General features: G+C 65.5%; 58 protein-coding genes, 1 pseudogene and 2 riboswitches (2 of these 61 cut by a window edge). Of the genes and pseudogenes, 25 read left to right on the top strand and 34 right to left on the bottom strand.

All coding sequences use genetic code 11. The features are described 5' to 3' along the window. A protein-coding gene (gene metE / locus E4P29_RS18545) for a 5-methyltetrahydropteroyltriglutamate--homocysteine S-methyltransferase (RefSeq protein ID WP_135046630.1) crosses the window boundary here: on the bottom strand, positions 1-2,235 show its 5' portion. The gene continues 33 nt to the left of window position 1, outside the view; the window shows 2,235 of its 2,268 coding nt (coding positions 1-2,235); it begins with the start codon at positions 2,233-2,235; its stop codon lies off the left edge, out of view. 128 nt (positions 2,236-2,363) lie between these two features. Then, positions 2,364-2,573, bottom strand: a riboswitch (cobalamin riboswitch). Between the two features lie 237 nt (positions 2,574-2,810). On the opposite strand from metE, the gene E4P29_RS18540 reads away from it, so the two are divergent. Then, complete coding sequence (locus E4P29_RS18540) at positions 2,811-3,902, top strand: 3-deoxy-7-phosphoheptulonate synthase (protein ID WP_135046629.1); 1,092 nt, start codon at positions 2,811-2,813, stop codon at positions 3,900-3,902. 11 nt (positions 3,903-3,913) lie between these two features. Here the strand turns inward: E4P29_RS18540 and E4P29_RS18535 are convergent, their stop codons facing one another. Then, positions 3,914-4,534 (bottom strand): alpha-ketoglutarate-dependent dioxygenase AlkB, encoded by a 621-nt coding sequence (locus E4P29_RS18535; RefSeq protein ID WP_135046628.1) that lies wholly within the window; start codon positions 4,532-4,534, stop codon positions 3,914-3,916. Positions 4,535-4,592: 58 nt separating this feature from the next. Between E4P29_RS18535 and E4P29_RS18530 the strand changes: the two genes are divergently transcribed. Further along, positions 4,593-5,018 carry a VOC family protein gene (locus tag E4P29_RS18530; protein WP_135046627.1) on the top strand — a complete coding sequence of 142 codons (426 nt, stop codon included), beginning with the start codon at positions 4,593-4,595 and terminating at the stop codon, positions 5,016-5,018. A gap of 12 nt (positions 5,019-5,030) precedes the next feature. Here the strand turns inward: E4P29_RS18530 and E4P29_RS18525 are convergent, their stop codons facing one another. Together E4P29_RS18525 and E4P29_RS18520 are read right to left on the bottom strand one after the other, a co-directional pair. Beyond that, the gene (locus E4P29_RS18525) at positions 5,031-6,050 is read right to left on the bottom strand and encodes an AraC family transcriptional regulator (protein ID WP_135046626.1); all 1,020 of its coding nucleotides are present in this window, start codon (positions 6,048-6,050) and stop codon (positions 5,031-5,033) included. Further along, positions 6,047-7,219 carry a pyridoxal phosphate-dependent aminotransferase gene (locus E4P29_RS18520; RefSeq protein WP_135046625.1) on the bottom strand — a complete coding sequence of 391 codons (1,173 nt, stop codon included), beginning with the start codon at positions 7,217-7,219 and terminating at the stop codon, positions 6,047-6,049. Before E4P29_RS18520 ends, E4P29_RS18525 begins: the two co-directional genes overlap by 4 nt. Positions 7,220-7,281: 62 nt before the next feature. Here E4P29_RS18520 and E4P29_RS18515 point away from each other — a divergent pair, with 62 nt between their 5' ends. Continuing rightward, complete coding sequence (locus E4P29_RS18515) at positions 7,282-8,268, top strand: LLM class F420-dependent oxidoreductase (RefSeq protein WP_135046624.1); 987 nt, start codon at positions 7,282-7,284, stop codon at positions 8,266-8,268. Here E4P29_RS18515 and E4P29_RS18510 read toward each other — a convergent pair. The 3 genes from E4P29_RS18510 to E4P29_RS18500 form a co-directional block, all read right to left on the bottom strand. After that, positions 8,249-8,938 carry a DUF3239 domain-containing protein gene (locus E4P29_RS18510; protein WP_167735530.1) on the bottom strand — a complete coding sequence of 230 codons (690 nt, stop codon included), beginning with the start codon at positions 8,936-8,938 and terminating at the stop codon, positions 8,249-8,251. The two genes, E4P29_RS18515 and E4P29_RS18510, sit on opposite strands and share 20 nt — an antisense overlap. A gap of 40 nt (positions 8,939-8,978) precedes the next feature. Beyond that, the gene (locus tag E4P29_RS18505) at positions 8,979-10,634 is read right to left on the bottom strand and encodes a DNA repair helicase XPB (RefSeq protein WP_135046623.1); all 1,656 of its coding nucleotides are present in this window, start codon (positions 10,632-10,634) and stop codon (positions 8,979-8,981) included. 89 nt (positions 10,635-10,723) lie between these two features. Further along, entirely contained in the window at positions 10,724-13,015 is a 2,292-nt protein-coding gene (locus E4P29_RS18500; protein WP_135046622.1) for a helicase-associated domain-containing protein, read from the bottom strand. A 61-nt stretch (positions 13,016-13,076) separates the two neighbouring features. On the opposite strand from E4P29_RS18500, the gene E4P29_RS18495 reads away from it, so the two are divergent. Further along, a complete protein-coding gene (locus E4P29_RS18495; RefSeq protein ID WP_008719333.1) occupies positions 13,077-13,265 on the top strand; it encodes a hypothetical protein in 189 nt (62 codons plus the stop codon). A 79-nt stretch (positions 13,266-13,344) separates the two neighbouring features. On the opposite strand, the gene E4P29_RS18490 is transcribed toward E4P29_RS18495, so the two are convergent. From E4P29_RS18490 to E4P29_RS18475, 3 genes are all read right to left on the bottom strand, one after another. Further along, positions 13,345-13,956, bottom strand: a complete 612-nt coding sequence (locus tag E4P29_RS18490) for a transglycosylase family protein (protein WP_135046621.1) — start codon at positions 13,954-13,956, stop codon at positions 13,345-13,347. Positions 13,957-13,964: 8 nt separating this feature from the next. Further along, positions 13,965-14,173, bottom strand: a riboswitch (cyclic di-AMP (ydaO/yuaA leader). A gap of 270 nt (positions 14,174-14,443) precedes the next feature. After that, entirely contained in the window at positions 14,444-14,818 is a 375-nt protein-coding gene (locus tag E4P29_RS18480) for a YccF domain-containing protein (protein WP_027495895.1), read from the bottom strand. Between the two features lie 3 nt (positions 14,819-14,821). Continuing rightward, positions 14,822-15,040 (bottom strand): hypothetical protein, encoded by a 219-nt coding sequence (locus E4P29_RS18475; protein WP_135046620.1) that lies wholly within the window; start codon positions 15,038-15,040, stop codon positions 14,822-14,824. 191 nt (positions 15,041-15,231) lie between these two features. Here E4P29_RS18475 and E4P29_RS18470 point away from each other — a divergent pair, with 191 nt between their 5' ends. Further along, the gene (locus E4P29_RS18470; protein WP_167327283.1) at positions 15,232-15,648 is read left to right on the top strand and encodes a cold-shock protein; all 417 of its coding nucleotides are present in this window, start codon (positions 15,232-15,234) and stop codon (positions 15,646-15,648) included. A gap of 3 nt (positions 15,649-15,651) precedes the next feature. Here E4P29_RS18470 and E4P29_RS18465 read toward each other — a convergent pair whose 3' ends face one another. Genes E4P29_RS18465 through E4P29_RS18455 form a run of 3 tightly spaced genes read right to left on the bottom strand, consistent with a single transcriptional unit; the run spans position 15,652 to position 18,726 of the window. After that, positions 15,652-16,164, bottom strand: a complete 513-nt coding sequence (locus E4P29_RS18465; protein WP_135046619.1) for a DUF2771 domain-containing protein — start codon at positions 16,162-16,164, stop codon at positions 15,652-15,654. Next, entirely contained in the window at positions 16,161-17,864 is a 1,704-nt protein-coding gene (locus E4P29_RS18460; protein WP_209205459.1) for an MFS transporter, read from the bottom strand. Before E4P29_RS18460 ends, E4P29_RS18465 begins: the two co-directional genes overlap by 4 nt. Positions 17,865-17,868: 4 nt before the next feature. Further along, complete coding sequence (locus E4P29_RS18455; RefSeq protein WP_135046618.1) at positions 17,869-18,726, bottom strand: glutaminyl-peptide cyclotransferase; 858 nt, start codon at positions 18,724-18,726, stop codon at positions 17,869-17,871. Positions 18,727-18,758: 32 nt separating this feature from the next. Between E4P29_RS18455 and E4P29_RS18450 the strand changes: the two genes are divergently transcribed. Genes E4P29_RS18450 through E4P29_RS18440 form a run of 3 tightly spaced genes read left to right on the top strand, consistent with a single transcriptional unit; the run spans position 18,759 to position 23,195 of the window. Beyond that, positions 18,759-19,931 carry a DUF3027 domain-containing protein gene (locus E4P29_RS18450; RefSeq protein ID WP_135046617.1) on the top strand — a complete coding sequence of 391 codons (1,173 nt, stop codon included), beginning with the start codon at positions 18,759-18,761 and terminating at the stop codon, positions 19,929-19,931. Further along, positions 19,928-22,654 carry an ATP-binding protein gene (locus E4P29_RS18445; protein ID WP_135046616.1) on the top strand — a complete coding sequence of 909 codons (2,727 nt, stop codon included), beginning with the start codon at positions 19,928-19,930 and terminating at the stop codon, positions 22,652-22,654. Before E4P29_RS18450 ends, E4P29_RS18445 begins: the two co-directional genes overlap by 4 nt. Next, the gene (locus E4P29_RS18440) at positions 22,644-23,195 is read left to right on the top strand and encodes a phosphatase PAP2 family protein (RefSeq protein WP_209205458.1); all 552 of its coding nucleotides are present in this window, start codon (positions 22,644-22,646) and stop codon (positions 23,193-23,195) included. Before E4P29_RS18445 ends, E4P29_RS18440 begins: the two co-directional genes overlap by 11 nt. Here the strand turns inward: E4P29_RS18440 and E4P29_RS25970 are convergent. Both E4P29_RS25970 and E4P29_RS18435 read right to left on the bottom strand, forming a co-directional pair. Beyond that, on the bottom strand, positions 23,164-23,307 hold the full coding sequence (locus E4P29_RS25970) for a hypothetical protein (protein WP_167327272.1): 144 nt from the start codon (positions 23,305-23,307) through the stop codon (positions 23,164-23,166). The genes E4P29_RS18440 and E4P29_RS25970 overlap by 32 nt on opposite strands. A gap of 141 nt (positions 23,308-23,448) precedes the next feature. Beyond that, positions 23,449-23,688, bottom strand: a complete 240-nt coding sequence (locus E4P29_RS18435; RefSeq protein ID WP_027495903.1) for a DUF2530 domain-containing protein — start codon at positions 23,686-23,688, stop codon at positions 23,449-23,451. A 59-nt stretch (positions 23,689-23,747) separates the two neighbouring features. On the opposite strand from E4P29_RS18435, the gene E4P29_RS18430 reads away from it, so the two are divergent. From E4P29_RS18430 to E4P29_RS18420, 3 genes are read left to right on the top strand one after another with little or no spacing between them, the layout of a single operon-like run. Beyond that, positions 23,748-25,199, top strand: coding sequence for an NCS2 family permease (locus E4P29_RS18430; RefSeq protein WP_135046615.1), 1,452 nt, complete (start codon positions 23,748-23,750; stop codon positions 25,197-25,199). A gap of 52 nt (positions 25,200-25,251) precedes the next feature. Further along, entirely contained in the window at positions 25,252-25,680 is a 429-nt protein-coding gene (locus E4P29_RS18425; RefSeq protein WP_135046676.1) for a MarR family transcriptional regulator, read from the top strand. A gap of 57 nt (positions 25,681-25,737) precedes the next feature. Then, entirely contained in the window at positions 25,738-27,009 is a 1,272-nt protein-coding gene (locus E4P29_RS18420; protein ID WP_135046675.1) for an MFS transporter, read from the top strand. A gap of 6 nt (positions 27,010-27,015) precedes the next feature. Here E4P29_RS18420 and E4P29_RS18415 read toward each other — a convergent pair whose 3' ends face one another. Genes E4P29_RS18415 through E4P29_RS18395 form a run of 5 tightly spaced genes read right to left on the bottom strand, consistent with a single transcriptional unit; the run spans position 27,016 to position 30,736 of the window. Then, on the bottom strand, positions 27,016-27,621 hold the full coding sequence (locus E4P29_RS18415; RefSeq protein WP_027495906.1) for a response regulator transcription factor: 606 nt from the start codon (positions 27,619-27,621) through the stop codon (positions 27,016-27,018). Continuing rightward, positions 27,618-28,754 carry a histidine kinase gene (locus E4P29_RS18410; protein ID WP_135046614.1) on the bottom strand — a complete coding sequence of 379 codons (1,137 nt, stop codon included), beginning with the start codon at positions 28,752-28,754 and terminating at the stop codon, positions 27,618-27,620. Before E4P29_RS18410 ends, E4P29_RS18415 begins: the two co-directional genes overlap by 4 nt. Positions 28,755-28,791: 37 nt before the next feature. Then, on the bottom strand, positions 28,792-29,565 hold the full coding sequence (locus E4P29_RS18405; RefSeq protein WP_135046613.1) for an ABC transporter permease: 774 nt from the start codon (positions 29,563-29,565) through the stop codon (positions 28,792-28,794). Then, positions 29,562-30,512 carry an ABC transporter ATP-binding protein gene (locus E4P29_RS18400; RefSeq protein ID WP_135046612.1) on the bottom strand — a complete coding sequence of 317 codons (951 nt, stop codon included), beginning with the start codon at positions 30,510-30,512 and terminating at the stop codon, positions 29,562-29,564. The genes E4P29_RS18405 and E4P29_RS18400 overlap by 4 nt, the downstream gene beginning before the upstream one ends. After that, entirely contained in the window at positions 30,509-30,736 is a 228-nt protein-coding gene (locus tag E4P29_RS18395; protein ID WP_209205457.1) for a hypothetical protein, read from the bottom strand. Before E4P29_RS18395 ends, E4P29_RS18400 begins: the two co-directional genes overlap by 4 nt. A gap of 167 nt (positions 30,737-30,903) precedes the next feature. On the opposite strand from E4P29_RS18395, the gene E4P29_RS18390 reads away from it, so the two are divergent. Genes E4P29_RS18390 through E4P29_RS18380 form a run of 3 tightly spaced genes read left to right on the top strand, consistent with a single transcriptional unit; the run spans position 30,904 to position 33,242 of the window. Next, on the top strand, positions 30,904-31,458 hold the full coding sequence (locus tag E4P29_RS18390; RefSeq protein ID WP_032399889.1) for a CcdC protein domain-containing protein: 555 nt from the start codon (positions 30,904-30,906) through the stop codon (positions 31,456-31,458). Then, the gene (locus E4P29_RS18385) at positions 31,455-32,573 is read left to right on the top strand and encodes a histidine kinase (protein WP_135046611.1); all 1,119 of its coding nucleotides are present in this window, start codon (positions 31,455-31,457) and stop codon (positions 32,571-32,573) included. Before E4P29_RS18390 ends, E4P29_RS18385 begins: the two co-directional genes overlap by 4 nt. A gap of 21 nt (positions 32,574-32,594) precedes the next feature. After that, positions 32,595-33,242, top strand: a complete 648-nt coding sequence (locus E4P29_RS18380; RefSeq protein ID WP_135046610.1) for a response regulator transcription factor — start codon at positions 32,595-32,597, stop codon at positions 33,240-33,242. Between the two features lie 5 nt (positions 33,243-33,247). On the opposite strand, the gene E4P29_RS18375 is transcribed toward E4P29_RS18380, so the two are convergent. Beyond that, a complete protein-coding gene (locus tag E4P29_RS18375; protein ID WP_135046609.1) occupies positions 33,248-34,447 on the bottom strand; it encodes a GNAT family N-acetyltransferase in 1,200 nt (399 codons plus the stop codon). 75 nt (positions 34,448-34,522) lie between these two features. On the opposite strand from E4P29_RS18375, the gene E4P29_RS18370 reads away from it, so the two are divergent. Together E4P29_RS18370 and E4P29_RS18365 are read left to right on the top strand one after the other, a co-directional pair. Continuing rightward, positions 34,523-35,326 carry an RNA methyltransferase gene (locus tag E4P29_RS18370; RefSeq protein WP_135046608.1) on the top strand — a complete coding sequence of 268 codons (804 nt, stop codon included), beginning with the start codon at positions 34,523-34,525 and terminating at the stop codon, positions 35,324-35,326. Further along, the gene (locus E4P29_RS18365) at positions 35,323-35,586 is read left to right on the top strand and encodes a DUF2537 domain-containing protein (protein WP_135046607.1); all 264 of its coding nucleotides are present in this window, start codon (positions 35,323-35,325) and stop codon (positions 35,584-35,586) included. Before E4P29_RS18370 ends, E4P29_RS18365 begins: the two co-directional genes overlap by 4 nt. A 98-nt stretch (positions 35,587-35,684) precedes the next feature. Here the strand turns inward: E4P29_RS18365 and E4P29_RS18360 are convergent, their stop codons facing one another. The 5 genes from E4P29_RS18360 to E4P29_RS18340 form a co-directional block, all read right to left on the bottom strand. Next, entirely contained in the window at positions 35,685-36,452 is a 768-nt protein-coding gene (locus E4P29_RS18360; RefSeq protein ID WP_135046606.1) for a hypothetical protein, read from the bottom strand. Positions 36,453-36,515: 63 nt separating this feature from the next. Beyond that, positions 36,516-37,415: a septation protein SepH gene (gene sepH, locus E4P29_RS18355; protein ID WP_135046605.1), complete on the bottom strand. Its 900-nt coding sequence runs from the start codon at positions 37,413-37,415 to the stop codon at positions 36,516-36,518. A gap of 111 nt (positions 37,416-37,526) precedes the next feature. Then, on the bottom strand, positions 37,527-38,198 hold the full coding sequence (locus E4P29_RS18350) for a rhomboid-like protein (protein ID WP_135046604.1): 672 nt from the start codon (positions 38,196-38,198) through the stop codon (positions 37,527-37,529). Positions 38,199-38,296: 98 nt separating this feature from the next. Further along, positions 38,297-39,418 (bottom strand): phosphoserine transaminase, encoded by a 1,122-nt coding sequence (gene serC / locus E4P29_RS18345; protein WP_135046603.1) that lies wholly within the window; start codon positions 39,416-39,418, stop codon positions 38,297-38,299. Positions 39,419-39,505: 87 nt separating this feature from the next. Continuing rightward, positions 39,506-40,624 (bottom strand): citrate synthase 2, encoded by a 1,119-nt coding sequence (locus E4P29_RS18340; protein WP_032371300.1) that lies wholly within the window; start codon positions 40,622-40,624, stop codon positions 39,506-39,508. Positions 40,625-40,758: 134 nt separating this feature from the next. Between E4P29_RS18340 and pdxH the strand changes: the two genes are divergently transcribed. The 5 genes and pseudogenes from pdxH (at position 40,759) to E4P29_RS18315 (ending at position 45,969) form a co-directional block, all read left to right on the top strand. Next, a complete protein-coding gene (pdxH, locus tag E4P29_RS18335; protein WP_135046673.1) occupies positions 40,759-41,376 on the top strand; it encodes a pyridoxamine 5'-phosphate oxidase in 618 nt (205 codons plus the stop codon). A gap of 5 nt (positions 41,377-41,381) precedes the next feature. Further along, positions 41,382-42,632: pseudogene (locus tag E4P29_RS18330) on the top strand (MFS transporter); the annotation flags it as partial. Positions 42,633-42,702: 70 nt separating this feature from the next. Next, positions 42,703-43,632: an aldose 1-epimerase family protein gene (locus E4P29_RS18325; protein WP_135046602.1), complete on the top strand. Its 930-nt coding sequence runs from the start codon at positions 42,703-42,705 to the stop codon at positions 43,630-43,632. Continuing rightward, positions 43,629-44,600 carry a carbohydrate kinase gene (locus E4P29_RS18320; protein WP_135046601.1) on the top strand — a complete coding sequence of 324 codons (972 nt, stop codon included), beginning with the start codon at positions 43,629-43,631 and terminating at the stop codon, positions 44,598-44,600. The genes E4P29_RS18325 and E4P29_RS18320 overlap by 4 nt, the downstream gene beginning before the upstream one ends. A gap of 70 nt (positions 44,601-44,670) precedes the next feature. Next, on the top strand, positions 44,671-45,969 hold the full coding sequence (locus E4P29_RS18315; protein WP_135046600.1) for a citrate synthase: 1,299 nt from the start codon (positions 44,671-44,673) through the stop codon (positions 45,967-45,969). A 266-nt stretch (positions 45,970-46,235) separates the two neighbouring features. Here the strand turns inward: E4P29_RS18315 and E4P29_RS18310 are convergent, their stop codons facing one another. Next, a complete protein-coding gene (locus E4P29_RS18310; protein ID WP_135046599.1) occupies positions 46,236-47,036 on the bottom strand; it encodes a carbon-nitrogen hydrolase family protein in 801 nt (266 codons plus the stop codon). A gap of 46 nt (positions 47,037-47,082) precedes the next feature. Here E4P29_RS18310 and E4P29_RS18305 point away from each other — a divergent pair, with 46 nt between their 5' ends. Further along, a complete protein-coding gene (locus tag E4P29_RS18305; protein WP_135046598.1) occupies positions 47,083-47,724 on the top strand; it encodes a GntR family transcriptional regulator in 642 nt (213 codons plus the stop codon). Here E4P29_RS18305 and E4P29_RS26420 read toward each other — a convergent pair. Both E4P29_RS26420 and E4P29_RS26415 read right to left on the bottom strand, forming a co-directional pair. Then, positions 47,696-48,169: an MFS transporter gene (locus tag E4P29_RS26420; RefSeq protein WP_280634551.1), complete on the bottom strand. Its 474-nt coding sequence runs from the start codon at positions 48,167-48,169 to the stop codon at positions 47,696-47,698. The two genes, E4P29_RS18305 and E4P29_RS26420, sit on opposite strands and share 29 nt — an antisense overlap. 9 nt (positions 48,170-48,178) lie before the next feature. Continuing rightward, positions 48,179-49,045, bottom strand: coding sequence for an MFS transporter (locus E4P29_RS26415; RefSeq protein WP_245154393.1), 867 nt, complete (start codon positions 49,043-49,045; stop codon positions 48,179-48,181). Between the two features lie 130 nt (positions 49,046-49,175). On the opposite strand from E4P29_RS26415, the gene E4P29_RS18295 reads away from it, so the two are divergent. Both E4P29_RS18295 and E4P29_RS18290 read left to right on the top strand, forming a co-directional pair. Next, positions 49,176-49,850: a DUF2848 domain-containing protein gene (locus E4P29_RS18295; RefSeq protein ID WP_135046597.1), complete on the top strand. Its 675-nt coding sequence runs from the start codon at positions 49,176-49,178 to the stop codon at positions 49,848-49,850. Between the two features lie 84 nt (positions 49,851-49,934). Beyond that, positions 49,935-50,294, top strand: a complete 360-nt coding sequence (locus E4P29_RS18290; protein WP_027495932.1) for an FKBP-type peptidyl-prolyl cis-trans isomerase — start codon at positions 49,935-49,937, stop codon at positions 50,292-50,294. Between the two features lie 11 nt (positions 50,295-50,305). Here E4P29_RS18290 and E4P29_RS18285 read toward each other — a convergent pair whose 3' ends face one another. The 3 genes from E4P29_RS18285 to E4P29_RS18275 are packed head-to-tail and all read right to left on the bottom strand — an operon-like array spanning position 50,306 to position 52,548. Continuing rightward, positions 50,306-51,607 carry a HAMP domain-containing sensor histidine kinase gene (locus tag E4P29_RS18285; RefSeq protein WP_027495933.1) on the bottom strand — a complete coding sequence of 434 codons (1,302 nt, stop codon included), beginning with the start codon at positions 51,605-51,607 and terminating at the stop codon, positions 50,306-50,308. Beyond that, a complete protein-coding gene (locus E4P29_RS18280; protein ID WP_032385731.1) occupies positions 51,604-52,332 on the bottom strand; it encodes a response regulator transcription factor in 729 nt (242 codons plus the stop codon). The genes E4P29_RS18285 and E4P29_RS18280 overlap by 4 nt, the downstream gene beginning before the upstream one ends. Positions 52,333-52,341: 9 nt before the next feature. Continuing rightward, on the bottom strand, positions 52,342-52,548 hold the full coding sequence (locus E4P29_RS18275; RefSeq protein WP_135046596.1) for a hypothetical protein: 207 nt from the start codon (positions 52,546-52,548) through the stop codon (positions 52,342-52,344). Between the two features lie 150 nt (positions 52,549-52,698). On the opposite strand from E4P29_RS18275, the gene E4P29_RS18270 reads away from it, so the two are divergent. Next, positions 52,699-54,027 (top strand): deoxyribodipyrimidine photo-lyase, encoded by a 1,329-nt coding sequence (locus tag E4P29_RS18270; protein WP_135046595.1) that lies wholly within the window; start codon positions 52,699-52,701, stop codon positions 54,025-54,027. Positions 54,028-54,033: 6 nt separating this feature from the next. On the opposite strand, the gene E4P29_RS18265 is transcribed toward E4P29_RS18270, so the two are convergent. Together E4P29_RS18265 and E4P29_RS18260 are read right to left on the bottom strand one after the other, a co-directional pair. Beyond that, positions 54,034-54,936 (bottom strand): EamA family transporter, encoded by a 903-nt coding sequence (locus E4P29_RS18265; RefSeq protein ID WP_135046594.1) that lies wholly within the window; start codon positions 54,934-54,936, stop codon positions 54,034-54,036. A 70-nt stretch (positions 54,937-55,006) separates the two neighbouring features. Further along, positions 55,007-55,543: the 3' end of a propionyl-CoA synthetase gene (locus tag E4P29_RS18260; protein ID WP_135046593.1), read on the bottom strand. Its footprint extends 1,320 nt past the window's final position; the window shows 537 of its 1,857 coding nt (coding positions 1,321-1,857); its start codon lies off the right edge, out of view — the gene reads right to left on this strand; the stop codon is at positions 55,007-55,009.

The raw sequence follows: 55,543 nt of genomic DNA, 5'->3' as shown, positions 1-55,543 counted from the left end.
TCTCAACGACTGTTCGACCTCGGCCGGGCCCCGTGTCTTGAGCCCACAGTCCGGGTTGACCCAGAGCCGTTCGAGGGGCACTGCCCTGACTGCCGCACGGAGCGAGTCGGTGATCTCGTCCACCGTCGGTACCCGCGGCGAATGAATGTCGTAGACACCGGGTCCCACGTCGAGAGCGAAACCGACCGCAGTGAGGTCATCGAGCACCTCCATGTGCGAGCGCGCAGCCTCGATGGATGTCACGTCGGCGTCGAGTGCGACGATGGCGTCGATGACCTCACCGAACTCGGAATAGCACAGGTGGGTATGGATCTGTGTCGCGTCGGAGACGCCGGACGTAGCGATCCGAAAGGATCGGACGGCCCAATCCAGATACGCTGCAGTGTCTTTCGAGCGCAGCGGTAGCAATTCGCGGAGCGCGGGCTCGTCCACCTGGACGATGCGGATCCCCGCCGACTCCAGGTCGATCGTCTCGTCTCGAATGGCCGAGGCGATCTGAGCTGCCGACTCGGCCGCCGGTATGTCGTCTCGGACGAACGACCACGCGAGAATCGTCACCGGACCGGTCAACATTCCCTTGACCGGTTTGTCGGTCAGCGACTGCGCGTACGTCGACCACTCCACCGTCATCGGTGCCGGGCGCGAGACGTCGCCGTACAGGATCGGTGGTCGCACGCATCGTGATCCGTACGACTGCACCCAGCCGTTGGCGGTCACGACGAAACCGTCGAGTTGCTCGGCGAAGTACTGCACCATGTCGTTTCGTTCGGGCTCGCCGTGGACGAGCACGTCCAGCCCCAGACGCTCCTGTAGCGCAACGACATCGGCGATCTCCTCGCGCATCTGTCGCACGTACTCCGCTTGGTCGACGGTTCCGCTGCGCAGCGCCGCCCGGGCGAGGCGGATCTTGCTCGTCTGCGGGAAGGAGCCGATGGTCGTCGTCGGCAGAACAGGGAGCGAGAGATGCTCGGCCTGTGCGACGCGACGGACGTCTCCTGGGCTGCGGTCACGGCCGGCCGCGCCGGTCACGCGCGCACGGATTGTCGGATCGTGCAGTCGTGCATCGTGGCTCCGCGAATCCAGAGCCGCGCGGGCCGACTCGAATCGGTCCGACCCGAATCGCTCGGTCTCCCCGGCTGTGTCGCCTTGTAGTGCGCGGGCGAGCACCGAGACCTCGGTGATCTTCTCGTTCCCGAACGCCAGCCACGACCGCAGTGTCGGCTCGAGCTGAGGTTCGGCGTCCAGTGAATACGGAACGTGCAGTAGCGAGCACGACGACGACACAGCCACTGCGCGTGCATGTCTGCCGACCTCGTGCAATGTTTCGAGCGCGGCGTCGAGATCGGTGCGCCAGATGTTGCGTCCGTCGACGACGCCGGCCACGACGAGCATCGACGAGGTAGCAGGAGTAGCCGCAAGTTGCTCGGCCGCACCGGGAACGGTCAGATCGAGTGCCAGGCCCTCGATCCCGGTGGACGCCACTGCGGGCAGCGCGTCGCCCAGGTCGCCGAAGTAGGACGCCAGCAGAATGGCCGGGCGGGTCTGCGAGGCTGCGAGTTGCTCGAAGCATCGGGTTGCCGCTGCGACAGTCTCGTGGTCGAGGTCGCGCACCAGCGCCGGTTCGTCGATCTGGACCCACTCGGCTCCGGCTGCGGTGAGGAGTTCGAGCAGACGGGCGTAGAGCGGAATCAGTTCGTCGACCCGTTCCAGCAGCGAATCGGAGGAGCCGACGGACTTGGACAGCAACAGGAAGGTGATCGGCCCGATGATCACCGGACGTGCCGGGATGCCCAGTGCGCGAGCCTCGTTCACCTCGCCGAGCACCTTGTTCGGGTGCAGGGAGAACGTGGTCTCGGGCGAGATCTCGGGCACGAGGTAGTGGTAATTGGTGTCGAACCATTTGGTCATTTCGAGCGGGGCGATGGTCTGGGTGCCGCGGGCCGCGGCGAAGTACCGATCGAGTTCGCCCTCGACCGCCTCGACCCGCGGCGGCAGAGCTCCCAGGAGTGCCGCAGTGTCGAGCATCTGGTCGTAGTACGAAAAGGTGTTCACCGGAACGGAATCGAGCCCGGCTGCGAGTGTGCGCCAATCGTTCTCACGAAGAATTTTCGCGACCTCTTCGAGGGCTGCGGCATCGAGCCTTCCGGCCCAATAGGATTCGACGGCTTTCTTCAGTTCTCGGTTGGGTCCGATGCGAGCCGAACCGAGCACGGTGGCAGTGAAATCGTGGTTCACAGTTGATCTCCAGGTGACTGCAAGTGGGTGGTGCACCGTCTTCACGGGCGCGCAGATCCCGGTGAGCCCTGACCACAGCCGTACCCGGGTTACGCGCCCATTCCACGAGGCGGTGAACCGCTGCACACGGCGTGCACAGCACAGAGGGCAGGTATTCGGACTTGCAGGCGTGCGGACGGAGAGCCCACTCCTACTGGCCGTCGCTTCCCGAAGAGGCTTCTTCAGTGCGTGATGACGGCGGTCGTTCCTGCATACCGCTGCGGGACAGTCCCGGATTCTCACCGGGTTCCCTCTCACGATGCGCCGTGACTGCACGCACCGCTCGACGCCGAGGTGAACTTCGGGGCTCCTCATGACCACCTGGCGAACCGACTGCAGGGACGAGCATAGATGCATCACGGGAGAGTCTGTTACGGTGCTCTCCATGCAGCGCACGTATTTCTGGTTTAGCAGGTCGGCCCCGGGTGGGTCAGCCAGCGACGCCATGCGCTGACCTCCACCCCACGAGCCGGATACAGACCGGCTCGAAGTGCGCGTGGAGCATGCGGAGCCGGCCTGGGAACAGGAAACCTCTCATGACGCTCTCCCTCGACACCCCGTCACTCGACGATCAGCGCACCATCAGCATCAGTCCGCTGGTGGCGCCGTCGGTCGTACGCCGCGAGCATGCGGTCGACGACGCGATCTCGGCGAGTGTTCGCACCGGACGCTCCGGTGTCGTCGACATCCTCGACGGCCGTGACGACCGACTGATCGTCGTGGTCGGCCCGTGTTCGGTGCACGACGCCGACGCCGCCCTCGACTACGCCCGACGCCTTGCCACGACGGCAGCCGAGCTGGGCGACCGACTGCACATCGTCATGCGCGTCTACTTCGAGAAACCGCGAACGACGCTCGGATGGAAGGGTCTGATCAACGATCCGCACCTCGACGGCAGCTTCGACATCAACGAGGGTCTACGAGTGGGACGCCAACTGCTGCTGGATATCTCGGCGCTGGGCTTGCCCGTCGGCTGCGAATTCCTCGACCCGATCACCCCGCAGTACATTGCGGATCTGGTCAGCTACGGTGCCATCGGAGCACGGACCGCGGCCAGCCAGGTGCACCGGCAGCTGTGCAGCGCCTTGTCGATGCCGGTCGGTATCAAGAACTCGACCGAAGGTGACATCCAGGTCGCCGTGGACGGAACCCGCGCCGCCGCGGCGAGCCACGTCTTCCCCGGAACCGATCTCGACGGCAAGGCGGCCTTGATCAGGACCGTCGGAAACCCCGATTGCCACGTCATCCTGCGCGGCGGCGTCGACGGACCGAACTACGACGCCGAGTCCGTGGCCGATACCGTTGCCCGCCTGCGTAAGTCGGGGCTGCCGGAGCGAGTGGTCATCGATGCCAGCCATGGAAACAGCCGCAAGGATCACAACAAGCAGGTGGACGTGGTCACCGACGTGGCCGCCAGGGTCGCGGCCGGCGAGCACGGCATCGTCGGGCTGATGCTCGAGAGCTTCCTCGTCGCGGGGCGTCAGGACCTCGAACTCGGCCACCGGGACGAGCTCGTGTACGGCCAGTCCATCACCGATGCGTGCCTCGATTGGGACACGACGGCAACGCAATTGGCCACTCTCGCGGCGGCCGTCGAGACGCGTCGGGCCTCGAACGCTGCGCGCTGACGCGTGGTGCGCTAGCGAACCCCGCGCGGTCGAAATTGCACGCTGATGCGTGGGCCGACCGCGCGGGTCGACTTGGGAATTGCATGCTCCCAGGTCCGTTGACAGGATCCGCCCATCACCACCAGGTCCCCGTGTCCGAGGGTGAATTTCAGAGAGGTCCCGCCGCCGCGGGGACGGAGCATGAGTTGCCTTGTGGCACCGAGGGATACGATCGCCACCATCGTGTCCTCGGTGGCGCTGCGGCCGATGTTGTCGCCGTGCCAGGCGACGCTGTCGGACCCGTCGCGGTAGTAACACAGTCCCGCGGTGGCGAACGACTCCCCGAGCTCGCTTCGGTAGTGGTCGTCCAGTGCATCGCGGGCCTCGTACAAGGCCGCATGCGGCCAGTGCTCGCGCTCGGCGTAGTACCGAACCAGGCGCGGCACATCGACCACGCGGTCGTACATCTGCCTGCGTTCGGCGCGCCAGTCGACGTGGGTGACCAGCGAATCGAAGAGATCGCTGTCGGACAACCAGCCCGGGCGCACATCGACCCAGGCACCGAGCGTCAGCTCGCGGCGGGTGACGGACTGCAGTGACCCGACGCCACCGTCGTCGTCACCGAACAGCGAACCTTGCATCGCGAGCGACATGACTCGACTGTATCGAACAGGTGTTCCCATTGCCAGCTCCCGGCGGTATCGTTCTCGCATGGGTTACCGATTTCAGGTTGTTGTGGACAGCGTCGACCCGCACGCGCTCGCGGCATGGTGGGCACGGACTCTCGGCTGGCAGGTCGAACCGAGCAACGAAGAGTTCATTCGCGAGATGGTGGCGGCAGGCCACGCCCGAGAGGAGGACACAACCGTGTTCGACGGCGTTCTGGTGTGGCGAGCAGGCCAGGGCATCACCGATCCGGAATCTCCGGGCACCCCGCGGGTGCTGTTTCAGGCGGTGCCCGAATCGAAGTCCGTGAAGAACCGACTGCATCTCGACGTTCGGGTCGGTGACGGACGGGAGGCGGTGGTGAAGGAACTCGAAGGGCGAGGCGCGTCGGTTGTGTATCGCGGGCAGCAAGGGCCCAGCACCTGGATCACCATGACCGATCCCGAGGGCAACGAGTTCTGCGTCAGCTGATCGCGCGGAGCTCTATCGATACGCGCCGGGAGTTTGCCCGGTCCAGCGCTTGAAGGCCCGGCGGAATGCGCTCGGCTCGGAGAAGCCCAGGCGGGCCGAGATGTCGTCCACGCTGTCGCCGCGGCTCAACCCCGAGATGGCAGCATCGCGCAGAACCTCCTCGCGGAGCTGATTGATGGAGGTGCCTTCCTGGCGAAGGACGCGGCGCAGATGCGGCGGGCTGATGTTGAGCATGGCCGCAATCTCTTCGGTAGCCGGCGTACCGCCTCTGAATCCGGTCTCCAGTGCCCTTCGAACCTGGCTCGACGCAGTGCTGTCGTAGTCCCTCGACGAGAACAACAGGTTGGGTGACTCCGCAAGGTACTCGGCCAGTGTCGCCTCGGTCTGCACTATCGGTGCACGCATGAGCGCAGTATCGAATTCCAGTGCGGCACGGTCGGATCCGAACTGCACATGAGTTCCGAAAATGGTGTCGTACATCTTTCCGGCCTCGGGCCCGGGCAATGCGTAGGGCAACCGAACCGACAGCAGTTTGACGCGGTTACCGATCAGCCACGCCGCGAACCGATGCAGCAGAATCAGCAGGAAGTCGGTCAGCAATCGCTCGGCGAGCTCGTTCGCTTCGGGGCTGAGGTCGGTCGTGGCTTCGACGTGCACCGTCAGGACCGTCGACTGCTCGGTTCGATCCAGCGTCATCGGTTTCACCGGAATGAGTACGCGCATGGTCTCGGACATTCGAATCAGCGCTGCCCACAGATTCTCCGTGTGTATCAACGTCTGGCACACCACCCGAAAACTGCCGCGCCGCACAGGAACTGCGGCGAGTCCGAAGAGTTCGTCGCCGGTCATCGCCCACACGGCCTGGGTGAACGCGGTGACCTGTCGGGTGGTGAGTCGCTCCGCCGGGTCGTCGAGAATGGTGGTTCCGATTCCGGCCATCGACAACGGGTACGTCAGGTCCACTCCGCCGTTGGCCGCGAGGTCGACGGCTTGCCTGACGAAGTACGCCGGAATCGTCGGTTGCGCAGTCACAATCGCCGTAACCTCTCGGCGGCATCGGCGAGCACGTGGTCCTGCTTGCAGAAAGCGAAGCGCACCAACGAATTCCACGGTGCAGGTTCGTCGACGAAGGCAGTCACCGGTACAGCGGCGACGCCGACGAGATCGGGCAGGGTACGGCAGAACTCGTACGCATCACCGCGGCCGATCGGTGCGATATCTGCGCACACGAAATACGTTCCGGCACTGTGCTTGACGTCCGCGCCCGCCTCGATCAGTGCCGCGGACAGCATGTCTCGCTTGCGCTGCAGACCGTCGCGCATGGCGGCGATCCATGCCTGCTCGTGACCGAGTGCGTACGCGACGGCGGGCTGGAACGGGGTACCGCCGACGAAACTCATGAACTGCTTGGCGGCGCGCACCGCATCGATCAGCTCTTTCGGACCGAGCGCCCACCCGGTCTTCCAGCCGGTGGCGTTGAACGTCTTCGCGGCACTGGACACGGTGACGGTCCGCTCGAACATGCCCGGCAGCGTCGCGATGGGGGTGTGCACACCGTCGTCGAAGATCAAGTGCTCGTACACCTCGTCGGTGAGCACGAGCAGGTCGTGGGCGATCGCGATCTCGGAGATGCGGATCATCGTCTCGCGATCGAACACGGTGCCGGTGGGATTGTGCGGCGAGTTGACGATCAGCATCCGCGTTCGTGGCCCTACGGCGCGCTCGAGGGCGTCGGTGTCGACGGTCCATCCGCTGCCGTCGGTGACCAGGGGTACCGCCGTGCGAGTGGCCCCGGCCAACGCCACAGCGGCGGCGTAGGAGTCGTAGAACGGCTCGATCAACAGCACGTCGTCGCCCGCCTCGATCAAGCCGAGCAGCGTCGCCGAGATGGCCTCGGTGGCACCCACGGTGACGAGAACCTGCGAATCGGGGTCGTACCGAAGTCCGAACCGGGCGTGCCGGTCGTCGGAGATGGCTGCGCGCAGGACCGGCATCCCCGGGCCGGGGGAGTACTGGTTGAGGCCGTTCGCGATGGCGTCCCGCGCGGCCTCGAGCATGGCCGACGGTCCGTCCGTGTCCGGGAATCCCTGCCCCAGATTGACGGCATTCTTCGCCACCGCGAGTGCGGTCATCTCGGCGAAAATGGTCGATGCGAACGGGCGCAACCGGGTCACTGTGCGCGACGGCAACATCTCGGACATTCCTGCAGCGTAGTTCACTCAGCCGTCGCGAGCGTCGGGCCTGCGTCTGTACTGTGCCTGTCATGCGATTCGGAATGTTCGTGCCTCAGGGTTGGCGGCTGGATCTGGTCGGAATCGATCCGGCCCGGCAGTGGAGTGTGCTGCGCGAGCATGCCGTTGCCGCCGAAGCCGGACCATGGGAATCACTGTGGGTCTACGACCACTTCCACACCGTTCCCGTCGCGACGGACGAGGCGACGCACGAGGCCTGGTCGCTGATGTCCGCATTGGCCGCGTCGACCTCGCGTATCCGATTGGGGCAGATGTGTACGGCGATGTCCTACCGCAACCCCGCCTACCTGGCCAAAGTTGCTGCGACAGTGGACATCATCTCCGGTGGTCGGGTCGAGATGGGTATCGGCGGCGGTTGGCACGAGCACGAGTTCCGCGCCTACGGCTACGGATTCCCCTCTGCCGGTGAACGATTGGGTCGCCTCGACGAGGGCGTGCAGATCTTCAAGCAAGCGTGGACCACCGGCGAGGTGTATCTCGACGGCAAGCACTACGAGATCGACGGTGCCGTGGTGCGCCCACTGCCCTTGCAGGAGGGCGGCATCCCACTGTGGATCGCCGGCGGTGGCGAAAAAGTCACACTGAAGATTGCAGCGAAGTACGCGAACTACACCAACTTCGATGGGACCCTCACCGGTTTCGCCGCCAAATCGGCTCTGCTGCGCGATCATTGCGCAACTGTCGGCACGGACTTCGACGCCATTGTCCGCTCGGCCAACTACAACGTGGCCATCGGCTCCACGGAGGCCGAAGTGCAGGAGCGGCTGCGCACTCTCGAGGCTCGACTGACCGAACACGTCGGAGCCGAGAAGGCACACGAGGCATTGGGCGCATACCGCGGAATGCCTGCCGTCGGAACACCCGAGCAGATCGTCGAGAACCTCACCGAACTGCAGCAGCAGGGCATGACGTACGGCATCTTCTACTTTCCCGAAGCCGCCTACGACCGCTCCGGCATCGAACTCTTCGAGCGCGAGGTCATCCCGGCTCTTCAGTAGGTCGCGTCAGGTCCTCGGGCAGATCGGCTGGGTCCACGAGCAGCTGCTGGTTCTTGGCCTTGCGTACCTTCTCCGACAGTCCGATGTTGGCGTGCAGCAGTGCCCATTCGCCCTCGGTGATCTCGGCGGCGGCGCGCGCCAGAACGGCCGCGTCGGTGGTGCCCCAGGCGATCGGCATCGCCGACACCAGCTGCCACGTCCGTCCACCGGTGTTACGGCCGCGATCGGCGAGCACCGACACCGCAGGCACCTCGGCACCGCGTTCGACGGCGTGGCCGGGCAGTGCACGGACGACGCGCGTGATCAGGACGTAGTGCGGCTCGTCGACTCCTGGTTTCGCGACATCGACCAGCGACAGCAACGTCGCGCCGCTCGGCAGCGTCTCGGCCACCACCGCCGGAACCAGATCGCCCCGGGCGTAGAGCGATTCGACGGACCCCATCTTCTTCGGTGCCCACACCATGACCCACAAGGACGTCGCCGCACCGATGCAGAACACGGCTCCGAGGATGTACGACCACGGCGTCGCGATCCAGAAGAACCAGACCCCCAGTGCCAGCAGGACCACTGCCGTGAGCGCCGCGGACATCCGCAGCCGGCGAAGTTCGGTGAACGTCTCGTTGACCGACTTCGCGTGGGCTACGTCTACAGGAAACTCGAATCGGCGCACACTGCTATTCCTAGCATGCCGCCGATCCCGACACGAAGCGTCAGATTGCCGGGCCGAGCAGGTCGTCGGCGTCGGTGATGCGGTAGGCGTACCCCTGCTCGGCGAGGAACCGCTGCCGGTGTGCGGCGTATTCGGCGTCGAGGGTGTCGCGCGAGACCACCGAGTAGAAGTGCGCCTGACCACCGTCGTGTTTCGGCCGAAGCAATCGGCCCAGTCGCTGGGCTTCTTCCTGCCGGGACCCGAACGTTCCCGAAACCTGGACTGCCACCGACGCCTCGGGAAGGTCGATCGAGAAGTTCGCCACCTTGCTCACCACCAGAGTCTGGATCTCACCCTTGCGGAAGGCGTCGAACAGCACCTCGCGTTCCTTGTTCTTGGTCGAGCCCTGGATCACCGGCGCATTCAGGGCTTCACCGAGTTCGTTCAGCTGATCGAGGTACGCGCCGATCACCAACGTCGGAGCGTCCTGGTGTTTGGCAAGGATCGATTTCACGACGGCGATCTTCGTGTGCGCCGTCGAGCAGAGCTTGTAGCGCTCCTCGGGTTCGGCGACCGCGTACGACATGCGCTCGGCGTCGGTGAGGGTGACGCGCACCTCTATGCACTCGGCCGGTGCGATCCACCCCTGTGCCTCGATGTCCTTCCAGGGCGCGTCGTAGCGCTTCGGGCCGATCAGAGAGAAGACGTCGCCCTCACGTCCGTCCTCGCGGACGAGCGTGGCCGTCAAGCCGAGTCGGCGGCGTGACTGCAGGTCGGCTGTCATGCGGAACACCGGTGCGGGGAGCAGGTGCACCTCGTCGTAGATCACCAGACCCCAGTCGCGGGAGTCGAACAGCTCCAGGTGCTTGTACTCACCCTTGGTTCGACGGGTGATGACCTGGTACGTGGCGATTGTCACAGGGCGGATCTCTTTGCGCTCACCCGAATACTCGCCGATCTCCTCCTCGGTGAGCGACGTGCGCGCAATGAGCTCGCGCTTCCACTGCCTGCCGGCAACGGTGTTGGTGACCAGGATCAGCGTGGTGGCCTTGGCCCTGGCCATCGCCGCCGCACCGACCATCGTCTTACCCGCACCACACGGCAGCACGACGACACCGGAGCCACCGGCCCAGAACGAATCCGCGGCCATCTCCTGGTAGTCACGCAGCGTCCACTTGCCGCCCTCGGTATCGAGCTCGATCGGGTGCGCTTCGCCGTCCACGTAGCCGGCGAGGTCCTCGGCAGGCCAGCCGATCTTGAGCAGCATCTGTTTGACGTGGCCGCGTTCGCTCGGATGCACGATGACCGTGTCCTCGTCGACCATCGCGCCGAGCATGGGCGCAATCTTCTTGTGCCGCATCACCTCGGTGAGCACGGCGCGGTCCAGGCTGATCAGCACCAGACCGTGGATCGGGCTCTTGACCAACTGCAACCGGCCGTACCGGGCCATCGTGTCGACGATGTCGACCAGCAACGGCTGGGGTACCGCGTAGCGCGAGAAGTTGACCAATGCGTCGACCACCTGCTCGGCATCGTGACCGGCAGCGCGCGCGTTCCACAGCGCCAGCGGGGTGATGCGGTAGGTGTGCACGTGCTCGGGCGCACGTTCGAGCTCGGCGAACGGTGCGATCGCCGCCCGCGCTGCGCCCGCGAGTTCGTGATCGACCTCGAGCAACAGCGTTTTGTCGGACTGGACGATCAGCGGGCCGTCGGTCACGGTTCCTCCTAGAGACTTCTGCTGCGCTCGAAAGAGCGCAACTTCTCCATTGTCCACAGGTAGGGGCCCGCGTGCACGTGAGCAGTGACTCAGTCCACCAAGGCGACGGAGGTGATGCGGTGCAGAGTGAACCGCCGCACGCCCCCGGTGGCGGGGTCGAACGCGTCGAGTTGGCCGCCGCCGATGCTGATCGGATCGACGATGCGGTGGGTCGCGATGCCCTGTGCGTCGACGTAGCCGATGCTGACGCTGCGCTTGACCTTCGCTGCTGTCTGCAACAGCGTCATCGTCGCCGTGCTGCTCGCGCGAGATCCGTCGGCGCGCACCACCGCACCGCCGTTGCCTGCAGCGCGGTCGGCGGCACGCATTCCGCGTACCAACGACCCGAGCTGCTCGTCGGTGGGAACCGCCGGGGTGCGGAACGTCTGGCGCGGCCGCCGCGCCGACACCCGCGAGCCGCGGGCCCGAAGATCGACGATGGTGCCGGACGAGTCCTCACCCGCGGGCGCGAATCCGGCCCCGGCGAGTACCGACAGCACCTCGGCCAGCGGTGCCTGAGAGATCGCGACGGTCGGAGCGAGTGCACGTAGGGCCAGCGACTCGGCGGCCGGAGAGGCCATCACCTCGGCCAGCAACGCCGGATCCTCGCACCGGACGAACGACGCGGCCACGCCGGCACGGAGTCGGCCGTGACGCCGAGCCACGTCGTCGATCAAATAGGTCAGGGCCTGCGGAACCGGAGTTCGGGAATGGGTCGCGAACAACGAGTGCAACTCCGAGGCCGTCAGGCCCACGTCGAGGGCCCGGCGCAGGCTCGTGTCGCTGATGCGATACATGGTCGCGGCACCCGCCGACTCGACGTCGGCGACGAGCGCGATCCGATCCTGCAGATCCGGTTCGAGCGGTCCCGGTGCCACCAGAGTCAGGTCGGCCTGCACCAACACGTAGTCGATCGGCTCGGGGAGTGCCGCGCGCATGTCGGCCTCGGCGTTGCCGTCGTGCACCAGCGAGCGTCCCGGCGTCGACATCGCGCCGCGCGCGACGATCCCCAGCGCGGTCGCCTCGGCGATGACATGCCCGACGGGTGTCACGCCGAACCGTCCGGACCACCGGGGTCGACGCCACGTCAGGGTGCGGGTGAGGTCGGCGGGCGTCGCGGCGTGTCCACTGCCGAGCTCGGCGAGCAACTCCAGGATCATGCGTCGGTCCCGGGGCGCGGCAGGCGAGCGCACTTCGTCCGACAATGCGGCGATGGGCTTGTCGTTGGGGTCGCGCATACCGATGACCCACGGGGCTCGTGGTGTCTCGATCCAGGCGGAGGCGAGAGTGTGCCAGCGGGCGGCCGGGGCGGCGGCGAGCCACGCGTCGACGGCGGGTGTCGGTGCCCAGTAGTCGTCGCCGGTGTCGGCAGAGGGGACGGGGTCCGGGGTTCCGCTGGAGATCAAATGGGCGGCGGCGAGCAGTTCGACGAGGATGCTCACGCGGTCGTCGTCGAGTCCGGTGGCCTTGGTGATCTTGCGCAGCTCGCGCACTCCGAGCCCGCCGGCCTTGAGGGCAGGAGCCGGTGACGCGGACAGCGCCTCGATGATGGCCACACAGTGCCGCCCGAGCTCGAGTGCCTCACCCGCCGCGGCAGCGTCGACGTCGGCGAGCGCATGTGCCGTGGTCGTCAGCTTCGGCTCGGCGAGTGAGCGGGGATCCGTCATGGGCTCGCCGCGCAAGATCTGACCGACCTGGACGGGGAGTTCGACAGTTTGCTCGTCCAACCAGATCAGCAGGCCTGCGGCGAGCAGTTTCTGCACGGGCCGATCAGGAGGGGTGCCCGGTGCGGCGTCTCGGGTACGGCCGGTGGGCGACGATCTGGCCAGGGTGTCGAGAAGATTGCGTTCGCCGTCCTCGAGTGCGGCCAGCGCCGAGGTGATGTGGGTTTCGGTGAGGGTGTCCACCGGGTCGAGGGCGCGGCCGATGCGCCACGGCACGGCGTCCGCAGCGGTGGCGCTGATCCGGAACCCGGCGGCGTCGCCCCAGACGAGAAAGCGTTCGCGCAGTTGGGACAACGCTTTGTCCACGGCCTTGGCCGGGGCGCGTTTGGCGACGACGGACAGGAGCGTGGCTCTGGTGACCGGACGCTCGTAGGCCTCTTCGATGGCCAGGATCTCGAGCACGGTCAGGGCCAGGGTGTCGAGGGTGTCCGCAGTGTGCAGGATCGACCGGCGTTGCTCGGCCCGGCCGGCCAGCACTGCCAGCGAGGCGGGCGGCGGCGCAGTCAGATCCGGACGCAACGACATGGCCTTGATCAGCTCCGCGTCGGTGCGAGCTGCGATCCACTGAGGCAGATCGGGAGGCATGTCGGTGTGTCGGGGCGCAGTCGTGTCGGTCATCGTCTATCAGATTAGAGACCTGGGCTGGTGCTCGCCGCAGGGCAGGTGTCAAAATGGGCCCATGGTGAACAAGTCGAAGAAGCCCTATGTCGATCCAGGCTGGCCGGAAACCGCTCGCGGTGACCACGCGGTGACCGAACTCTCGTCCGCTCGATCGGGTGGCTTGTCGCCCTTCGGTGAGGACACCGAGTTCCCGCTGCCCGTCGAAGACCTGCCCTACGCCCATCCGGTGACCGTCGTCAATCGCTGACAACGGCACTCGACCACGAGAAAGCCCCCGACATCGTGACGATGTCGGGGGCTTTTCTCGTATGGCGGCCGGTTCTTGCCTACTGGGGCAGGAACGCCTTGTTCGCCTGGTAGAAGCTGACGACCTGCGGATCGAGCTGGATTCCCTGAGCGGCGTTCTGGACGAACGACGCGATCTGGGGATCGTTGGTGATGTTCTGGACGGCGGTGACGATGCCGTTGACGACCTCGGTCGATGCATCGATCGACGGGATCGACGTCAGGTCGGGGAGGGCGGGAACTTCCGGTGCCTTGGGGGTGACCGGAACGCTGCGCTCGGTGGGTGCGCTGCTCAGACCGAGGCTCGAGGAGCAGGAGGGCCATGCGCCCCAGCCCTGCGAGTCGAGAACCTTCTCGGCGACTGCGATCTGCTCTTCACGGCTGGCCTGGTTGGCCGTTGCCGCGTACTGCTGTCCACCGTGTGCGTTCCAGGTGCTGGGGGAGAACTGCAATCCGCCCTGGAAGCCGTTTCCGGTGTTGATGCCCCAGTTGCCGCCTGCTTCACACTGTGCAAGGCGATCCCAGTCGGAATCCGGTGCCGCGTTGGCGGTGCCGGTGAAGGCGATGCCTGCGGTGCCCATGATGGCACCGGTGACGGCCACCTTTGCGACGGTCTTGCCAGTGGTGCTCGGCTTGCGATGACGTCCGCTCATACGAGTTGAAATCCTCTCCACACGCGCCTGCGAGGTCAGCTGTCGGGTTCGGGCTGAGAGGTAGCCCGGCCGTCTCGCTCATTCATGTCGAATGGGCAATTGGGCTTCACCCCAAGGGAACTCGGTGCGGCTTCGTGAGTCGCTACAAGTTCCCGGTTGTCCGTGGAGGACGTGGGTCCCCCGTCCTCGTCCCCTGGGTGATCGTCGAGGGTTGTTCCGGTTCCCGCGGGACGAGGTTTGGCGCTGCGGGCCGGAATTCGGCCGAACTTTCCGGCCGCTGCTGACCGTACTGAAATTCCCGGGTTACGTCACTATTTGGTAACTGTCGATTTATCCGTGTGCCGGCGCCCGTCTCGACAGTCGGATTCGGGTCGCTCGAGTAGGCCCAGCTAGTGGCCGTTCTCGGTGACTGACCCCGTGCTGTTGCCTGTCTGTTACACAAGCGTGATGTGATGGAAGTCACATCGACCGACGGGGTCTCGAAACGTCACCGAACCGCAACGATGTCTTTCCCGAGCGGCATCAGCGAGACCGGGATCAATTTGAGGTTCGCGATCGCCAGCGGAATACCGATGATCGTGATGGCCATCGCGATGGCGGTGACGACATGTGTCAGCGCCAGCCACCACCCGGCGAGGACGAGCCACAGCACGTTACCCACAAGAGCACCCGAACCCGCCCCGGGCTTGTCGACGATCGTCGACCCGAACGGCCACAGGGCGTAGACGCCGATGCGGAACGATGCGATCCCGAACGGAATGGTCACGATCAGGATGCACAGCAGGAGTCCCGCGAAGAAGTAGCCTAGTGCGAGCCACAGTCCACCGAACACGAGCCAGATGACGTTCAAGAGCAATCGCACGGTCTACCGCGCCCGTCTGCCCGAGAGCAGCGTGTACACCAGAGCGAGCACGAATCCAGCGGGTGCCGAGAACATCGCCGTCAGGTACAGGCTCAGTGGCGGCTTGGCGTCGGAGAAGACCGGGAAGAACAGGATCGCGACGATGGCAACGAGGCCGATCGCGAACAGCACCAGCGCGATGCGCAGCAGTGCAGTACTTCGCTTGCGAGTTGATGAGTCCACACCACCACGGTAGTGCGCGGCGTTGTCTCGTGCGAAAAACCGGAATGCCCTATTCGGGGCCTGCGCGCTAGACTGGCGTATTCGCGTCCTGCGTTTTCGTGGGGCGCGAAACTTGTGCACACCGCAAGGTCCCGACATCGGGGCGTGCGGATACGAAACCAAACACAGCAACAGATGAACGGGTGAGCTCAGTGCCGACCGGCAAGGTGAAGTGGTACGACGTCGACAAGGGATTCGGATTCCTCTCGCAGGAGGAAGGCGAGGACGTGTATGTGCGTTCGTCAGCGCTGCCCGAGGGCGTCGACGGCCTCAAAGCCGGCCAGCGCGTCGAATTCGGCATGGCCGCAGGCCGTCGTGGCCCGCAGGCACTGAGCCTGAAGGTTCTCGAGCCTGCCCCGTCGATTCGCCAGAACAGCGGCAGCACCCGCCGCGAGCCCGTGGAGCGCAAGCACACTCCCGACGAACTGCACGGCATGGTCGAGGACATGATCACGTTGCTCGAAGCGACGGTGCAGCCGGAACTGCGCAAGGGTAAGTACCCGGACCGCAAGATTGCTCAGCGCATCTCCGAGGTGGTCCGCGCCGTCGCTCGCGAGCTCGACAGCTGATCGTTACGGCCGCGTGCCGATGGACCAGATCGCGTGGCTGACGAAGCTCTCGGTATTGGTGTCGGTATCGATGATTCCCGTGGGTAGGCGAACCTCGATGCCGAGCAACGTCCGGCCGCTGTCGTCCGTCGTCGGGACGGTGACGCTCAGCCGGGTTCCCGGCTGATTGAACTGGCTGTTCTCCACGCCCGTCCCGCTGTCGTCGCCGTACACCAGCGCCAGTTCCCACGGCGCGGAGTAGACGGCCTCGGGCATCGACAGCTGCACCGTCGGAGCCGATCCCACCTGGATTTCGGCGGTCTCGCCGACGTTGGTGCACAGCGGGTCGCTCACGGCGCAGTACAGGTAGGGCTCGACCTGAACGGCTCGACCGTTGGCGTACGCGGTGACGACCGGTTCCTTGTCGGGCGCTCTGCCGATCAGGACGGCGAGCACACCGACGAACGCGACGGCGATGACGAACAGGCCGGCGGCGATCAGCGACCCGATCTTCTTGGTGCGGGGAGCCAGGTTCACTTGGTCACGTTTTCGCCGTAGGAGCTGTCGGACATTTCTTGTTCGACATGGTCGGGGCGGTTGCCGCCGAACCCGGGTAGCAACGATCTGCCGCGGTACGTCAGGAAGGTCTGCACGAGCCCGATCGTAAGCAACACCGACACCACCGTGAAACCGAGCCAGTACTCGGTGGGAAGCAACACCCCGAGGGTCCCGCCGAGAACCCAGCACAGCTGCATTACGGTTTCCGAGCGGCCGAATCCGGACGCAATGGACTCCGGAGGCAGGTCGGACTGCAGGGACGCGTCGAGCGAGACCTTGGCCAACGCGCTCGCGCTCGACGCGACCAGGGCGGCCACGGCAGCGGTGAGCAAACTGTCCGTGACGGCTGCGACGACGGCGACGACAGTCACCGCGAGTGTGCACCGCAGAACGACCACCGACGGTCGGCCGAGCTTGATCCTGGCTCCGAGTGCGTTGCCGGCGAAGTTGCCGAGACCGGCGGCGGCTCCGACCAGTCCGAGCATCGCGGCCTGCTGGAGCGGCTCGTGTTCGGTGCGTGATTTGGCGACGAACGCGATGTACAGCGTCAGGAATCCGGTGAGAATTCTGATCGTGCCGTTGCCCCAGAGTCCGACGATCACCGCCCGGCCCAGCGGCTGCCTGCGGTTCTTGGCGGCGGTGGCCGGCGGCGGCGTGCGCTTCAGATTCTCGGTCGGGGCACCGCTGCCGGGGTAGTCGCTGCCGTGATGCTGGTCGGCGTGATAGCCGAGGGTGGCCGGAACCTCGCCCTCGGTCACTTCCACCCAGGACGGGATGCGCATGCTCAGGTATGCGCCGAGCACGGTAATCGCGGCGACGAACCACAGCGCACCGGGAGAATCGGCGACGAAGGCGATACCGCCGGCAACAGCCCCTGCGGCGATGGTGCCCCCGAGCAGGCCGAAGACGGTGAGCCTGGAGTTGACGCGGACGAGGTCGATCTCCGGTGGCAGCACCCGCGGCGTCACCGCGCTCTTGAGTACCGCAAACGATTTGCTCAGGACGAGCATGCCCAGTGCCGCTGGATAGAGCACCCAACTGTCGAAGTTGAACACCAACACCACCGCCAGCACGGTACGCAGGCCGAACGAGGTGGCCAGCGCGATGCGTCGACCGTGCTGCAACCGGTCGAGCAACGGGCCGATCAGCGGCGCGATCAGCGCGAACGGCGCGATGGTGATGACCAGGTACAGCGCGACCTTCGTCTTGTCCTCACCGGTAGCCGCAGAGAAGAACAGGGTGTTGGCCAATGCGATCGCCAGGGCCGCGTCGGACGCGAAGTTCGCCATCGTCGCGTAGGTCAGTGCAGTCAACCCGGATTTGTCGGCCCCGTCCGCTTTGGCGGCCCGCTGGAACGAGGCGATGCCCTTGCCGGTCAGCTCCCGCCCACGCATCGCCGCGACGCGGGTGACCGTGAGCTTCTTGGGCATCGGTGGTGGCTTACGCCCGCCGGTTCGGCCCCGCGCCGCAGTGATCTGCTGAGTGCGCGCCGGGTGCAGCGGCGGCAACGGTTGGCGGCGGCTCGGAACATGGCCGGCGGCGCTGGGGTCGGCCGGTGGGTAGTTGACGAAACCGGGATGCTCCGAGCTCTGTTCATCAGCGGTTGAGTGACCGGTTTCTGTGCCAGCGCCCGAGTTTTCCGCACCTGGCGTGGGGTGGGGGAGTCGCGGATCGGTCACGGCGTCAATTCTGTCCTACGGCCGCGGGATCGGTGAATCGCACCTCGAAGATCTTGGGCCAGAATTTGCCGGTCACCAGAAATCTGTCGGTGCCGGGGATCTGGGCGATGCCGTTGAAGACGTCGGCTCCGTTTCGCTCGGTGGCCGTCATCGAATCCCACAGCGGCTTGCCGTCGATGACGGCGGTGACGCGGCCGGTGGTGGGGTCGATGCGCATGATGTCGAAGGTTTGCCAGACGTTGGCGTAGATCGAGCCGTCCTCGGCGCATTCGAGCTCGTTCAGCCTCTCCACCGGATTGCCGTCGAGTGTGACGTCGACGGTGTTCACGGCGTCGAAGGATGTGGGGTCACGGAAGGTCAGGGTGGACGTGCCGTCGCTCATGACGAGCCGGTTGTCCGGCGTTCCTCCACCCTGCGTGCACAGCCCCCATCCTTCGCCGTCGTAGTTCACTCGGCGCTGTTCGGCCAGGGTGTCTCGGTCGCGGGCGACGGCGACTCCGTCTTGCCAGGTGATCTGCCACAGGGTGTCGCCGTCGACGGTGATGCCCTCGCCGAACAGGTCGGACGGCAGGTCGACCCGCCCCAGCTCGGTCATGTTCTCGAGTGACGTACGGCGGACGAAGGAGGAGCCCTCCAGCCCGGTGCCCTCGTACAGCACGTCGCCGTCGACCTCGAATCCCTGAGTGAAGGCGTCGTCGCCGCGGTCGTAGGAACGGAGAACCTCCGCGCCCAGCGTGGGTACCGAGTCCGACGTGACCGGGGCCGAGTCGCCTGGACCCGACGTCGAGGAGCAAGCAGTGACCGTCAACAGGGACGTCACGAGTGCGGCGAAGGTACGAGCGCGGACGGTCATTGCACCCATGATGGCAGCCCGAACTGGGCGTCACCGAGTTGATGCGGCAAACTGAATGTGTGAGTTTCGTATCTTCTCCAGAGCTCGGATCCATCCGCCCCGTCTTGGCCGATGCCGTGGACCTCGCGCGGCAGGCTCTGCTCGAGCTGGGAGAGGGCGGTGTCGGCGAGTATCTCGGCGTGACCGTGGAGGACGACAGTGCCGCCACCCACCGCTTCGCCAGCGATCTCGACGGTTATCGCGGATGGCAGTGGGCCGTTGTGGTCGCTGCTCCCGACGATGCCGATCACGCCACGGTCAGCGAACTCGTGTTGCTGCCCGGTCCCGACGCTCTCGTGGCGCCGTCCTGGGTGCCCTGGGACGAGCGCATCCGACCCGGCGATCTCGGTCCGGGCGATCTGCTCTCTCCACGTCGAGACGACCCGCGATTGGTGCCGGGATACGTCGCGTCCGGTGACCCCGCCATAGACGAGGTGGCCGGTGAGATCGGCCTGGGCCGCACGCAGGTCACCAGCCTCGAAGGACGGCTTGCTGCCGCCGAACGATGGCACGACGGCGAGTTCGGCCCCGATAGCGAGATGGCCAAGGCCGCGCCGTCGACGTGCGGACTCTGCGGTTTCTACCTACCCCTCGCAGGATCGCTCTCCGCGGCATTCGGAGTGTGCGGCAACGAGTTCGCCGCCGACGGTCATGTGGTGCACGCCGAATACGGTTGCGGCGCGCACTCCGATACCGAGCTGCCCACCGGAGCGGGCTCGCCGCAGTTCGAGCCGTACGACGACGCAGCACTCGACGTCACTCCGTCGCCGACCGGTGCCGCACAGTCGAACGTGCCTACCGCGAACGATGCTGTTGCAGAAGAGGATTCGGAAGCAACGGTCTCGTCGGCCGAGACGGTAGCGGTGGCGGAGTCCGAGGTACCCCAGCCCGACGCGGCAGCACTCGAATCTGCAGCATCAGAATCGGCAGCACCAGAATCGACAGACTCGGCCGCGGCAGAGGCTGCAGAGCCCGAGGTGGTCGAGACCGGGAACGACGCCGCTGACGCAGCCCCTTCCACTGACGCAGCCTCTTCTACTGACGCAGCGTCTTCCACCGGCGACGCTTCTCCGGCCGACGACGCTTTTTCCGCTGTCGGTACCGATGTCGATCTCGACGCCGATTCCAGTGTCGACGGTGTTGTGCAGCAGGAGGATTCGGCATCGCCGAGCTGATCGATCCTTTCGGTACCGGGTCGCTTCGCGAGTCGATTCTCGCGTCCTGGGGTTCCTCGCCCACGCGGCTGCGGGAGGATTCGGCATCCGAGGCAGATCTGGTGCGCGGGGGATACCGCGATCGCTTGTTGACCGAGTTGGCGCAGAACGCGGCGGATGCTGCGCAGCGAGCAGGCGTTCCGGGCCGGTTGGCCGTGTGGACCGACGAGGCGGGTGCGTTGCACGTCGCCAACACAGGTGCCGCGCTGGATGTGTCGGGTGTGCATGCTCTCACCGCGCTGCGGGCGTCCGCCAAGGCTGCGTCCGACCCGGCTGTCGGACAGTTCGGGGTCGGCTTCACCGCGGTGCGATCGGTGTCCGACGAGATCGAGGTTCGCTCGCGCGAGGGTGGGGTGATGTTCAGCGCCGAGCGCACTCTGATGGCGTTGCGCGAGCGAGGCATGACCGTGCCGGAGTCGGGAGTGCCGGTGCTTCGGTTGGCGTGGCCCACGTCCACGCCGCCCGCTGCCGGGTTCGATACCGAGATCGTGTTGTCACTACGAACCGGTGTGGCAAAGGAATCCTTCGCCGGGGGATTCGTCGACGAGGCCGTCGATCTGTTGCTCGAGCTCGAAGCGTTGGATTCCATCGAGGTCGACGGTGTCGGCATCGACTGTGTGAGAACAGAACTCGACGACGCACGCGTCGAGATCGCCATCGGTTCGCGAACGTGGCTGCAGTACACGACCTCGGCTGCACGGTGGATCGTTCCGATGGTCGACGGTCTACCCGTTCCCGCTGCGCCGGACGTGTTGCGGGCCCCGACGCGGTCGGACGAGCTGTTGTCGTTGCCCGCGTTGGTCGTTGCCGATGTACCCATGCAGCCGGATCGTCGACGGGTGTTGCCCGGCGTCTCTGTCGCCGAGGTGGCCCACGGTTATCCCGATTTCGTGGCGTCGTTGCCTTCTTCCGTGCGAGTGTCGTTCGTGCCCGAGGTCGGCTTCGCGCGCAGTGCGATCGACGGCGAGCTTCGTGAGCTGATCTTTCGCCGATTGTCCACCGCGCCATGGCTTCCCGCTGCCGATGGGCCCGATCTCGCACCCGAACGCGCCCATGTTCTGGCCGATGCCACCGAAGAACTCGCTGCGGTGTTGCTCGATGTGGTGCCGAATCTGGTGGACGCCGCTCTGTCGGGCGCGCGGCACGCGTCGGCGTTGTCGGCGGTGGGAGTGCACCGCATCGGGTTGGCGCGGTTGGCCGAGATGCTCGGCGGGCAGGCCCGTGAGCCGGCCTGGTGGCGGCGACTCTACGACGCATTGACTCCGCTCGTCGTCGACGGGGTCGCAGCGGAAGAACTTGCTGCGCTGCCGGTTCCGCTTGCGGACGGTCGTACGGTCACCGGTCCGCGGACTACCGTGGTCGGGTCGGGCGCGTCGGCCGAGGTCACGTGGGTACGCCTGGTGCATCCGGATGCGGTGAGTCCTTTGTTGATTCGCCTGGGTGCGCGGGAGGCCACCGCGGCCGAGTTGTTGTCGGATCCCGCCCTCGAAGCGGCCCTCGACGATCTCGATTGGGACGGCGACGAGGTGGATGGCCTGGTGTCGGCAGTGCTGGCGCTGGCCGGGGAGGCGGGAGAGCTTCCGGGGTGGCTCGGGAGTCTTCCGCTCGAAGACGACGAGGGCGAATTGCGCAGTGCCGACGAACTGTTGCTGCCCGGCGCGCCGTTGGCGAGGCTGTTGGTTCGGGATTCGCCGTTCGGTGTGCTGTCGGCGGCCTCGGTGGCCAGGCTCGGTGAGCGGGCCCTGCGCGCGGTGGGCGTCGGCTGGGGGTTCTCGGTGGTACGTGACGAGTGTCCGACGGGGCCGGATCACGATCTCGACGACGAGCCCGCCTGGTGGTCGAGTCTGGCCGAGGAGCCGGAAACCCTTGTCGCGGTTCGTGATCTCGACCTCGTCCGGTCGGATGCCTGGGCTGAGGCTCTGACGGTTCTGCTCGACGAACCGAGTACCCGTGCAGCCCTGACCGACCGGAATGGTTACACGGCATGGTGGCTCCGACGTCACGCGCTGCTCGACAACCGCTCGCCGATCACGTTCCGGGCACCGTCGGACGGGACGTTCGCCGGTCTGCTCGATCCGTTGGATCACCCGCGCGCCGACGAACTCCATGCGGTGCTCGCTGCGTCGACATGCGAGAGCGCCGAGAGCGCGCGGGTGTTGCTGCGTGCACTCGAGGACCCGCAGCGACATCCGACGGCGGCGGTGATCGCGCGCACGCACACGCTGATCGCGAGTGCCGTCCTGGATCGACGCATCGACGTGGCGGATATCGATCCACCGGATCGCGTGCGCACTCTCGGCGGCACCGTGGCCGATGCGTCGGACGGGTTGGTCGTCGATGCGCCGTGGCTGGCACCGGTCGTGCCGCCGGAGGTGGCGGTGCTATCGGACATGACCACCGCAGCCGTGCTGGCCGACGTCCTCGACATCAGGCGGGCGTCGGAGGCCGTCACCGGTGAGGTTCGCGGAGTCGGACGCGTCAGCTCGTGGGATCGAGAGCCCGGGGCCGTGCTGGCCTGTGCGGTGCTCGGGCTACCGCTTCCGACAGGTTCGGTGGTGGTGCACCGTGAACTGGTGGTGCGGTTGTCGGGGGCTGTCAGCGGTGACCGCGCTGTGCCGTGGTGGGTGACCGCAGACGGAACAGTGCATTGTGTGGAGAGTTGGGAGCGACCTCGTGGGGCCTGACCATGCCGTGCTGGAGTGGATGGTCGAGCATCGCGTCGGGTGGGTCACGACGATGTTCTGGATCATCACCACGGTGGGGAACACGTTCATGATGTTCGTGTTGTCCTCGGCGGCATGGGCTGCGTTGCTGACGTCCAAGAGGACTGTCGACGCGTGGATGGTCGCGGGTTCGATGCTCACCGGGTGGGGGCTGATGAATGCGCTGAAGTTTGCGTTCGCGCGGGAGCGCCCACCGATTCCCGAACGGCTGGTGGAGATTTCGAGCCATTCGTTTCCGTCCGGCCACGCGACGATGTCGATGTTGCTTGCCACGGTGGCGATCGCGGTGATGCTGCGATCGTCCACGCCGTGGCTGCATCGGCCGGTGCTACTGGCGTTGCCTGTGGTCGCGGCCCTGCTGATCGGATTCTCTCGGATCTATCTGGGTGCGCACTGGACGACGGACGTGCTGGCCGGCTGGGTGTTCGGTGCCCTGTGGGGGCTGGGTTGGATCTACGCCGAAAAAGCGATCAGCGGGAGAAATCCGAGCGCTGCGCGATGACGAGGAGCTCGTCACGCATGGCCGGGCTGGAGACAGCGTTGGCGCGTGCGTAGAGGGCGCGGAGCGAGCGGACGTGGTTGCGGCGGTTGCGGTACTGAGCGACGAACTTCATGGCCTGTGCTTTCGTGGATCAAAGGTTATCGAAACTGACATAACCTATGCTCCACGTTAACTCTGTGTTACTCAACCGGATGAGGGGTTAGTTTGCCCACGTCAGAAGGGTTTTCGTGATCGGGCTAACGTGATCCTGATCTCAATCGAGGCCGCGTTGGGCGGTTCTGCTGCCGCGTCGTGACGCGGCTCTCTGCGCCAGGAACAGAGCGAACCCGACAGCGCCGACCGCGATACCGGACCAACACGTCGCCACCGCGTCGTCGCTGCGGTCGCCGGTGGCCGTGAACACGACCAGCGCGACGATCCAACCGAGGATGCCGATCGTCAACACCGGCACCGGATCGGTGAGGCGGGGCGGGATCTGCGGGACGTCGGCCACGAATTCACGCTACGCCACCATATTTCGCCAACCCTCGCGGTGTGCTTTATCTTTCACTCATGCCTATGTCGTCGCGATTACTCGACAACTACTTCAAGATCACCGAGCGCGGCTCGACTGTGGGTTCCGAGGTTCGCGGCGGTGTCGTCACCTTCGTGGCGATGGCCTACATCGTCGTCCTCAACCCGCTGATCCTCGGTAGCTTCTCCGCCGACGACGCAGCTGCCAAGACCGACGTACTCGGCAACATCCTGCCCGTCGCCCAGGTTGCCGCCGTGACGGCACTGGTCGCCGGCTTCATGAGCATCGCGTTCGGCATCATCGCGAACTACCCCTTCGGTATCGCGGCCGGCCTCGGCATCAACACTCTCTTGGCCGTCACCATCGCTCCTCAGGTCAGTTGGCCCGAGGCGATGGGCCTGGTCGTCATCGACGGCATCATCATCGTTCTGCTGGCCGTCACCGGCTTCCGGACGGCGGTGTTCAACGCGATTCCGCCGGAACTGAAGGCCGCGATCGCCGCAGGCATCGGTGCCTTCATCGCGTTCATCGGCCTGGTCGATTCCGGCTTCGTACGCCGAATTCCCGACGCCGCAGGCACGACGGTTCCCGTCGGCCTCGGTATCGACGGGTCCATTGCGTCGTGGCCGACGGTGATCTTCGTGTTCGGGTTGTTGCTGATGGGTGTGCTCGTGGTGCGCAAGGTCCGCGGCGGTCTGCTGATCGGCATCGTCGTCACGACGGTGTTGGCGGCCATCGTCGAGGCGGTCACCGATGTGGGGCCGTCGAACGGCGTCGACCCCAAGGGCTGGAACCTGTCCGTACCGCAGCTGCCCAGCGTTCTCGTACAGTCGCCGGACCTGTCGCTGGTAGGCAACGTCGACCTGTTCGGTGCGTTCACCCGCATCGGTGTGCTGGCCGCGAGCCTGTTGGTGTTCACGCTGGTCCTCGCGAATTTCTTCGACGCGATGGGAACGATGACGGGTCTGGGTAAAGAAGCGAATCTCGACAAGGACGGCACGCTGCCCAACATCGGCAAGGCGTTGGTCGTCGAGGGTGCCGGAGCCATTGCAGGCGGCGGCGCGTCCGCATCGTCGAACACGGTGTTCGTCGAGTCGGCCTCGGGAATCGCGGAAGGCGCACGCACCGGACTGGCCAACGTCGTCACCGGCCTGCTGTTCCTGCTGGCGATGTTCTTCACGCCCCTCACTGCTGTCGTGCCCATCGAGGCGGCTGCTCCGGCGCTGGTGGTGGTGGGTGCACTGATGATCGGTCAGGTTGTCCACATCGACTTCAAGCGCTTCGACTACGCGCTGCCGGCCTTCCTCACCATTCTTGTCATGCCGTTCACGTACTCCATCGCCAACGGTATCGGCGTCGGGTTCATCACCTGGGTCGTGCTCGCCGTCGGTTCGGGCCGGGCGAAGACGGTACATCCCCTGTTATGGATCGTTGCGCTGCTGTTCGTGGCGTTTTTCGCAGTCGGTCCCATCACGGATGCGGTTACCTGATGCTGGGTCGATACCAGGGCGTATTCTCTGCGCTGTGACGTCGGGAAACAGTGTGAAAGACAATCGGGAATTGGCAAGCGACCTGTCGCTTGCGGTGGTGAGGTTGACTCGCCACCTTCGAGGTAGACGAGTGGACTCGCAAGTGTCGCTCACTCAGCTGTCGGCTCTGGCCACGCTGAGTCGGGAGGGCGACATGACGCCTGGCGCGTTGGCGGCTCGGGAGCGGGTTCAACCCCCGTCGATGACGCGGGTGATCGCGTCGTTGGCCGAGCTGGGTCTGGTGGAGCGCACGCCGCACCCCACCGACGGGCGTCAGGTGATCGTGTCGTTGTCGGCGACAGGCAAAGAACTGATCGCGGACGAGGCGAGTGCGCGCGAGGCATGGATGACTGCGCAGCTGGCCGGGCTCGGACCCGAGCAGCTCGACACGCTACGAGACGCGGTGAACATCATCAGCGCACTGGTCAGCGATTCCGAGTAGTTACCTAGGTTTATTATTTGATCTGTGGCTCAAGTTTCACGTACGTCCGGCGCGACGATGTTCGCTGCCCTGAAGACTCGCAACTACCGATTGTGGGCGTCCGGGCAGATCGTCTCGCTGGTCGGAACGTGGATGCAGAGGGTGGCCCAGGACTGGCTCGTTCTGACGCTGTCCGGCGGTAACGGCTTCGCCGTCGGCATCGTCATGGCCCTGCAATTCGGGCCGACGCTGTTTCTCTCGGTGTGGGGCGGAGTGCTCGCAGACCGGTACGACAAGCGCAAACTCCTCATGATCACCCAGGTGTTCGCCGCAGTCTGCGGTCTGGTGCTCGGTGTGCTCGATGTCGGCAACATGGTCGAGTTGTGGCACGTCTATGTCATCGCCTTCATCCTCGGCTGCTCGTCTGCCATCGACGCGCCGGTACGGCAATCGTTCACCATCGAGATGGTGGGCAAGGAAACTCTGTCCAACGCGATCGCGTTGAACTCGATGACGTTCAACATGGCGCGGATCGTCGGGCCTGCGGTGTCCGGAGTTCTCATCACCCTCGTCGGTACCGGCTGGGTGTTCCTGATCAACGCGGTGTCGTTCGCCGCGGTGTTCGGTGCCCTCCTGGCGATGAACGTCGGTCAACTCTTCCGTGTCGAACCTGCTCCGCGCGCCAAAGGGCAGGTGCGGGAGGGCTTTCGGTACGTCTGGGGGCGGGGAGACCTTCGAGTGTTGCTGGCGACGGTGTTCATGGTCTCGACGTTCGGTCTCAATTTTCCGCTGAGTCTGTCGGTGCTGGCGCGCAACACGTTCGGCAGCGGAGCCGACGCCTACGGATTGCTCTCGACCACCCTCGCGGTCGGCACACTCGCGGGAGCGACCCTGGCGGCCCGGCGCGCCACGGCCCCGCGATTGCGGCTCTTCATCGGTGCGGTCATCGCGTTCGGGCTTTTCGAGCTACTCGTGGGGTTGATGCCGAACTACCTTCTCGTCGCGGTGTTGTTGGTGCCCACCGGCGCGTTGACACTGACGTTCACGACGTCGGCGATGAACATTCTGCAGATGTCGGTGCCGTCCGACATGCGCGGCCGCGTGATGGGCATCTACATGCTGTGCTTCCTGGGCGGAACCCCGCTGGGCAGCCCGGTGCTCGGCTGGCTCGCCGATGTGCTCGATCCACGCGCACCGTTGTTGTTCGGCGGTGTCATCTCACTGGCGACGGGGCTCTTCGCTGCCGTGTATCTGCTGCGGCACAACCATTTACGCATCACCGTGGTGCCGCCCGCCGACGGTCACCGGCTGCCCACCCTCGATACGGTGGCCGTCGGAAGCAAGGTCTGACAATCGTCAGATCCAGCCGTGGCGTCGGGCCAGTGCGCAGGCCTCGTGCCGGTTCGCCGCCCCGAGTTTCGCGGCTGCCGCAGACAGGTAGTTGCGGGTGGTCCCCGGCGACAGATGCGCGCGCTGTGCGATCTCCGCTATCGATGCGCCGTCCGCGGCGAATTCGAGTACATCAGCTTCCCGCGGTGTGAGCGGTGAGTCCCCGGCTCCGATGGCTTCCGCGGCGAGCGTCGGGTCGACGTAACGCCCGCCGCCGTGCACTGTCCGCACCACCTCGGCCAGGGTGGCGGCCGAGGTTGTCTTGGGGAGGAACCCGCGCACGCCGGCTTCGAGCGCCTTCTTCAGGTAGCCCGGCCGACCGTGGCTGGTGACGATGATCGACGCGCAGGTGGGCAGAGTCTCGGCAATTTTCTGCGCCGTCTCGATGCCGTCGATCCCGCCCATCTGCAGGTCCAGCACTGCCACGTCGGGTGCCAGAGCCGCGGCAACCGTCAGCGCCTTCTCGCCCGAATCGGCCTGTCCGACGATCTCGATGTCGTCCTCCAGATCCAGCATGGTCGCCAGCGCCGATCGAATCAGGTTCTCGTCGTCGGCCAGTAGAACTCGAATCATGGTGTGGTCCTCGGGTTCTGGGGCGATGTGGGCAACACTGCGATGAGGGTGAATTCCTCGGTTGTCTGCTCGGTGCGCAGTTCCCCTCCGACCACGACCAAGCGTTCCCGCAGTCCGCTCAGTCCCGTGCCGTCGTTGCGGCCGTCCGTTGCACCGGGGTGGTCGTTCGTCAGTCGAATACTGCTGTCGGTCAGTTCGATTCGGCAGTATGTGGCCGCGGAGTGGCGCAGTATGTTCGTCACGCCTTCACGAACCACCCAGGCGGCCGCCTCGGCCGCACGCTCGGACAGTGTCGAGGTCTCGCCGGTGAGCTCGGTGGATATCCCGGCCGCAGACAGGAGCGAGCGGGCACCGTCGAGTTCGCCGGCGACATCCACCGAGCGATAGCCGCGCACCAACTTTCGGGCGTCGGTCATCGATTCCTGGGCCAATGCGCGCACCTCGTCCATCTGCGTCGCAGCGCGGTCGTCACCGCGGCGAGCGAGCGTTGCGGCGAGTTCGCTCTTGACCGCGATGGCCGAGAGTGCGCGTCCGACGACGTCGTGCAGATCGCGCGAGAACCTCAGACGCTCCTCGGCGACGGAGAGGGCTGCGGCTGCGTCGCGGGTGGCGTCGAGTTCGGTGACGATGCGCAGCAGCCACACCGACAGTTGCACGGTGAAGGCCATGAAAGCGATGAAGAGGCCGAGTACGACAGTTTCCAGCGCCGGAGTTCCCACGGCCGCGGCAATCGCAGCGGCAGCCACGGCTGCCGCGAGAGACCAGCGCAATCGAATCAGGGTCGCGACCGCGGTGGTGACGAGTACGGCGGCCCAGAGTGCGTTGCTCGTGGTCCCTCCGGCAACCAGCACCACAGCGGCGACGGCCGTGATCGCCAACGGGATTCGAGGGTTGGCCGTCGACTCGCCGCCGAGTGCCGGGGTGCGCTGAACGACCACGAAAGCGGAGGCGGCACACACCGCTGCCGCCGCCGTGGACCGATAGTCGTCGTACTGAAGCGTCGTCAGCATCGCGCCGACGGCGACACCGACGGTGATCAGCAGGAACGACTGGCGGGTGTAGACGCGTACCTTCTCCACTGCACTGCTGTCGTTCCAGCCGTGCAGTGGATTGAGGTACTCGTACAGCTTCATGATCTCCAGCCTTGCAGACGGACGACGACAGATGCGATCAGGACCGCGGTTCCCAGCGGAAGTGGGTGCGGGCGATCAGCAGGCTGCCGAGAATCCAGGCGAGCATCACCGCCACCGGCATCCCCGCCTCGGCGAACGTGGCGGCGAACCCGACCGACGCGTCGCCGGGGGTGGTGGTGCCGAACCAGCCGAGGTTCAACAGGTCCGACACGGCCGCCATCGGGGTCAGCTCGACGACTCGGCTCAGTGAATCCGGGAGAACGTCGCGCAGCATGGCCGAGCCGGCCATGGCGATCAGAATGACCGGCAGGCTGGTGATCTGCGCTGCTTCCGCATTACGGGTGAAGGCAGACGTGATCAACGCCAGTGCGGCGAACAGTGCCGCGCCGCCGAGGAGGGCAAAAGCGACGAGCAGGACGTTGGTGGGAATGGGCCCACCGAAGGCCAGCACTACAGCTCCGACGATCAGGCCCAGTGCGACGGTGAGGACGAACGACGGGACCGCCGGCCCCATCAGAATCTGAATGTCCGAGCTTTCGCCGGTGCGAAGTCGTTTGAGCACCAACTCGTCTCGACGTGTGGCGTAGATCGAGAGCATGTTGTAGTAGACCATGAACACCAGCAGGAACAGCGCGAAGAACTCGAGTGCCGCTCCCACGCCCACGTCGGTCAATCCGTCGTCGCCCCGACTGCTGATGATCAGCATGACCACCGGGAGCACGAGAGGTATGACGGTCGCGTTGAACAGTAGTACTCGGTTGCGTCCGAGCAGCGTGAATTCTGCTCTCGACAGGGCGGTCATCGTGCTCATGCGCTCATCACCTCGGTCTTGTCATCGGCTGGTTCGTCGATAGGGGAATTGTCGAATTCGTCTGCGATGGAGAGGAACACGGTCTCCAGCGATGCCGCTCGGGCGTCGAGTCCGTGCAGGGTCACCCCGTTGTCCCGAGCCCACAGCAGCAGATCGGTCAACGTCTCCTGAACCGAGGACGTCTGGATCGAGACCGTCTCTCCCGAGACGTCCATGGATGTGCCCGGCAGCGACGGCAGTGCCGTTCCAGGGGCCTTCAGTTCGATCTTCGCCGGATGGTCGGCGACCACCTCGTCCACGGTGCCACTGCGAACGACCCTGCCGCGGTGCATGATCGCGAGTCGATCGCACAGTGACTCGGCCTCGTCGAGGTAGTGCGTCGTCAACATGATCGTCACGCCGGAGTTCTTCAACTCCTGGATCAATCGCCATGTGTTGCGCCGACTTTCGGGGTCGAGACCGGTGGTCGGCTCGTCCAGGAACAAGATGCGCGGACGGCTGATGATCGCGCACGCCAGGTCCAGCCTGCGCTGCTCGCCGCCGGACAGGAATTTGACCCGCGTATCGGCGCGGTCGGCCAGGTCCACACGACCGAGCACCTCCGCCACCGGCAGTGGATGGCTGCAGGTGCCCGCCCACATCCGAAGACTCTCGGCGGTGGTCAGATCCTGAGGCAGGCCGCCCTTCTGCAGCATGATTCCCAGAGCAGGCCGGACCTTACGGCGATCGGCCACCGGATCCATTCCCATGATCCGCACCGTGCCCTTGCTGGGTCGCGACAGGCCCTGAATCACTTCGAGAGTGGATGTCTTGCCCGCACCGTTGGTGCCCAGCAATCCGAACAGCTCACCCTCCGCGATATGCAGATCGAGAGCCTGGACGGCCTCGTACGCGTTCTTGCCCGATCCGTAACGGCGCGTCATCCCGTTGACGTCGATGATGGTCATGATTGCGTCCCCCAATGGCGCAGTCCGATGACGAACCGGACACCCATGAAGGCGACGATGACGCCCAGTGCGACGAACGCCGGAACGGACGGCCCGACAATCGCGAACAACACGGCGATGATCGCGAGACTGATGACGATGACGACGATCTCACGCGCCATCGTCGGAGCCGGTCCGAGCTCCATCAGATCGGTGAACAGATTTCCTTCGTCTGGTTGCTTCATGACTACGATCCTGCTGCGCGTCGAGCACCGAAAACAGTGCAGCGCATCATGACCTGAGGTGACACCGTCACGGTCCAGCCATGACAAAAGTCATGCGCGCGTGTCTCCACCCGATCTCCACCCGTGGGTCGATGTGCACCCACCGCGATCTTCGTAGCGTTGCTGCCATGAACATTGCAACGATTGCTCTCGTAGTCCTTCTGGTCGGATACCTGCTGGTGCGGCGCATGACCGGCCAGCTCATGGAAGCTCGGCGCATGCTGGTGCTTCCGGCGATCCTCGCCGTCGCCGGACTGGCGTCACTGAATTCGACCGCGCTGTCGGCCACGGCGATCGGTTTCTTGCTCCTCGGCTGTGTCGTCGGAGCCGTGTTCGGGGTGGTCCGCGGCTACACCGTCCGGATCGCCGAGCGGGACGGAGCGGCTTGGATGCGTTACTCGTTCGCGTCGGTCGGCCTGTGGGTGGCCGCGATCGCGGTGCGCCTCCTCCTCGTGCCGGTGGAGAATGTCGTGGATCCGGCCGCCGCGTCGGTCGCCGGCCAGGCCACCATGTTGGCCGTGGGTGTCGGATTCCTCGCCGAGTCGGTCGTCGTGCTCTACCGAGCCATGCACTCCGAGGCCACCATCGTGTGGCGAGCCGACAAGTCCGGCAACCACACGTTGTCGCCTACGCTGGCCGACATGCACAGTCGGGTTCGCGAAGGACGGGCGAAGATTCGGTGACGTCGGCACCCACGCCGGACGTACGGTTACCCGCACTCGACAGCTTCCGGCTGTCGAGTCGGCCGTATGTCACGGTCGTCGTCGTCGTGGCTGCGTTCGCGACATCGGATCTGCACGATCCGGTTGTGCTCACGCTGCTCGTCGTCAACAGTCTCGTACTGGCGGCCTCGACGGTGTCGCGTCGGTCGACCGGTCTCCGGCTCTCGCTCGCCGGGGCGGGCATCGCACTGATCGCCTCCGCCGCGATTCTTCCTTTGGGCGGAACCGGGGTCGCAGCGGCGTTTCCGTTCCTGTTCGCCGGACATGCCGGGTGGCGGTTCAAGCCGTCGATTGCGTTTCCGTATGCGGTGTCGCTCAGCGTGGCATGCGCGTGCGCGCTGTGGATCGCCGATCACCACGGTGTCGACGGGTGGCCCTGGGCCGCCGGTCTTTTCGCCGGGTGGCCGGTGCTGATCGGGTATTCACGACGCAGTCGGCTGGACGCATTACGCAATGCCCGGCGCGCCACCTACGCCGAATTGCGCGAGCATGCCCTGGCCGAGCGAGCTCGCATCGCCCGCGACATTCACGACGTTCTCGCGCACTCGCTGTCCGGGGTCAACATGCAGCTCGAAGTCGCCGACGCGTTGCTCGACGCCGGTCGCGCCGACGAGGCCAGAGCCGCGGTGGGCAAGGCGCAGAGCCTCGTTCGCGAGGGCCTCACCGAAACCCGCAGGGCCGTGCAGACTTTGCGTCAGGACGTGCTGCCCCTGGTGCCGACGATGGCCGCCCTGGTGGACGCGGACGGGAACTTCCGGGTCGAGGGCGAGGCTGTCGATCTCGATACGCCGCAGTCGCAGTTCCTGGTTCGGTGCGCGCAGGAGGCGCTGACCAATGCCCGTACTCATGCTCCCGGAGCGGCAGTCGACGTAGTGGTTCGCTTCGCGGCAGAACAAGTGGAGCTCTCCGTGACCAACGGCCCGGCCCACTCGCTGCCGAAACCGGTCGACAGTACCGGAATGGGTTTGGTCGGCATGCGCGAGCGCGCCGCACTGGTCGGCGGGTCGGTTGCGGCGGGTCCGGACGGGCGGGGTTGGACGGTCCGTGCCACAGTTGCTGTGCCGCAACCACACTGAAGACAACACGAAGGTGAGGGTATGAGCATTCGGATAGTGATCGCCGACGATCAGGCGTCGGTGCGCGAGGCGCTGGCGACGATGCTCGATCTGATCGACGACGTCACCGTCGTCTCGACCGCGACGGACGGCGACAGCGCGGTCGCCGCAGTTCAGGCCGCGATGAGTACCGAATCCCTCGATGTCGTGCTGATGGACCTGAGGATGCCGGGTACCGACGGGATAGAGGCGACCCGAATCCTGAAGGGGCTCTTCCCCGATCTACCCGTGGTGGTGTTGACCACCTTCTCCGACGAGCGCTCGATACTCGATGCGCTCGGTGCGGGCGCGCGCGGATATCTCACCAAGGACGCCGGACGGGTCGAGATAGCGGCGGCATTGCGGGCAGCGGCTGCCGGGCAGGCGGTGCTGAACCCGGAGGTGCAGGCCCGCCTGCTCGGAGCCGTCGAGCACTCCCGTCCGCCCGAGATCCCAGCTGGTTTGACCCCGCGTGAGGTCGAAGTCCTACGCGCGATCGCTGCCGGTCTGTCGAACCGCGAGATCGCGCAGCAGATGTTCGTCAGCGAAGCGACCGTCAAGACGCACATCAACAATTTGTTCGCCAAAGCCCGACTGCGAGATCGAGCGCAGGCCGTGCACTTCGCCTTCACGCACGGGCTCGCGGGATAGTCGCGTCAGAAACCCCAACCCATGACGGCGGGACGGTCGGTACCGAAGGTCAGATCGAGTGCGTGCAGGGATTCTTCGTTGCGGGCGGTGAGGCGATTGGCCGCGGCGAACAACCGGGCTCGGTGGGTACCGAAGTAGATGCTGGCGAGCACATCGATATCGAGTTCGATGTCCGGCTCGGATTCCACCCGAGTGCAGGTGGCTCTGCCGTCCGTGATGGTCAGAGAATAGGTACCGCCTGCGTCGAGGAAGGGATCCCGGACGGCGATGGTCAGTGATGTGTCGAGGGCGTAGGTGCGCGCCTCGAGTGCAGCCTCGACGTGCATGATGCGGGCCCACAGAGCGTCGTGGTGAGCGGTGACCTTCGGCAGCCGGTTGTTGGTCAGCAGGAACGGCAGCGCCTCGTCGCGTGCCTGCCGTACCTCGATGGTGTCCACCAGGTCCACACCGACGAGTATCTGCCAGAGCGCGGCGTAGGCGTCGTCGGTCACCGCGATGAATTCCTCCACCACGACCCGACTCGGGTTGCGTCCGCGTCGATAGGCGACGTATCCGTCGGGATGGACGACGAAGAACAGTGCGGTCAGCCCGCCGCGGCGATTCTCGCGATCAGCGAAGAACCGTTCCCACCGAATCGGCGGCTTGGGTTGCGCGCCCGCGGTCTGCTGCTGCCACCGGTGATAAATATCGGGTAGCAGTTCGGTGGCCTCGGCCGATTCGATCAGGCGCACCCCGGTCGCCGGGGGAGCGTCCTTACGGAACTGAGCGAATCGACGGTCGATCGAGACGCTGATTTCCTCGGTCACCGGGCCGTACCCGAAGCGTCCGTAGATCGTCGCCTCGCTTGCCGTCAGCAAGGACAACGGTGCGCCGGCGTCGTTCAGAGCGCGATGCTGCTGGGTGAACATCGATCGCAGGATGCCGCGTCGACGATGTGTCGGTGCCACCGACACCCAGGACACTCCCGACGCCTCGACCTGCGCGCCGCCGGGAACGGTCACCGACATCGGGAAGTGCATGGCCACACCCACCGGGGTCTCGCCGTCCCACGCCAGGTAGACGTGCTCGGACTGGGTCAGGATCTGCGTCTCGGCCAGGTCCTCGGCGTTCTGGTGTTCACCGAAAGCATGGGCGTCGAGCAGCGCGACGGCATCCCAGTCGTCGTCGGTGGCGGTACGGATGGTGATCGATTCGTCGGTAGTCATCGCTCACAACTTTTCCATACCGGGGTGGTGGTTCGCCGAGGGACTGCCAGAAATGCCGGGTGAGAAGATGAGCAGGTGGTGCATGTAATCGACATCGACGATCCCCTCGACCCGCGGCTCGACGACTTCCGCGATCTCAATTCCTCGGACAGGCGCCCCGATCTGCCCGAGGGCAAAGGGTTGGTGATCGCGGAGGGCGTGCTCGTCGCGCAGCGCCTGCTGAGCTCGCGTTTTCCGATGATCAGCCTGCTCGGCGTGGATCGGCGGCTCGACGCGTTGCGCGAGGACCTCGCCGATTCGGACGTCCCGTTCTATCGGACGTCCGCGGAGGTGATGGCCGAGGTCGTCGGCTTCCACCTCAACCGTGGCGTCTTGGCGGCGGCGAACCGACCACCGGCCCTCGATCTGGACGAGGTGCTCGACGGCGCGAGGACGGTGGCGATTCTGGAGGGCGTCAACGATCACGAGAATCTCGGGTCGATGTTCCGCAATGCGGCCGGTTTGGGGGTGGACGCGGTGTTGTTCGGTGCCGCCTGCGCCGATCCTCTGTACCGACGGTCTGTCCGGGTGTCGATGGGGCATGTGCTCCGCGTGCCGTTCGCGAAGGTGCCCGAGTGGCCGCGCGGGCTCGATCGGGTGCGGCGGCACGGGTTTCAGCTGATTTCGCTGACACCGAACCCGGAGGCGGTGTCCTTGGCGACGGCGATGACGGGGGAGAAGGTTGCGTTGCTGCTCGGTGCCGAGGGGCCCGGTCTGACCGAACATGCCATGCGCGCCACCGACATCCGTGCGCGCATTCCGATGGCTCCCGGTACCGATTCGCTCAATGTCGCGACGGCCGCGGCGATGGGCTTCTACGAACGGGTGCGTCTGACGTGAAAGATTCGGACGTCCGCTGGACCGGTGTCCCGGTTGCTGTGATCTCGGCGATCCTCGTCGCGGTGGCACTGACGGCGTTCGGCCTGGAACTGGCCCGAGTTCATCCGCTGCTCGCGATCGGCCTCAACCTCGTCGTCGTGGCGGGCGCAGCCCCGACGGTACTGCGGTGGCTTGTGATTCCGGTGTGGCGCTGGGCCGTGTACGGAGCGAGCGCCGGTGCACTGCTGAGCTTCGTGGCACTGGCGGCGCTGGCGTTCTGAGACGACGCCGAGCGCGGGCAGGATTGCACACTACCGGCGACGATCGGCGGAATCCCGTCGATTGTCGGTCGTTGCGTGCAACGGCGCCCACCCAGCCACTATTTGCGGGAGAACCAACGCTTCTTCGGCCGCGGTGCGGGCTCGGCCGATTCCGCTGCGGGTGCATGCTGAACCGGCACGTTCTGGGGCTGCGGCTCTTGCCCCGGCACGTACATGGTGAATCCGCAGACAGGCAGCGCATTCGGGTCGAGCTCGCCGGGCCGCGGGGCACCGGTGTAGCGGAAGCCGAGCCATTCGGCGTTGGCGGCTTCGGCGAATTCCTGGGGGTGGAACGGCAGTGACTGCGGATCCGGCATCACTCCGGGCGGATAGATCAGCGGGTGGTCACCGGCCCAGAACGGACGCTCCCACACCAGAGGCAGGCCCACGTCCTCGTAGATGTAGACGGGGGTGGCGCTGAACGAGCGTCGGAATTCACCGCGCTCCCAGTAAGCGAACGCACCCCAGGCATGCTCGGGGTCCGAGGCGACGAGGTAGGTGTGCTCGGAGGCCAGAGGGCGGGTGACGGACTCGGGAAGTGTCGACGGCGTCGGTACCGACAGGTTGGATCCGCAGACTACGGTGACGCCGGGGTAGCACCCGATGAACACGTGACCGTCGTCCACGCCCGCCGAGGTCGAGATGGGTCCCTGCTCGAGAGGGACGGCCGTGAGATGGGGGTAGAGCCGTCCGACGAGCGCACTGGCGGCGTTCCAGTCGGAGGTGGTGGCTTCGCGCAGTACCGATATGGGATCCGGTGCGTCCACGTACCAGATCGTTGATGCTTTGGCCCCCACTACCGGCACCTCTCTCTCCGTGACTTCCATCGAAGCCTACGGTGTGGGTGTCGACACTCCGACATCGCGCGGCACATCGGTCACACGAAGAAGTCAGTTGTGACCGCTGCTGCGCACACCGAGCAGGACGTCTTCCCACGACGGCATGGCCGGCTTGCCACGCTTGTCCTTACCGCTGGTGTGGGTGGGTGCCGTTCTGGGTGCGGGCTTGGGCTCCCTGGCCACTGGTTCGCGCGGCTGCTCGGGCTCTGGAGTCGGCGCATCGTCCACCTCGACGTCGATGGTCTCGGCGTCGATCTCACTGTCGGCGGTGGTGCCGTAGTACTCGTCGAAACTCTGCTGCGAGGTCTCGTCGTCGGAGTCCTCGGCGGAGGCGAGTGCACGTACCGGTGCCAGGCCGCGGAGTTGACGTCCGAAGTCGGGGTCGATCAGTTCGCGTGCGGTGTCGTCGAGTGGTGCGATGGTGCCGCCGTGACCGTCGGGCAAGAACTGCCAGTGCGCTTTGTTGGTGGTGCGCCCTGCCTGCCACTTCAGCTGCGCGACCCACTTGTTGTCCTCGTCGCGCCAGGCGTCCCACGCCGCGTCGTCGAGGTTGTGTCCGCGAGCGCGGAAGGCGAGGGTGACGATGTCGAGCAGGGTCTGCACCGCCGGGCCGTCGTGCCGCAGCGGATGCCCGGCCTGGGCCATCGACGCTGCCTGCGAACGCTCGAGCAGTACGGGGTGCGCGAACACCTCGACTCGGCTGATGGCCATTCCGGAATCTGCGGCGACCTGTTCGATGGTCGCGCCGCTGCGGATACGGGCCTGGATTTCTTTCGGCCGGAGCAAGCTGTCCATTTCGATCTCAATCTGTCCTAGTCGAGCGATGTCTCCGCGTGAGGCTGCGCGGAGTTTGTCGTCGGCTGGAAGCCGGAATCTGTCGCCGGTTTTGGGATCTGCGCACACGACGAACTTTCCGTCGGCCTCGAGACCCACCACACGTAAGTCTCGCACCTTGACCTCCTCATCGCGCCGGCTCGCGATACCGTCGAATTCGAGCCTAGTTCACCTGCCGTATTCGGCGGGTGTCCGACACGCCTCGCGGCGGCGGCGTTGGTTTCTTCCTCAGAGAGTAGACAGCTGCGCGCTCGGTTGCACACGATCGGTCGAAGTCGATCCGATTCGATTGCGCAACAACGGCATTGCGTCTCGACGAAGAAAGAGCGCGCCGAGTCCTAGTCCGATGGTCAGCGCCAGTGCATGGCCGGCCGCGGTGAACGAGGGTTCCGTGACGGCACCGACCGCGACAACGGCGATCCACGATGTGGCCCACACCGCGCGCCACGGCATCGCCAGGTACCGAATCAGCGACCCCGCCACCGCCGCTGCGGCGTAACTGACCCCGACGTCGACGGCCACGGCCAGCGAGTCGGCGAACCAGTCGACGTGGATGCCGACGAACAGCCCGACTGCCACCAGTGCCGTTGCGCCGATGTGCCCGGCACAGAACGTGAGCAGAAACCGGCGCCACCCCGAGACCCACTCGGCGACGGCGAACAGGATCGCGACCGAGGCGAGCCACCACCAATCGGGCCTGCCTTCGGTGAGGAAGGCGCTGGTGACGAGCGTGGCGAGATGACCGTCGGTGAGGTTGTGCAGGTTCGTGCTCGCGGCGTGCAGGACATGCCAACGATCGTGCGGCCCGATCTGCCCCAGAGTGACGGTTCCTGCGGCGGTGAGCATGCAGTAGACGAGCGTCACTCGAAGTCGTAGAACGACGGACAGGAGCCTGGACATACGAACGCTCCCTCCGAGGTCGTTACGCTTGCGTATTTTGTAGCAAGTGTAGGCCTCGAAGGGAGCGGTGGAGCTGTGAGTGCGCTGTCAGGAACCTGCTAGCCCAGCGTGGAGACGACCCAGTCGATGCTCTTCGTCAGTGCGGTGATGTCGTCCGGCTCGATGGCGGGGAACATACCGACTCGCAGCTGGTTGCGGCCGAGCTTGCGGTACGGCTCGGTATCGACGACGCCGTTGGCGCGCAGGATCTTGGCGACCTGGGCCGCGTCGACCTTCTCGTCGAAGTCGATCGTGCCGACGACCTGGCTGCGGTGGTCCGGATTCGCGACGAACGGCGTTGCGAATTCACTGTTCTCGGCCCAGTCGTACAGGCGTGAGGACGAGTCCGCGGTCCGCTTCGTGGCCCAGTCCAGGCCGCCCTGGGAATTGAGCCATTCGATCTGGTCTGCGAAGAGCAGAAGCGTCGCCACTGCGGGGGTGTTGTAGGTCTGGTCCTTGCTGCTGTTGTCGACGGCGATCGGCAACGACAGGAAGTCCGGTACCCACCGGCCACTGGAGGCGATCTCGTCGACGCGGGCGAGCGCGGCCGGGCTCATCAGCGCGACCCACAACCCACCGTCGGCGGCGAAGCATTTCTGCGGAGCGAAGTAGTAGACGTCGGAATCGGCCACGTTCACCGGCAGACCGCCGGCACCGGAGGTGGCGTCGATCGCGATGAGGGCGTTCTCCGAGCCGGCCGGACGGCTGACCGGGATGGCCACGCCCGTCGAGGTCTCGTTGTGGGCCCAACCGATGAGGTCCACGGACGGATCCGACGTGGGCTCGGGCGCGCTGCCGGGCTCTGCCTTGACGACGATCGGATCGCCGATGAACGGGTTGTTCTTGGCCACCGAGGCGAACTTCGAGCTGAACTCACCGTTGGTCAGGTGCAGCGACTTCTCCCGGATGAGACCGAACGCAGCGGCATCCCAGAACGCGGTGGTACCACCGTTGCCGAGCACGACCTCGTAGCCCTCGGGCAACGAGAACAGGTCCTTCAGCCCACTACGTACGCGACCGACGACGTCCTTGACGGGCTTCTGGCGGTGGCTGGTGCCGAACACGGACGCACCGACGTCGACCAGGGACTGCAGCTGCTCGGGGCGAACCTTGGACGGGCCGCAACCGAAGCGTCCGTCGGCGGGAAGAAGATCGGCGGGAATGATCGGCAAATCGGCCATGGAGTAGCGCGTCCTAGCGTCGATGGAATATGGCACCCGGAAGGTTAGTCGAAAGCCAAGCGTAGTCGGGTGCCACGGCTTCCTCGACTACCGGATCAGCTCCCAGCCGTCGACGGAGTCGGGGGTACGTGGTTCGGGGCCGGTGTAGAGGGCGGCAGGGCGCACCAGCTTGCCCAGGCGCTTCTGCTCGAGAATGTGAGCGCACCAGCCGGCGGTGCGTCCGCAGGTGAACATCGCGGGCATCATGTGCGCGGGCACCTCGGCGAAATCGAGGATCACGGCGGCCCAGAACTCGACGTTGGTCTCGATGGCACGATCGGGGCGGCGTTCGCGCAGTTCCGTCAACGCGGCTTGTTCGAGCGCGGCGGCAACCTCGTAGCGCGGAGCGTTCAGGCGCTTGGCGGTGGCGCGCAGGACGCGGGCCCGGGGGTCCTCGGCGCGGTACACGCGGTGCCCGAAGCCCATGAGCTTTTCCTTGCGGTCGAGGATTCCGGTGATCAGCGCACGAGCGTCACCGGTCTTCTCGACTTCCTCGATCATGGGCAGCACGCGGGCCGGCGCGCCGCCGTGCAGCGGGCCGGACATCGCGCCGATGGCTCCGGAGAGACATGCTGCGACGTCTGCTCCGGTGGAGGCGATGACGCGGGCGGTGAACGTCGATGCGTTCATGCCGTGTTCGGCGGCCGAGACCCAGTAGGCGTCGATGGCGGCGACGTGAGCGGGGTCGGGCTCGCCCTTCCAGCGGACCATGAAGCGCTCGGTCACGGTGGCCGCCTGATCGATGCGGCTCTGCGGGACGGCGGGCTGGTAGATCCCGCGAGCGGACTGCGCGACGTAGGACAGGGCCATCACCGAGGCGCGGGCCAGATTGTCGCGGGCGGTGCTGTCGTCGATGTCGAGTACCGGCTGATATCCCCAGATGGGAGCGAGCATCGCCAGGCCTGCCTGGACGTCGACGCGGACGTCGCCGGTGTGGATGGGCAGGGGGAACGGTTCGGCCGGTGGCAGACCGCGCCCGAATTCGCCGTCGACCAACAGTGCCCACACGTCGCCGAAGGTGACGCCCTGTGCAACGAGTTCTTCGATGTCGACTCCGCGGTAGCGCAGTGCGCCGCCGTCTTTGTCGGGTTCGGCGATGTCGGAGGTGAAGGCGACCACACCTTCTAGACCGGGAACGAAATCTTCGGGAACGTGTTGAACAGCCATGGTCTGTGGACTCCCTCGTCGCGACTGCGCCCGGCTCTGCGCCGCATCCGGGCGTGCTTGCGGAAACCATAGCGAGCTTTTACGCGGGAGTAGCGTCTGGGTTCGTGTCTGCAGACGAACAGCGCCTGGCCACCATGCGAGTGGACTACGGCGAGCCCAAGGATCTCGACGTCGACGCCCTGAACGACGGCTGGTTGCCACTGGCCCGGCAGTGGCTCTCGGACGCTGTTGCGGCGAATCTGCCCGAGCCCAACGCGATCGTGCTCGGCACGGTCGACGCCGCCGGTAGGCCCGCGACCCGCACCGTCCTGTGCAAGGACCTCGACGCCGAGGGCGTGGTGTTCTACACCAACTACGACTCGGACAAGGGCCGCGCGTTGGCATCGACGCCGTACGCGTCCATCACCTTTCCGTGGATCGGCATCGCCCGTCAGCTCACGGTCCGCGGACCGGTCACCAGAGTCGACCGCGACACCACCGAGGCGTACTGGCGGACGCGACCGCGCGGCTCGCAGCTGGGGGCATGGGCGTCGGAGCAATCGCGAACCGTCGCGTCTCGTGACGCTCTCGCCGCGCAACTGGCCGAGGTCACCGCGACGTTCGACGGACGTGAGGTGCCGGTACCGCCGAATTGGGGCGGCATCCGCGTCGAACCCGAGACCGTCGAATTCTGGCAGGGTCGAACCAGCCGCATGCACAACAGAATTCGAGTGCTGCCGGCAAGCGGTGTGATCGAGCGACTGCAACCGTGAGCGGACTGCGCGGCATCCTGGCCGACACGACCCCGCTGAAGACTCCCGCATATCGCCGCCTGTGGCTGGCGAACATCGTCACCGTCATCGGCGCGCAGCTGTCGATCGTCGCTGTGCCGCAACAGGTTTATCAGATCACCCTGAGCTCGGCCTACGTCGGCTTGACGGGCGTGTTCGCTCTGGTGCCCCTCATCGTGTTCGGGCTGTGGGGTGGGGCGCTCGCCGATGTGATGAATCGCCGCACCCTGCTGATGGTCACCACGTTCGGCCTGATCGGAACCTCGGGACTGTTCTGGCTGCAGGCGTTCCTCGAGCTGAACGACGTGTGGATAGTGTTGGTGCTGTTGGCAATTCAGCAGGCCTTCTTCGCGGTGAACCAGCCGACCCGCAGCGCGCTTCTCCCACGAATCCTGCCCGCCGAGCAGCTTCCTGCTGCGAATTCGCTGAACATGACGGTGATGAGTTTCGGGGCCATCGCCGGCCCGCTCAGTGCTGGCATTCTGATCGCGCGCATCGGCCTCGAGACCCTCTACCTCATCGACACCATCGCCCTGTTCGCCACGCTGTGGGCCGTGATCCGGTTGCCGGGAATTCCTCCGGCCAAGTCCGGTCAACGCGCCGGATTACGTTCGGTATTCGAGGGTTTCGCGTATCTCGCGACCCAGAAGGTGCTGCTGGCCTCGTTCGTCGTCGACATCATCGCCATGGTGTTCGGCATGCCCCGGGCACTGTTCCCCCAGATCGCGCACGAGAGCTTCGGTGATCCTGCGTCGGGTGGGCCGGTGCTCGGCATGCTGTTCGCGGCGATGTCCGCGGGAGCGGTGCTCGGTGGAGTGTTCTCCGGTTGGCTACCGCGCGTGCGGCGTCAAGGCCTGGCGGTATTGATCTCCATTGTCGTCTGGGGTGTGGCGATGATCGGATTCGGACTCGCCGTCGGTGCGGCGACCGACGGAGCGACGACCGTTGCCCTGTGGTTCGCACTGGCGTTTCTGGCGCTCGGTGGTGGTGCCGACATGATCTCGGCGGCGTTCCGCAGCACGATGCTGCAGACGGTGGCGACCGACGAGATGCGCGGCCGACTCCAAGGCGTCTTCATCGTCGTCGTCGCGGGAGGGCCCCGAATCGGCGATGTTCTGCACGGCGCGGCAGCGGCCTCGGTGGGAACGGCCGCGGCGGCCGCAGGAGGTGGTGTGCTGGTGGTCATCGGTGTCTCGATCGCGGCCCTCGCACTACCGGCCTTCATTCGCTATCGAGTCGGCGCCATCGTCGGTGGCAAGACGGCGGACGGCAAGACGGTGGACGACACCGTCGTGGACAATGGCTCGCATGGCTCCCACAGCTGAGGCGCAAACGTATTCGTTGACGAGCGGCAAGTATCGCGCCGACGTCGCTGCTGTCGGAGCGGGCCTGCGGGTCCTCGAGTACGACGGCTCACTGCTCACCGAAACGTGGGAGGCGGGCACCAAGCCGCCGCTGTCGGCGGGACTGGTGTTGGCCCCGTGGCCCAATCGAACGGCCGACGGGACGTTCACGTTCGAAGGCGTCGAACATCGGTTGGAGATCACCGAACCGGCCCGCAACAACGCGAGCCACGGTTTCGTCCGACGGGTGAAGTGGACTCTCGACGAGCACACCGAGTCTCGCGTCGAGCAGAGCGTGGACATCGGTACGCACGAGGGTTGGCCGTTCTCGTTGCGATTGACGGTGGCACACGAGCTGTCCGACGACGGTCTGACGGTGACTGCGTCTACGACGAACACGGGCGAATCGGCTGCGCCGTACGGAATGGGATTCCATACCTACGTGCGGGTGGGGGACGTACCGCTCGACGAATGCACGCTCGAACTGTCCGCGGGTACGCGGCTACCGCTCGATCCGGTACGCAATCTGCCCGTAGGACTTTCGGTGCCGACGGCCGATACCGAGTACGACTTTCGGGAGCCTCGGAACCTCGAAGGCGTGCAGCTCGACACTCCGTTCAGTGCCTCGGTGCCGGACGTGGACGGACGCGCGAAGCACACACTGCGTGGCCCCGACGGCACCGCGACGGTGCTGTGGACCGACAGTAACTTCGGGTGGGTGCAGGTGTTCACCGCCGATCCCGCCAACGATCAGGCGTACCCGGATCGGGGACGTGCGTTGGCGATCGAACCGATGACCTGCCCGCCCGACGCGTTGAATTCCGAGATGGATCTGATCGTGCTCGACCCGGGTCAGACCTGGTCCGGCAGCTGGGGAATGGAGTACGAGAAGTGACGATTCTGGTGTGCGGCGAAGCATTGGTGGATCTGGTGCCGGTGCACGAGGGGCCGCTGCTCTCACCGAAACTCGGCGGCGGGCCGTTCAACGTCGCCATCTCGATCGGCCGGTTGGGGTCGCCGGTTGCCTATCTCTCCCGTATCTCTCGCGACTCGTTCGGCGAGCAGATCCTGGCGAGTCTGCGCGATGCCGGTGTCGACATCTCGTGGGTGCAGCGCGGTGACGAGCCGACGACGTTGGCGATGACGACCCTCGCCGAGGACGGCAGCGCCGAGTACTCGTTCTACGCCGATGGCACGGCCGATCGACTCGTTGCCGATCCCGGTGATCTGCCCGACGAGATCAGCGTTCTGTCCTTCGGCACGTTGTCGCTGCTGTACGAGCCCGGCGCATCGGTGTACGCCGAATTGCTGCATCGAGCTCGGGCCGCGGGCAAGCTGACCATGCTCGACCCCAACATTCGCCCGGCCGCCATCGACAGCACCAGCGGCGACATCACCGCGGACGGATTCCGCGACCGCTTTCGGTCCTGGTTGCCGAGCATCGACATCCTCAAGGTGTCCGAGGACGACTCGCACTGGCTGGGACTGGGCACCCAGGGGACCACCGTCGACGACTGGCTCGTCGCCGGGGTGACTGCTGTGGTGATGACCCGCGGTGGCGACGGGATTTCGGTCTTCACCGCGTCGGAGGAGACGACGGCAACGGGAGTCACAGCAGCCGACGAGGTGTCGGTGCCGGGAGTCGCCGTCGACGTGGTCGACACGATCGGCGCTGGTGACACCGTGCACGGCGCACTGTTGAGCTACCTGGAAAAAGAGACCATTATCACATCGAAAGCGGTAAGGGAGATGACCGGGGAGGATTGGCGGCAAGCTCTTTCGTTCGCTGCCAAGGCAGCCGCGATCACGGTTTCACGACCCGGTGCCGACCCTCCCTGGGCGTCCGAGGCACCGAGAGACTAGTTTCACTATCGACGTAAGAACTGTCCGTTTTAAGTACGTGTCCGTTACACGAGTTCGAGAGGGACCATTCGTGCCCGCTGAGAATGATGCCAAAGCCACCCTCACCTACCCCGGTGGCGAATATTCCATGTCGATTGCCGAGGCCACTGAAGGCAACAACGGTATCGAGCTGGGAAAGCTGCTGGCGACCACCGGTTACACGACGCTGGACGGCGGGTTCGTCAACACCGCGTCCACCAAGTCGGCCATCACGTACATCGACGGTGACGCGGGGATCCTGCGCTACCGCGGTTACCCGATCGAACAGCTTGCGGGCAAGTCGTCGTTCATCGAGGTCAGCTACCTGTTGATCTACGGGGAGCTGCCGTCCGAGGACGAGCTCGAGACGTTCACCGACCGCATCCGTCGCCACACGTTGCTGCACGAGGACCTCAAGCGTTTCTTCGACGGCTTCCCGCGCAACGCTCACCCGATGCCGGTGCTGTCGAGCGCGGTCAACGCACTGTCGGCGTACTACCAGGATTCGCTCGATCCGAACGATCCCGAGCAGGTCGAGCTCTCCACCATCCGTCTGCTGGCCAAACTGCCGACCATCGCGGCGTACGCCTACAAGAAGTCGGTCGGTCAGCCGTTCCTGTACCCGGACAACTCGAAGAGCCTGGTCGAGAACTTCCTGCGCATGACGTTCGGCTTCCCCGCCGAGCCGTACGAGGTCGATCCCGAGATCGTCAAGGCACTCGACATGCTGCTCATCCTGCACGCCGACCACGAGCAGAACTGCTCCACTTCGACGGTCCGCCTCGTCGGATCCTCGCAGGCCAACCTCTTCACCTCGATCTCCGGCGGCATCAACGCACTGTGGGGCCCACTGCACGGCGGCGCCAACCAGGCCGTGCTCGAGATGCTCGACAAGATCAAGGCCGAAGGCGGCGACGCCACCGACTTCCTGCGTCGAGTGAAGAACAAAGAAGACGGCGTCAAGCTCATGGGCTTCGGACACCGGGTGTACAAGAACTTCGATCCGCGCGCGACGCTGGTCAAGGAAACCGCACACACGATCCTGGGCAAGCTGGGCAACGGCGACGAACTGCTCGAGATCGCACTCAAGCTCGAAGAGACCGCGCTGACCGACGACTACTTCGTCGAGCGCAAGCTGTACCCCAACGTCGACTTCTACACCGGCCTGATCTACCGCGCGATGGGCTTCCCGCCGCGCATGTTCACGGTGCTGTTCGCGATGGGTCGTCTCCCGGGCTGGATCGCGCACTGGCGCGAGCAGAACGAGGACACCACCGGCAAGATCGGCCGCCCGCGCCAGATCTACACCGGCTACACCGAGCGCGACTACCAGGACGTCAGCTCCCGCTAGCTCTTCCTGCACGACGACGCCGCCGGCTCCCCTCGGAGCCGGCGGCGTTGTTGTTTACGGCGAGTTCGAGGTTATGGACGTAATTTGGCCGGAATCTATCCCCAACTTCGAGTTCGCGCGTCGAATTCGCACTTACGCGGGCGATATGGCCACTCTTGGCTGCATAACTGCGATCTCGCTGCGTGAGGGCCGAGCTCGCGCCGAGTTCGCAGTTACGCAGGTGATATGGCCACTTTCGGCTGCATAACTGCGATCTCGCTGCGCACTTAGGCGTTGAAGTGCTTGCGGTTCTTCAACACCGGCAGCGTCTTTCGCACGGCGTCGACCATTGCGGTATCGATGTCGATCGTCAGCATCCCAGGCGTCGCGTCGAGTTGGCCGAGAATTTCGCCGGTGGGGGAGCAGGCGATGCTGTGTCCCACGCCCAACGGTGCATTTCCCTCGGCGGCAGCGGGTTCGGCTTGATCGCAGGCCGCGATGAACGTGGTCGAGTCCAGGGCGCGTGCGCGGGCGAGTAGGGTCCACTGCTCCACTTTGCCGTCACCCGATCCCCAGGACGCGGGGACGACGACGAGTTCGGCACCGAGGTCGCCGAGTTTCTGGAACAGGGCGGGGAAGCGGATGTCGTAGCAGGTCGCGAATCCGACGCGGACTCCTGCGATGTCGACCACGAGCGGGTCGGAACCCGGTGCGACGGTGTCGGATTCGGCGAATCCGAACGCGTCGAACAGGTGGATCTTGTCGTAGCTCGCATCGACGCCCGGGCCGGTGACGAGCAGTGTGTTGGTCACTCTGTCGTCGGGCGCGGGAGTGAACATTCCGGCGACGACGGTGATGCCGGCGTCGGACGCGATCCGACGAACGGTCTGTGCCCATTCGCCGTCGAGTGGCTGTGCGAACTTTCGGATGGGTCCGCCGAAGCAGCGCATCATCGCCTCCGGGAACACGACGAGGTCCGAGCCTGCGTGCGCCGCGGCGCGGGTGTGGGTCTCGACGAGTTCGAGGTTCTCGGTGGGGTTTTCGCCACTGGTGATCTGGGCCAGGCTGATGCGGATAGTCGAGCTCACGGTGTGACTCCTGGTTTCGTCGGGGGAAGACAGGTATACATATCGTATGCAACCACTGTCGGGGAGGGACAAGGCGTACCAGTTCGTCCGTGATCAGGTGTTGTCGTCACCGGCCGCCACCGGCACTTTTCTGAACGAACAGGAACTTGCGACTCGAATCGGCGTTTCGCGCACGCCGGTCCGTGAGGCGTTGCTGATGCTGCAGTCCGAGGGTCTGGTCGAGATGGTGCCCAAGCGCGGTGCTCATGTGCCGGCGATGTCCGGACGGCAGATCGCCGAATTGATGGATCTGCGAGGCGTTCTGGAACGGCATGCGGCATCGCGGGCGCTGCGTGCCGGTGACGCTCCGATCGCGGCGATGCAGCACGCGTTGCATCAGCAGGAGTCGCTGATGAATTCCGACAGCACCGACGCTCCCAAGGAATTCATCGACTGGGACGGGACGTTCCATCAGAGTTTGATCGATTCGGCGGGCAGTGAGCTGCTCTCGCGCACGTATGCAGGTTTGCGGGCGCGGCAGCTCCGAGTGGGCTTGAGTGCATTGTTCACCGCCGCCAACCGGCAGCATCGAGTGTGCGCCGAGCACCAGGCCATCATCGACGCACTGAGTGCCGGCGACGAAGGCCTGGTGCACGAGAAGATCGACGCTCACCTCGAGGTCACGCTTCAGACTCTGTTGCGCGCGTAGCGTTTTCGTGCTGCTGGCCCAGCAACACGTAGTGCTCGTCCTCGGTGGGATCCGGGTTGCGTCCAAGGGCGAGGCCGATCAGAGTGACCGCGCCGACGACGACGATGTACCCGGCGATCGGCACCCAGCTGTCCGTCTTGTCCAACAGGTAGACGAAGATCAGCGGGGCCATCGCACCACCGAAGACGCCGGCGATCGTGTATGCCAACGAGCTGCCGGTCGAGCGCAATCGAACGCTGAACTGTTCGGTGACGAATGCTGCCTGTGGCCCGTACATGAACGAGTGGAACGCCAGGCCCACAACCACACCCAGGATCAGCAGCGGTAGCGATCCTCCGCCGATGACGAGGAAGAAGATCGCACTCCAGGCGACACCGCCCACGGCTGCGACGCCGTAGACGAGGCGTCGGTTGATGCGGTCGGACACTGCTCCGGCGAGCGGGATCAGGCCGAGTTAGCATGCCGACCCGATCAGAATGGCGGTGAGTACCTCACTTCGCTCGAAGCCCAATTTCTGTGTGCCGTAGGTGATCGAGAAGACGGTGAACAGTGCGTAGATGACGTCCGGCGCGACACGAGACATGATGCCTGCCACCAGGGGGCGCAGTTCGGTCTTGAACACTTCGCTGATCGGGGCCTCGGATCGTTCGCCGCTTTCCTGCAGTGCCTTGAACACCGGGGTGTCCTCGAGCTTCAACCGGATCCACAGACCGAATCCGACGAGTACCGCGGAGAACAGGAATGCCACGCGCCATCCCCAGGACTCGAACTGCTGGTCGGTCAATGTCAGCGTCAGAACGGCAAGTGCACCGTTGGCGAGCAGGTTGCCTGCTGGTGGTCCGATCTGTGCTGCCGAGGACCAGAATCCGCGTTTGCGGGGATCGCCGTATTCGCTCGACAGGAGAACGGCTCCACCCCATTCGCCGCCGACGGCAACGCCCTGGCAGAAGCGCATCGTGACGAGAATGATCGGTGCCGCGATGCCGATGGAGTCGTATCCGGGGATCAGACCGATGGCGAACGTGGTGACGCCGATCAGCAGCAGGGTGATGACGAGGAGCTGTTTTCGTCCGATGACGTCGCCGAGCCGTCCGAAGACGAACCCTCCGACCGGACGGGCGACATACCCGACGGCGTACGTCGAGAAAGCCAACAGTGTCCCGGTCAGTGGGTCGCTGTCCGGGAAGAAGACCAGCGGAAACACCAGAGCTGCGGCGGCCGAGTAGACCGCGAAGTCGTACCACTCCAATGCCGTTCCGGTGAGGCTGGCCGCGAAGGCCTTGGCCAGGCCTTTTCTATCTACCGAAACAGGTTCGGTCATGACGACTCCTTCGTGTGCCTGGGATCACTCTATCCGTTGTACGTGCTCCATACTTGCTGTATACAAGACGTATGCGCAAGCTTTTGGGCGCATCGGAAACAGAAGATTTACGAGGAGAGGGTCCTTACTGATGCTCACATTCACGCTGCCCGACGGCACCTCCGAATCGGTCGAGGTGAACGCGTTGCTCAACGCCGGGTACGCCGGACGCAACCAGGAGGAGGTGGCGTCGCACATCGCGGAGCTGGCCGAACTGGGCGTTCCGGCTCCGACGGTGACCCCGGCGCTGTATCCCATTTCGCCGTACCTGGCGCAGCAGACGGACGCCGTTGCCGTCCAGCACGGCCGTACGTCGGGCGAGGCCGAGTGGGCGCTGGTGATCCTGGGCGACACGATCGACGACGTGCTGCTGACGGTCGCGTGCGATCACACCGACCGCGACCTCGAAGTCCACAGTGTCGCGTGGAGCAAGAATGCGGCTCCCGATGTGCTCGGCACCGGAGCGTGGCGTCTGTCGGAGGTCGCCGATCGGCTGGACGAGATCACGTTGACCGCGTGGGCGGACGGCGTCGCAATTCAGACCGGAACCCTCGGTGATCTGCTCGCTCCGCACTACTGGCTCGACGTGCTCGCCGACCGTGCACTGTTCACCCGCGGAACCGTGTTGATCTCCGGCACCATCTCGATGCACCCCGGTGTGAACCAGTTCGCCGACACCTGGAAGGTCGAGATGGCCGACCCCGCAACCGGCAATACGCTGACCTGCGAATACAAGACGATGTTGATGCCAGCTCCGATCGGCTGACCGTGACGACGTAAAATCGGTGCCGACCATGCCCAGAACACCGCAGTCGGCGTCGGCGGGCCGGCACAACCGCAGGAGACTTCAGTGACGAAGCCAGTGATCGAATTTCAAGCCGGACCGGCACCTTTGGATCTGGTGACGGTCGACCTCGTCGAAGGTGACGGCGCAGAGGCAGTACCGGGCGGAAACGTAGAGGTGCACTACGTCGGCGTCGAGTTCGACACCGGCGAGGAGTTCGACTCGTCCTGGAACCGCGGCGAGTCCATCCAGTTCCCGCTCCGTGGCCTCATCCAGGGCTGGCAGGACGGCATCCCCGGGATGAAGGTCGGCGGACGCCGCCAGCTCACCATCCCACCGGAGCTCGCATACGGCCCCGCCGGCGCAGGTCACCGTCTGTCCGGCAAGACGCTCGTCTTCGTCATCGATCTGCTCGACGTCAAGTAGCAGATCTCTCGTCAGCGGTCCTGTAGCTCGAGCACCAATCGGGCACCCCCGAGGGGGCTGTCCGCCAGATATGCGCGGCCACCGTGCAATTCGGCCTGCTGGGCCACCAGCGCGAGACCGAGGCCGGAGCCGCCCTTCGCGGCTCCGGCTCCACGCTCGAAGCGTCCGAACACCGATTCGCGTTCGTCCACCGGAACGCCGGATCCGTTGTCGTCGATCAGGATTCGGACCAGCGCGTCCGCGCGCTCGACGCGAATGACGACGGTGCTCGCCCCGCCGTGCCGGACGGCGTTGCCGATCGCGTTGTCCACCGCGAGTCGAACTCCGGTGGGGAGTGCGCGAATCGTGATCTCGCACTCCGGTTCCGACTCCACCCGAACGTCCAGACCCGGGTGCTGACGCTGCGCGTCCTGTGCGGCGACGTCGCAGATGTCGATGATGTCGGTCTCGACCCGGTCGCCCTCGCTGGACAATTCACCCGACGCCAATCGTTCGAGCGCGGTCAGGGTCGTCTCGACCCGGCCCTGGGTGCGCTCGAGGTCGGTCAGAATTTCCTGTTGTTGCGCGCGCTCGAGGTCGAGGGTGCGCAGCACTTCGATGTCGGTACGCATCGCCGTCAACGGGGTACGCAGTTCGTGGGCCGACACCGCCGCGAAATCGCGCGCGGTGTCCAGGGCGGCGTTGGTGCGTTCCTGTGCCTCGTTCAGCCGGGTGAGCATGCCCCCGATCGCGACCGCGAGCTCGTCGGCCTCGGTGACTCCGGTTCGGGTCTGCGGTGCCGACGGAGGCTGAGCGCTGACCTGCCGCGTCAGCGTCACCAGCGGCCTGACGGCACGTCCCCCGAACAGCCAACCAAGGCCCGTCGACACGGCGACCGCCGCCAGCCCCAGCAGGATCACCTGTCTCTGTTGCTCGTCGGTCACCTGCTGCGCCTCGATGGCCGGGACACCGATGGAGATGGACACGGACGAGACCACGGTCGAGGTTGCGGTGTAGACCCGAAACCGCTGACCGTCCACATCCACTGTCTGAGAACCGGTGTCGAGGGCGGGCAACCGCGTCGGTGTCGAGGCGACGACGATGTCTCCGCTGCGAATGGTGACGGCGAACGCGCCGGACAGCTGATCGATGAAGGCTTCCAGCGTCGACGAGTTCGGGACCAGCACCTGCGATGCCGTCGTCAGACGCTCGTCGAGCTGGTTGACGTTGTTGCGGGAAATGGCCACCGACGTCACCACGGCCAGGGCCGCCACGACGAGGGTGGCGCCGAGGGCCGTCGCCGCCGCGACCCGGGCGCGAAGCGAAAAGCTCATGCCGACTCCCGCACGACGAAGCCCACACCGCGGACGGTGTGCAGGATGCGCGGCGAGCCGTCGCTCTCGAGTTTGCGGCGTAGATAGCCGACGAACACGTCGACGACGTTGGTGTCGGCGACGAAGTCGTATCCCCAGACCAATTCGAGGAGTCGCTCGCGCGTCAGTACGACGCCCTTGTTACGAGCGAGAATGGCCAGCAACTCGAACTCGCGCTTCGTGAGATCGATGTCGACGCCGCCGCGGTGTACTCGGTACCCTGCGATGTCGACAACCAGAGTGCCTACTGCGACAGCCGAATTGGGGAGCCCGGGATCGGCTGCCGGAAGGACAGGACTGGTGCCGCGCCGTCGGAGCATGGCCCTGATGCGGGCCACCAGCTCGGCGAGCACGAACGGTTTGGTGAGGTAATCGTCGGCACCGGATTCGAGACCCGCGATGCGATCGTCCACAGAGCTGCGGGCGCTGAGAACACAGATCGGAATGTCGTTCCCCATGGCGCGCAACGCAGTCACGACGCTTGCGCCGTCGAGCACCGGCATGTTGATGTCGAGCACGATCGCATCGGGCGAGGTGCGCGACACGACGCCGAGCGCCTCGGCCCCGTCCGACGCCGTGATGACCGTGAAGCCGGACAGGCGCAGGCCGCGCTGCAGCGACGACAACACATCGGTGTCATCGTCGACGACGAGGACGGTGGCGGGGGTGCTCGGCGATTCGGTCACCTCCCAATGCTAGGCAACCCAGCTGTCGACGGTGGTACGCCGCTCCTCGGGTGTCTTGGCGAAGAATTCTTCGAGGGCCGTGCGGCGATCGGCGTCGGCGTCGAGGGTCCAGGCGAGGGCGGGTGCCTTGGCGTAGAGCTGCTCGTAGTACTTCTCGAACGTGCAGGTGCTCTCGACGAGGGAGAGGGCACCGGGGAAGGGGCGGATGTTCGTCATGATGTTCTCTCCTCTGCTCGCGGCTGATCGGCGTATTTCCCAAGGTAAGGGCCGATGTTGCGGCGTCGGTGAGCCTGGATTGGCGATTCTCTGAGAATCCCCGAACGGTGATGGGGGTTGCTCGGAGCCGGGTTGGGTAAGACTGACGGCATGTCGCTCGTTTGGTTTCGCCGTGATCTCCGACTGGGGGATCTGCCCACCCTCACCGCCGCTGCCGAGTCCGGGGATCCGGTACTGGGGCTCTTCGTACTGGACGACCGATTGCTGAAGCCCTCCGGCGGTCCGCGCAAGGACTTCCTGTTCCGGTCGCTCGAGGCACTGAACGAGCAGCTCGACGGCAGACTGATGGTGGTGCACGGCGACCCCGAGACGGTGGTGCCGAAGGTGGCAAAGGCGATCGACGCCGACGAGGTCCACATCAGCGCCGATTACGGTCCGTACGGCCGGGAGCGGGACCAGCGCGTCGGCGAGAAGGTGACGCTGGTCGAGACCGGTTCGCCGTATGCCGTTGCGCCCGGACGAATCACCAAGGACGACGGTGAGCCGTACAAGGTGTTCACGCCGTACTCACGGCAGTGGATGGAACACGGTTGGCGCGGACCGGCCGATACGTCCGCGAAAACCGTGAAATGGATCGACCCCGACGACGTCAACGGCGTGAAGAGGGCAAAAGTCCCGAGCGAGAAGGAGAACTCCGACGCCGATGCAGGCGAGAAAGCCGCACTGGCGCAGTGGAAGGATTTTCTCGACGACGTCTCGAAGTACGACGACGAACGCAACCGCCCAGACCTGGATTCGACGAGCCGGATGTCGGTGCATCTGAAGTACGGCACCATTCATCCGCGAACCATGCTGGCCGACCTGGGCAAGCTCCGAAACGAGGGTGCCGCTGCGTATCGGAGGCAGATCTGCTGGCGAGACTTCTACGCCGACATCCTGTTTCAGCGCCCCGACAGTGCGCGGGAGAACTACGTCAAGAAGTTCGACAAGATCGAACTGGACTCGGGCAAGCACGCCGACGAGCTGTTCGAGGCCTGGTGCAAGGGCGAAACCGGTTTCCCGATCGTCGATGCCGGTATGCGGCAATTGAACTCGGAGAAGTGGATGCACAACCGGGTGCGGATGATCGTCGCGTCGTTCCTCGTCAAAGACCTGCACCTGCCGTGGTGGCGAGGTGCCCGCTATTTCATGCAGCATCTCGTCGACGGCGATCTGGCCAACAACCAACACGGTTGGCAGTGGACAGCCGGCACCGGTACGGACGCCTCGCCGTACTTTCGGGTGTTCAATCCGATCACCCAAGGTGAGAAATTCGATCCGACGGGCGATTACGTACGGCGCTGGGTGCCGGAGCTCCGCGGCGAGGAGGGAAAAGTCGTGCACACGTTGAAGTTCGGCCGACCCAAGGAGTACGTGGATCCGATCGTCGACCACAAGCACGAGCGTGAGGTTGCCATCGCGCGGTTCAAGGCGCTGTAACGGCTGCTAGCTCCTGCGGGACAATCCGACTCCGACGAGGCAGACGACACCGCCGACGACGGCGAGAATGTGCGGTATCTCGCCGAGCAACAACCAGGCCAGAGTGATGGTGATCGGCGGCACGGCGTACGTGGTGATGCCGAGCTTGCCTGCGTTAATTCTCGTCAACGCATAAGCCCACGTGCTGAACGCCAGTGCAGTGGGAACCAAGCCGAGGTAGACCAATCCGCCGGTGGCTCCGGCCGAGGCGGTCGACAGGTCGTCGAGCAGGGCCGGCGCGAACGGAAGCGTGCAGACCGCGCCGATGGTGCACGCCATCCAGGTGACCTGAAGGCCGGGGACCGTGCGCAGTACCGGCTTCTGGCTGAGTACTCCGATCGCATAGGTCACCGCGGATACGAGACAGAGTGCGATGCCGAGGAAGTCGGCGTCCGTCCTGGTGGTCGAGGTGGTGGTGACGGCGGTGACGACGCCGACCATGACAGCACCGGCGAACGCGATACCGGCACCGATCACCAACCACTTCGGAAAGCCCTCGCCCAGAAGCAGACCGGCGAACAGGGCCACCAGGATAGGGCCGATCTGAATGATCATCGACGTCGTTCCGGCGTCTACACGTTGCTCGGCGGCGTTGAGGGCGACGTTGTAGACGCCGAACCAGAAAACGCCGACGCTGGCGATCTGTAACCACTGCGTGCGGTTCGGCTTGACCCACTGTCTCCTGATCAACACGATCACACCGAGTGCACACGATCCGATGAGCAGCCGGCCCAGAGCGAGCGGGCCGGCACCGAACGATTCACCGACGCCGCGGATGGCGACGAAGGCCGAGGCCCACGAGATCACCGTGACGGTGACCGCACCGAGGGCGAGCCAGTCGACGGCGGGGCGGGTGTCGAGATCTGTCATGCCGAGGACGCTATCGTGCGGGAGTGCCCCATGGCGCGCGGGTTTCGGCCATGGTTGCGCCTGTTTCCGCCTATCTGCCGAGTAGCTTCTCGAGCGCATCGAGGACTGCGGGATCTTCGATGGTCGACGGCACCCCGTACTGCTCACCGGCGACGATCTGCCGCATCGTCTTTCGGAGTATTTTGCCCGAACGGGTTTTCGGCAGAGCTCCGACGATCGTCACATCGCGGAAGGTGGCCAGTGCGCCGATCTGGTCGCGGACCATGGCCACCAGTTCGGTACGCAACTGCTCCTCGGAGATGTTCTCCCCGGCTTTGAGTACTACGTAGCCGCTGGGGCGCTGGCCTTTGAGGTCGTCATGGATACCGATGACGGCGCATTCGGCGACGGCGGGATGGCCCGCGAGCACCGCCTCCATCGACCCGGTGGACAGGCGGTGGCCGGCGACATTGATGACGTCGTCGCTGCGACCGAGTACGTAGACGTAACCGTCGGCGTCGATGTAACCGGAGTCGCCGGTGAGGTAGTAACCGGGGAACGTATCGAGATACGAACGCTGGAAACGTGATTCGTCGTTCCACAGTCCGACCAGTGCACCTGGCGGCAG

This window comes from Rhodococcus sp. 1R11, assembly GCF_004563845.1.
In the GTDB taxonomy this organism is placed as follows: Bacteria; Actinomycetota; Actinomycetes; order Mycobacteriales; family Mycobacteriaceae; genus Rhodococcoides.
Note: the sequence above shows the minus strand (reverse complement) of the source record. Positions and strands in the feature narration are given on the sequence as shown.

Excerpts from the sequence above, each read along its gene's own strand:
- E4P29_RS18540 (WP_135046629.1), top strand. The coding sequence starts at position 2,811 with ATGACGCTCTCCCTCGACACCCCGTCACTCGACGATCAGCGCACCATC.
- E4P29_RS18535 (WP_135046628.1), bottom strand. The coding sequence starts at position 4,534 with ATGTCGCTCGCGATGCAAGGTTCGCTGTTCGGTGACGACGACGGTGGC.
- E4P29_RS18530 (WP_135046627.1), top strand. The coding sequence starts at position 4,593 with ATGGGTTACCGATTTCAGGTTGTTGTGGACAGCGTCGACCCGCACGCG.
- E4P29_RS18520 (WP_135046625.1), bottom strand. The coding sequence starts at position 7,219 with ATGTCCGAGATGTTGCCGTCGCGCACAGTGACCCGGTTGCGCCCGTTC.
- E4P29_RS18515 (WP_135046624.1), top strand. The coding sequence starts at position 7,282 with ATGCGATTCGGAATGTTCGTGCCTCAGGGTTGGCGGCTGGATCTGGTC.
- E4P29_RS18500 (WP_135046622.1), bottom strand. The coding sequence starts at position 13,015 with ATGACCGACACGACTGCGCCCCGACACACCGACATGCCTCCCGATCTG.
- E4P29_RS18495 (WP_008719333.1), top strand. The coding sequence starts at position 13,077 with ATGGTGAACAAGTCGAAGAAGCCCTATGTCGATCCAGGCTGGCCGGAA.
- E4P29_RS18490 (WP_135046621.1), bottom strand. The coding sequence starts at position 13,956 with ATGAGCGGACGTCATCGCAAGCCGAGCACCACTGGCAAGACCGTCGCA.
- E4P29_RS18455 (WP_135046618.1), bottom strand. The coding sequence starts at position 18,726 with ATGGGTGCAATGACCGTCCGCGCTCGTACCTTCGCCGCACTCGTGACG.
- E4P29_RS18450 (WP_135046617.1), top strand. The coding sequence starts at position 18,759 with ATGCGGCAAACTGAATGTGTGAGTTTCGTATCTTCTCCAGAGCTCGGA.
- E4P29_RS25970 (WP_167327272.1), bottom strand. The coding sequence starts at position 23,307 with ATGAAGTTCGTCGCTCAGTACCGCAACCGCCGCAACCACGTCCGCTCG.
- E4P29_RS18430 (WP_135046615.1), top strand. The coding sequence starts at position 23,748 with ATGCCTATGTCGTCGCGATTACTCGACAACTACTTCAAGATCACCGAG.
- E4P29_RS18420 (WP_135046675.1), top strand. The coding sequence starts at position 25,738 with ATGTTCGCTGCCCTGAAGACTCGCAACTACCGATTGTGGGCGTCCGGG.
- E4P29_RS18415 (WP_027495906.1), bottom strand. The coding sequence starts at position 27,621 with ATGATTCGAGTTCTACTGGCCGACGACGAGAACCTGATTCGATCGGCG.
- E4P29_RS18410 (WP_135046614.1), bottom strand. The coding sequence starts at position 28,754 with ATGAAGCTGTACGAGTACCTCAATCCACTGCACGGCTGGAACGACAGC.
- E4P29_RS18405 (WP_135046613.1), bottom strand. The coding sequence starts at position 29,565 with ATGAGCACGATGACCGCCCTGTCGAGAGCAGAATTCACGCTGCTCGGA.
- E4P29_RS18400 (WP_135046612.1), bottom strand. The coding sequence starts at position 30,512 with ATGACCATCATCGACGTCAACGGGATGACGCGCCGTTACGGATCGGGC.
- E4P29_RS18395 (WP_209205457.1), bottom strand. The coding sequence starts at position 30,736 with ATGAAGCAACCAGACGAAGGAAATCTGTTCACCGATCTGATGGAGCTC.
- E4P29_RS18390 (WP_032399889.1), top strand. The coding sequence starts at position 30,904 with ATGAACATTGCAACGATTGCTCTCGTAGTCCTTCTGGTCGGATACCTG.
- E4P29_RS18380 (WP_135046610.1), top strand. The coding sequence starts at position 32,595 with ATGAGCATTCGGATAGTGATCGCCGACGATCAGGCGTCGGTGCGCGAG.
- E4P29_RS18375 (WP_135046609.1), bottom strand. The coding sequence starts at position 34,447 with ATGACTACCGACGAATCGATCACCATCCGTACCGCCACCGACGACGAC.
- E4P29_RS18360 (WP_135046606.1), bottom strand. The coding sequence starts at position 36,452 with ATGGAAGTCACGGAGAGAGAGGTGCCGGTAGTGGGGGCCAAAGCATCA.
- E4P29_RS18350 (WP_135046604.1), bottom strand. The coding sequence starts at position 38,198 with ATGTCCAGGCTCCTGTCCGTCGTTCTACGACTTCGAGTGACGCTCGTC.
- serC (WP_135046603.1), bottom strand. The coding sequence starts at position 39,418 with ATGGCCGATTTGCCGATCATTCCCGCCGATCTTCTTCCCGCCGACGGA.
- E4P29_RS18340 (WP_032371300.1), bottom strand. The coding sequence starts at position 40,624 with ATGGCTGTTCAACACGTTCCCGAAGATTTCGTTCCCGGTCTAGAAGGT.
- pdxH (WP_135046673.1), top strand. The coding sequence starts at position 40,759 with ATGCGAGTGGACTACGGCGAGCCCAAGGATCTCGACGTCGACGCCCTG.
- E4P29_RS18325 (WP_135046602.1), top strand. The coding sequence starts at position 42,703 with ATGGCTCCCACAGCTGAGGCGCAAACGTATTCGTTGACGAGCGGCAAG.
- E4P29_RS18305 (WP_135046598.1), top strand. The coding sequence starts at position 47,083 with ATGCAACCACTGTCGGGGAGGGACAAGGCGTACCAGTTCGTCCGTGAT.
- E4P29_RS26415 (WP_245154393.1), bottom strand. The coding sequence starts at position 49,045 with ATGACCGAACCTGTTTCGGTAGATAGAAAAGGCCTGGCCAAGGCCTTC.
- E4P29_RS18295 (WP_135046597.1), top strand. The coding sequence starts at position 49,176 with ATGCTCACATTCACGCTGCCCGACGGCACCTCCGAATCGGTCGAGGTG.
- E4P29_RS18285 (WP_027495933.1), bottom strand. The coding sequence starts at position 51,607 with ATGAGCTTTTCGCTTCGCGCCCGGGTCGCGGCGGCGACGGCCCTCGGC.
- E4P29_RS18275 (WP_135046596.1), bottom strand. The coding sequence starts at position 52,548 with ATGACGAACATCCGCCCCTTCCCCGGTGCCCTCTCCCTCGTCGAGAGC.
- E4P29_RS18270 (WP_135046595.1), top strand. The coding sequence starts at position 52,699 with ATGTCGCTCGTTTGGTTTCGCCGTGATCTCCGACTGGGGGATCTGCCC.
- E4P29_RS18265 (WP_135046594.1), bottom strand. The coding sequence starts at position 54,936 with ATGACAGATCTCGACACCCGCCCCGCCGTCGACTGGCTCGCCCTCGGT.